Origin of the sequence: uncultured Fibrobacter sp., assembly GCF_946062555.1 — a bacterium.
Taxonomy (GTDB): domain Bacteria; phylum Fibrobacterota; class Fibrobacteria; order Fibrobacterales; family Fibrobacteraceae; genus Fibrobacter.
Genome location: NZ_CAMGVQ010000006.1, coordinates 1 through 55,474, shown reverse-complemented (window position 1 = coordinate 55,474; position 55,474 = coordinate 1). Strand labels below are relative to the sequence as shown.

The following is a 55,474-nucleotide window of genomic DNA, read 5'->3' as shown; positions in this document are numbered from 1 at the left end:
TCTGGCAGGAGGAATACTGCTGCAACCCGCAGGACGAATCCAAGGCCATGATCAGCTACGACCTGATTCACAGCTGCGAGCGCCTGGGAGTGCTCGGGCTCGAAAAGGCCAAAGGCCCGCTCTACCTGGGTTGCGACGTGGCCCGCCACCGTCACCTTTACGTCATCTACGTGTTCGAAGACATCGGCGACCGCCTGATTTGCCGTGCAGTAGAAGCCTATCAGAACAAGAAGTGGAGTTACCTTGAACAGAAACTCTACAAGTTCCTGAAACTACCGAACCTTGTCCGTGGCTGTATCGACCGCACGGGATGTGGCGACCAGTTCACCGAACGGGCCCAGGACAAGTTCGGCTCCGTCAAGGTCGAGGGCGTACTTTTCTCCAACACGGTAAAGGCCGACCTTGCCATCAACCTTTTGCAGGCGTTTGAAGACCAGAAGATTATCATCGAGAAATGCCCGAAGTTCCCGGGCATCGACACCAAAATCGAGGACGAACAGGCCGAAAGCATCCACGCCGTCCGAAAGATAGTCACCAGTGCGGGGAACGTGCGCTACGATGCCGCAAGCACCGAGCAGGGCCACGGCGACTTCTTCTGGGGAGCGGCCCTCGCATACCATGCGAAAAACGCAAGTGACGCGGGTCCGGTATTCATCCAGACCGCAAATCCGTTCAAAGGGGAAAGCATGAATTTTAACGGTTTCTGACAATCGCACAGAAAGGCCCTTTTTAGCCCGTTTTTGTTTTGGACTAGTAAACGGTCATCCGATTTTAGAAAATCAAAATTCAACGAATTTGAACGGCTATTCAACGAGATTAGAAATACACCGAGGACTGCATGAGCAAGAAAAGAAAAAAACAGACCGAAAACCCCCAGAACGGCGGTGAAAAACTCCGCTTGGCGACCGAAGTGGCCACCCGGGCTGCTGCAACTTTCATCACGGGCGAAGATTACCTGCCCAACCCCGACCCTATCCTCAAGGCGCAGGGTGGGAACATCAAGGTCTACCGAAACTTCGTGGACGGGCACCTCGATGCCGTCAAGAGCAAGCGTTTCGCATCCATCACCAGCCGCACCTGGACCATCGACGGTAGCAAGGGCGACCCCAAGAAAGCGAAGATGCTTGAAGAATACTTCTGGAACCTGGAACTGCGCAACACCATTTCGCAGATGCTCCAGGCCATCGGCTTCGGTTTCGCCGTCCACGAAGTCGTGTGGGATTCAGTACCCACGGCCTACGGAACGCTCATTCTGCCTGTCGCCATCAAGGACCGCCCGCAGGAATGGTTCCGCTTCGATGACGAAGGCAGGCTGCTATTCCAGAACAAGTTCAACGCGAAGGTTCCCGTACCCGACCGCAAGTTCATCGTGACCCGCAACCGCCCCACGGCCACCAATCCCTATGGCGAGCCAGTCTATGCCCGTTGCTTCTGGCCCATGGCCTTCAAGAAGGGCGGCCTCAAGTTCTGGATGATATTCGTCGAAAAATACGGCATGCCCAAGGCCGTCGGCAAGATTCCTCCGGGAGCGACCGACAAGGAACAGAGCACCTTCCTCAGGATGCTTTCGGGGCTTGTGCGCGATGCCGTGGCGGTCATCCCGCAGACGGGCTCCGTGGAGCTCCTGGAAACCAAGATGAGCGGCACCAACCCCCACAGCGAAATCGTTGCCTGGGCGGATTCCGAAATCAGCAAGGCGTGGCTTGGCGAAACCCTCACCACCGAACAGACAAATTCCGGCGGCACCCAGGCAATGGCCACCGTGCACAACGACGTGCGCCTGGACTTGGCCCTTGACGATGCCGCCATGATTGAATCCAGCTTCAATCAGCTTATCAGGTGGATTTACGAAATCAACTGGCCTGGCGAAAAGGTCATACCGTGGATGAACATCATTCTCCCGGAAGACATGCAGCAGGCGCGCCTCGAACGTGACGCAAAGCTCTCGCAGCTGGGAGTCAAGTTCAACGCCCAGTACATCAGCGACATCTACGGTATCGACGAGAAGTATTTCGAGATGCAGGAAGTACAACCGCAGGGTGGCATGTTCGCCGAAGGCCCCGAGAAGAAGGGCAAGGTCAGAAGGACCGCCCACGAACTCCGAAACCAGGTGAACGCATTCACCGAACACCTAGAAGACGAATGCGAAAAGGTCGATATCCTGGCACCCATCAGGGAACTGGTAGAAAACGCAAAGAGCCTCGAAGAAGTCCGCGACAAGCTGGGCGGTTGCTACGGCGAAATGCCCATGGACAAAATCGCCGACGAAATGGAACAGGCGTTCCTCGCCGCAGATCTTGCGGGCCGTTTCTCCATCCTGAAAAAGGCGGGAATCGTCAATGGCTAAGGAACTCGGATTCAAGCAGGGCGCTTACAAGGAAGCCGTCGATTACTTCAAGAAGAAAATCAACATTCCTACAAAACGCTGGAACAGCCTCAAGGGTGCAATGCACACCCGGGCGTTCACCGTTGCCGGCGCAATGCGTGCCGACATCCTGCTCGATTTCCGAAATGCGGTTGACAGGGCCATCGAAAAGGGTGACTCACTGCAAGACTTCCGCGACAACTTCTACAAGATTGCAAGCAAGTGGCGGGCGGCAGACCCCAGCTTCGACGCGAAGATGGAAAAGCCGAAATACGGTGCGTGGCGTTCCAAGGTCATTTACCAGACGAACATGCTCACCGCAGCGGCGGCAGCCCAGGAGCGACAGGCAAGGGCCATGCCCGACGTGTTCACCCACGCCAAGTACGTGTGCATGATGCTCCCCGGTAGCCGCGAGGAACACAAGGCCTGGAACGGCACCGTGCTCCCCGTAAACGACCCCTGGTGGGAAAAGCACAGCCCGCCAAACGGCTTCGGCTGTCTCTGCGAAAAGGAGTTCATCAGCAAGTACGAAATGGACCGTGGCGACGAGAAGGTGACCAGAGCGCCGACCGCCGCAAACGACACCAGGAACATCGGCGAGAACTGGGACTACAGCATAGGCGATGCTGATGCCGAAAACCAGCGGCTAAAGGAATACACGCAAGAGAAAGAAGAAAAGCTGTTCAGGAATTACCCGGAAGCGAGGAAGGCAGCAAGCGAAGCTGACGCCAAAACCGAAAAGCAGAATACGACTACAGAACCTGAATTAGACCTTAGCAAGATTAAGACGGTAAAGGCAAGACCACTGAGCAAAAAAGAACTTCAATTAGAACGAGATGAAAGAGAAAAAAACATCAATAATCTTATTCAAGAAGCTCGCAACAAGAAGATCCTGTATAACGAAGCCAAACCGCTAAAAAAGATTCTCTCTGAGACGCAAATTATTGAAAAAATAGGTGGCATAGACCCTACGAAAGAAGGGGCCTGCGCTTCTCAAGCACTTGCCTACATTGCCAACAAATTTGGCTTTGACGTTAAGGACTACAGAGGCGGCAAAAGCCGCAGTTTATTTGGTGATGGTTCAAGTATTGAACAACTCGCAAAATCTGGAGGCTTTAGGGTAACAGAAGCTAACGGCTTTAAAAGCGCTGAAAAGCTGTTACAACACGTTGAAAAGAGAAAGGAGTATTTCTTTACTAGCGGGAAACACGCAGCAATAGTTCGCCTAAAGAAAAATTCCCGTCAAGAGAAAAAAATATTCGAATTTCTTGAATTACAAGGATTAAAGAAAGAAAATGGTTTCCAAGAATTGACAGAATCTGTATTGAAAAGAAGGTTTTTCGCAAGAAAAGGAAATGTCGAGTATTTCGATTTCTTAATCGATATAGAAAAATTAAAAGACTCCCCGAAATTCAGGGAGTTGCTAGGATTCATGAACACTCAGGGGCTATAATGTTTCGCACTAACCACCAAGTAATTTTTTCCAATAAGGATTCTCCTTGTCGAACAAGGCTTTCTCCTCTTTGGTAAAATTTTTGGGATAATCTTCAAAAACAAAAAGAATTTTTTTCTTGTCAAAGGAAACTGCAGATATTCCAACCTGGCCAATATAATCAACCCACCAGATTTTATCATCATCATCTACCTTAAAAAACTTAATCTTTCTCGTTTCTTTGTCAACCGTGATCATGATTAACCTCGCTCCCTAATATACCATTTTACCCAAGGAAATGCAACCCCATGTCAAATTTTATCAACGCAGACGTGAAAATCGATAAATTCAACGAAATTATCGATATTGCGAAGCGGACGGCAAGCGACTTGAAGCCCGCCATGGCGGCTATCGGCAACCTTGTGGCAAAGAGTGTCAAGCAGAACTTTCGCGAAGGTGGCCGCCCCATCCGGTGGCCCAGCTCGAAAAAGCCCAAGGGAAAGACCCTGGTTGGCACCGGGGCGCTCATGAAGGGAATCCACTACGAGCTCGACAGCGACGGCAACGCCGTCACCGTAATGACCGGCCCCCAAAAATATGCCCACATCCACCAGTTCGGCGGTTCAATCCCAGCACACGACATCGTGGCCAAGAACCGCAGGGCGCTCCGTTTCACAGTGGGCGGCACGGTATTCTACCGCAAGAGCGCCCACCACCCGGGCGCAAACATCCCCGCCCGCCCCTACATGCTTCTCCAGGAAGAGGACGAAACCAAGATCAAGGATATCCTGGCAAACAGAATCGTCGATGAAATGAAAAAGAAAGGAGGTCTCAAATGACAAAACCCGCACCCAAAACAAACAAGCCCAAACGCGCCTACTACAACGAAATGCCCGTGGAAACAATCAAGATTATCCACGCCATCGTGAAGCGCGAAGAACTCCCGCGTGAAGCCGCCTACGACATCGGCAACGCCGTCAAGTATCAATGCCGCGCAGGACTCAAGCCCGACAACGACTGGAAAGACGACATCCGCAAGGCCGAAAACTATCTGCACCACGCAAGAACCGGCGAATGGATGAAGGAATAAAGTGTATGCTAGAACAGGCTCAGTTGCCCTTTGTTTTCAGGCTTCTTTTCAACCACGTTCATGTACCTGTAGATCGTGCGCTCGCTGACTCCGGTTTCAAACGCAAGCTGGTGAACTGGCTTGTCGAAGTTGTCGCGCATATAGCGGCGCACTGCTGTTGGGTTCATCCTGGCTGGGCAGGCTACATGGTTGCCCGCGAACTTCTTCCAGATACGTTTGGCAATGTCGAGCCCGAGGGTGTTTGCCACCCACTTCAGGTCGTCATTCGGAAGGTCGTCGATTGTCAGGGAATCCCAGAAGCTCATTCTGTATTGCAAATATAATCAAAAAACGCGAAAAAAACAACAACATAAAAAAGGGAAATGAAAAATGAAAACCCAAAGTAGAATTTTCAAGATGAAATCTTGGATAAAAGAATTGTTTGAAAATGAATTTTTCGTCGAAGACCTAATATGGTTTGTCGTGTTTGCAGGGGCTGCAATAGTGCTATTGGTCAAGGCTTTTTAGTTCTTGATCCAAAAGGAGTTTTACTGTAGTACACAGGTTAAGTGAGTCCTCGACATAGGCCTTTTCCTTGGACGCCATTTCTTCGTCTTCGCTGTAATTTGTTTTGAAAAGGCAATCCTTGAACTTTTCAATTCTTTCCAAAATCAACCTAAGAATTTTCACTTTATTCAGAGAACCATTTAATGCAGAAAAATTGTCTCTAATCTCTTCCAACGCGATTCTGCCATATTGAACAAAGGTCTTGTCATAATGATTTACAACGGAAGCCAAAGCATAGTCAAAACACATGAACGAATGAAATTTCTGTTTTTGCGTTTTGGCAAGTCTTGCCTGAGTCAACCAGTTCAAAATTTCTTGCTCGTGCAGCTCCTTCACAAGTGCCGACAGGCGCGTCATTTCTTGATTCTGTTTATCAATGTTGTTCTTGAACCTTCGTTCAGTTTCTTCGGCAGTCTTTTCCGCAGTCTTTTTGATAGTCCTTTTTATAAGCAGAATATCGTTGACAATTTTATAGCCGACAATAATTCCGACAACTGCAATAAATATCGTGAACACCATCAGCAAGTCACTGAACGAATTGGAGTAGAACTCTTGCGACTTATTCAAAAGATCTATGGTAAAGACCGAATCCAGCACAACCCTCACAGTATCGAAGGATATGCAGTGATTGACACCAAGAAAATCCACGAAGAGCGAATCGCACGGCATAAGCCTTACTTCTTCTTTTCGCTGTTCCCGAAATTCCTGAAGATGGTAACGATGATGAACCAGGCGACGACGGGAATACCCGAAACAGCTGCGGCGGTCATCTGCCCGTTAAGCACAAGCACGATGGTGAGTACGAACAATACTAGCGCAAGCACAAAGGTGAACACCTGCCCGAGAATCGTGGACAAGTTCGCCCCCTTGACAGCCATACGCTGTATTTCAACTTCCATGGTGCGCCGCTTGTCGCTGTTTTCCGCAAGTTTCATGATGCGGTCGGGCAAGTCAGGCGACACAGCCTTGAACGCTTCCATCATTTCTGGGGAAGGAACTGGCCCCTTGTATTGGGTGGCCGTGAGACCCAGCGCCGGAGAAACCGGCTGGCCCTTCTTTTCCATGGCGCGGCGTTGTTCCCTGTTAGCCATCGGCAAGGGCCTCGGACGCTTCCGTAATTTCGCACCAGGCATCGCCGAAGCAGTTGCCCACGTCCTCCCAGACGGACGGAGCCTTCGGAAGTTGCTGCACTTCCGGTACAGGAGCCGTCTTGGGAGTCAGGACGCCGATGGTGGCGGCACCCGAAAAGAAAGCGGATATGAAAGCGGTCTTGTTCATTTCAATAGTCCCTTACTCCTTAAATATAACAATTTATCACGGCGAGGGGTAGTCAATGTATATAAGATTCCCAGTTACCCGATAGCCTTGGCGGGTGGGTTCTCTGCTTCGGGCGTGGTGGCGGCGTGGCGGGAGCTCAGGGCGAGGGCGACGACCTGGTTGAAGAGGCGGGAGAGTTCCTCGACGGTGGGCGTGGCGGTGCCCTGCCGCCAGGAGTCGAGCGTGGCGGGGCTTACCCCCACGAGCTGGGCGAGGCGGCTTGCGGGCGTGTTCGACAGCTCAAGAGCGCCTGAAAGGTCAAGAATACCTTTATTTTCGGAATCCCCCTTGACAAAGTTAAAACTATTGTTTAATTCATCAATAGTTTTATCATTATCAAGAATCCACGATACGCTGCACCCCAAACCGGCTAATTTTTGCAGAATTTCAAACCCCGGCTTTCTTTTTTCAGCCGTGTATGCAGCCAATTGCTGTGGAGACATACCCAATGCAGCCGCCAAATGCTTGTCTGCACCATATTTTTTTTGCGCAAAAGCCTTGATTTTATCGCCGAACATAAGAAAAATTCACTTTTTGTTTAATTTCATCTTGACAAGGATAAAACTATTGTTTGGATTATGAATGTAGTAGTGATTAACCACCACTACAAAAAGTTAAAAAAGACAAGGAACTTTTCCAAATGGATAAAAATCTTACAGTGACGAAATTCTCGTGGCGCAAGGCCGCCGAAAGGGTCTCCGAAATCGCCGGAAAGCCCTACAGCGCCCAATACATAAGGGAAGTAGCCACTGGCTACCGTACCAACAACCAGCTTACCCCCATCCTCAAGGACCTGGGACTCACCACCAAAGGAGTAGCATAATGATCAAGAAAATTTTCGACGAAGAACCCGAAACCACCACCGAAGGGCCCACCGAAACGGTGTACCCTTTGGACGAAGCCGAAACCCCGACAAACGACCCTGACACCCAGTCCGGCGACATCGTTCCCGCCGAATACTCCGGCAGCTCCGCACACTGCATCGCCAGGGAAACCGGTGTCAAGGAAGACGACCTTGACCCGACCATGTCCGGGGCCCTACGACTCCGTTATCGCATCTTCAACGACACCGCAATCCGAATGGTTCTCGACGACCAGAAGAACGCATGGTTCGTGGCCGACGACATCTGCAAGATTCTCGGCTACGCTAAGGACACGGCGACGGTCATCAAGAAACACTGCAACAAGGTCTATGACAGCAAGGACCTTGACGGCACAAACGAGCTAGCCAAGAAGATTACGGTGGACACCAAGGGCGGCAAGCAGGCGATGATCGCCATCAACGAGCCCGACCTCTACCGCCTCATCATGCGCAGCCGCATGCCCGACGCGGTCAGGTTCGAGCGCTGGGTGGTGGAAGACGTGCTTCCGACCATCCGCAAGACGGGCAAGTACACCGTCAAACGCAAAATCGATTACGCGGCGGCCACCGACGCCACGACGGTCGCCCCTGCCGAAGAGTCCGTCCAATGCGAACTGTTCCCCAATATGATGCCCTCGATGACGTTCCCGAAACCCTTGACCGAAAAAATCAACGCCGCGAAGCTCAAGCTCTACAACGAGGGACACACGTTCCCCAACAACAAGGAGTTCGTGAAGTTCCTCATCACCCGCGCACTCGACCAGCTGGAATAGCCGACCGCGCACGCCCTTAAACTTCCACTCACAAGGAGATCTACAATGACTACCAGTATCCCTCTTCACACCATCGTTCCCGTCTCGCTCAAACGCAACTGCGACATCTGCGGCAAGGAAGCGCGCATCACCGTGAACCAGGACCATTTCTGTGGCGAATGCATGCGCACCAGGCGCGTCCGCGCTTTCTACATCGGAAGGGCTAGCCGCTAATGCAACCTATCTGGATTAGTTCAACGAAGGCAGCGGAGCTTCTCGGGATTTCCGACAGGCAGGTTCGCCGTAGCGTCTCCATGTGGAACTACCGCTGGAGCGAAAAGGACGGGCGCAAGGTTCTCGAAATCGATGTCCGCAGCCTTCCCGCCGAGGCCTCGAACCGCTATGTCCAGGAGACCCTGCCCGAAGCCCCCGAAGTCGCCACCCGCGCAGAGGACGTGGAGACGGTCATCAGGAGCTACGACCGCGCCACCGACCGCGCGAAGAAGAATTTCGACAAGTGGACGCTCATCCTGCTCAAGTGCGAAGGCATCACGGGCACCAAGGAACTTGGCCGTTTCGTGGACGAGTGGAACAAGGCCCACCCCGAAATGAAGACGAGCATCAAGAGCATCTACCGTCAGCGTTCGCAGGTCGGCGAGTGCGGGAAGATTGCGCTCATCAACCACCTCGAAGTGATGCACTCCACCGTGCGCGACGCCTGGTTCGAAGATTTCAAGAACGCCTACTTGACTGCGAACAAGATAAGCGTATTCTCCAGCTGGATGATTGCGCTCGGCAAGGCCATGGAACGCGGCGACGTGAAGGACCAGAGCGATTTCCCGAGCATGTCGGCTTTCAATCGCAGGCTCAAGAAAGAGTTCGCACCCGATGTCATCTACTTTGCCCGCGAAGGCAAGAAGAAGTTCTACGACAACAAGGGATTCCACCTGGACCGCGACTACTCCGACCTGAAGGCGGGGCAGGTGTGGGTGGGCGATACCCGCACGTGGGACGTGTTCGTCAAGGTGCAGGGGCAGGAAAAGCCCGCCACCTGCTACATCACGCTGTTCATGGACTTCAAGACCTACATGCCCATGGGCTGGTGCCTGCACCACGACGCCCCGGGTACCGAGAACACGCTCCGCGCCATGCGTCACGGCATCGAGCGCTACGGTCTTCCGGAAGAAATCTACGTGGACAACGGTCGCGAATACCGCAACCGCGACTTCTCCGGCCAAAGCCGTGGCCACCAGATCGTGGAAGACGAGCAGTATGCCGAATCCATGGCAAGCCGTCTCGGTATCAAGATGCACTTCGCCATCGTGCGTAACGCCCGCGCGAAGATCATTGAACGCAATTTCTTGATTATCAAAAACGGCTTTGACCGTATGTTCAACAGCTTCAAGGGCGGCACCGTGGTCGAAAAGCCGGAGCCCCTGAAGGGCGTGCTCAAGAGCGGGAACTTCCTTACCTGGGAAGAGTTCTACGGCCTTGCGCAGGAATACATGACGAATGTTTTCCCGGGGCTCCCTTGCCATGGAAAGCACCACAACGGCATGACCCGCCGCGAGCTCTGGAACGCAGAAATCGTCAAGCGAGAACCGATGCGCAGGGTGAGCCGCGAGACTCTCTCCATGCTGGTAAGCCGCACGGTGAAGGGCCGCATCATGCACATGGGTTTCCACCTGGCACAGCTCGATTCCTGGTACTGGGCCGAATGGATGCCCGTGTGGAAGGGCCGCGAGGTCACCTTCCGCTACGACCCCGACGACATGCGAACCGCCTGGTGCTACGACCAGAACAAGAAGCTCATCGGCGAATGCAACCTGCAGAGCGCCGTGGGTGCCATGGTCAAGGACGACGATGCCGTGGGCAAGCAGCTGATTGCCGAAGGGGTCGCCCGCAAGCGCCACGAGGAAAAGATGCTCAAGGAAATCTGCCCCGACATGTCGAAGGAACAGGCCGAAGAGTACATCAGCGCCATGCGCACCGCCGTGGGCCCGCAGGACATCTTCGTGCCACAAGGCCCCACGCACCTTACGCGCCACGACCGCGACTCCGAACAGCTCAGGGCAGAAAAGAAGGTGGGCAACGCCGACTTCTACAACATCGTTGACGGCGAAGTGGAAGAAAAGCCGAGCACCGACCTATGGGATGAACTCTTGACAGGCGAAGCGATTTAATGGACTCCGAACAGCTCTTGAAAATCTACCGTGCGGTCGCAGGCCCCGTTGCCGAAAACAACGTGGACAAGGCGCTGATGATCATCAGACGCGCCGGACGGTTCCCGGACGATGTGGACCGGCACGAGATACGCACCTGGTACCGCATCAAGGAACGCCTGGTAAAGGCGGGACTCCTCTAGAACTTAGCCGATGGGGGCAGGCACACTTTGCCGCAACACAACACAAGATCTCCCTGAAACCGCCCCCGGAGGCAACCCTTTTAACCCAGCAACCATAAAGGATAGAATATGGACGCAACAATCAAGCAACTCAAGGACTACATGTCCCGCACCGGGGCATCGCAGACCAAGGTGGCGAACGCCATGGGCATAAGCCCCGCCACGCTCAGCTACTTCATAAAGGGCACCTACACGGGCGACATCGACGCCATCTGCGAGAAGGTGAAGGACTTCCTCGAAGTAGAAGCCCAGCGCGAGACTATCAAGCAGAACGAAGGAATCGTGCAGACCAAATGCTTCAAGACCATCCACAAGTTCTGCTCGCTGGTGCTCAGCCACCAGATTTGCGGGATGCTCACGGGCGACGCCGGTTGCGGCAAGACCACCGCGCTGAAGGCCTTCGCGAAGGCCCACCCGAGCGTCATCCTTATCGAGGCGGACCACGGCTACACCGCCAAGGCTCTCTTCGACGAGCTCTGCGCAGAACTCGGTCTCGACGAACGCGGGAGCCTGCACGAAAAGCTCGTGCGCGTCGTGAACAAACTGAACGACTCGGGCCGTCTGGTCATCATCGACGAGGCCGAGCACCTGCCCTACCGTGCGCTCGAACTCATCCGCCGCGTCCACGACAAGGCGGGCGTGGGAATCGCCCTTTGCGGCATGCCCAGGCTCGAAAAGAACGTGCAGGGCGACAAGAACCACTACGCCCAGCTGAACAGCCGCATCAGCGCACCTTGCAGGGCGAAGCTCCTGGATAACGACGATGTAAAGGCGTTCATCGAGAGCCGCTTTGCCAAGTACGAAGGCAACTGCATCGAACGCGCCGCCCAGATTTGCCGCAGGAACTTCCGCCTGCTCTCGCATCTCGTGATGTGGAGCAAGGAACTCATGCGCAACAACGACCGCGAAACCCTCGACAACGAAATCCTTGAATCCGCATCCCAGATGCTCGTGGTGGCACGCTAATGACTACTCCAGCCGACAAGAGAGCCGAACAGTACAGGCAAATCCACGGCCTTGTGCGCCTGCTCGGGATGAACGACGAAGCCTACCGCGACATGCTGCGCGACCGCTACCAGGTCGAAAGCTCCAAGCAGCTCTCGACACAGCAGCGCAGCTCGCTCATCAAGAGCCTGCGCGAACAGGTCCACGGCAAGGCCCAGAAGTTCAACGAGCTCTCCGGCAGGGCCAAGCACAAGGCAAGCCCCGCACAGCTCCGGGCAATCGAGGCGATGTGGGCGCAGGTCAGCCGCGCGGAGACTTCCGAAGACCGCCGCAAGGCCCTGAACTCCTTCTGCAAGCGGCTCACCGGCGTGGAAGTGGTCACATGGATCTGCAAGGAAGACGCGAAGGTGCTCATCAAGGCGATACACGCCATGGGGGCGCAGAGCCCCGAAGAATTTAACCGAAACAAGAACACTAACCAGAGGTAACCCTATGGCAAAGAAAGACAAAGACGGGAACTGGCTCGACGACCGTGGCCGCCCCGTGCCCGAACAGTACATTCCCGCTATCGACAAGAAGCGCGACAAGCTGGTGGAAGCGACCTTCAAGAAGGTCGTGAAGCTCGCCGAAAAGATTGCGGAAACCAAGGTCGAAATCGTCGGTAGTATCGACAAGTATCTCGACGAAATCGCAAAGGAAAACCGTGTCCGCGAGAACTGGAAAGGCAATATCCTTCTGCAGAATTTCGACAAGTCGCTTGTCATCGAGCGCCGCATCGACGACCACATCGGCTTCGACGAAAAGCTCCAGATGGTGAAGACCATCGTTGACAAGTGGCTCAGCGACCGCCTCGACGGTATCGACGAGAACCTGGGAAAGGTCATCACGCAGGCGTTCAATGTCGATAAGCAGGGCCGCGTGAACACCGCCATGCTCATGAAACTTTTGCACCTCGAAATCGAGGATTCCGAATGGAAGAAGGCCATGCGCATGCTGAAAGAGTCGATCATCGTCAAGTCCTCCAAGCAGTCCATCAACTTCAAGCGCAAGGTGAAGAAGGACTCCGGCGAAGTGTGGGAAACCATCGTGCTCAACTTCAACGACATCGTAGCAACAGCCAAGAAGGAAAAGAAAGATGCCGAATAGCGAAACCTACAGGACACTCGACCTTTTCCGCGACCAGCTCGTTCTCGAAGCCGACTTCCAGTTCGGCTACGCGGTCACTCTCCGCCAGAACGGCGAGAAGGCGCTTATCAGCGGCGTAGGCTCCAGCCCGCAGAAGGCCATGGAAGACCTTGCCGCGAAGTGGGAGAAGGGTTAATGACGAAGGCTCAGATTTTCCCGTTCATCCTCATTCTCCTCGACCTTGCTGCGGCTGTTACCTACGGTGTCGTCGATGGAGATATCCGCAAGGTCATCTACTGGGTGTCCGCTGCGGTACTCTCGATTACCGTCACGTTTTAAGCCATTGTCGTGGCGGTAGTCCCCGGGCGGTTGCGGTTGGCCACGTCGGAGGAGTTGTGAAGCCTTCGGCGGCGGGGTTCGAGCCCCCGCACCGTCCCTAAACTCGGCAAAGCTGACCAATAAGCAGCAAACGACGCCTGCGGGTGCAACCGCGAAGCATCCGCAGGCAACCCTTTTACAACAGAGGCCAAATGAAAGACACCCGAATATACAACGAATACGTGACCTGCAGCTGGTGCGGTCACAAGAAATACTGCAAGCTCGAAGACCGCAAGTGGGTCTGCAAGGCCTGCGACACCACCCACCCCGCAGGAGTTGACCGTGAACCTCGCGTATAAGCCGGAAGTCCCCACCTGGAAAAAGAGCCTGAAGAACCAGGAACTCTACGAAATCGTGAACAAGCTGCGCATCGAAATCCAGTGCGACTGCATTCCGGGAACCCTGGTGTATGAAATCATGGCGGGCTACATGACCGACTTCCGCAGCGGTCCTTCCATCGTGAACCCGTTCATCCCGAAAATCGGCGACATCAAGCTCGCGCTCGCGTGGCTCATCCACGATGTCAACTACCACGGCTTCCTCTCGAAGAAACTTGCCGACCGGCTCCTGCTCGAAATGCTGGAACACGCAGGCATGGGCACCGTCAAGCGTAACGCCGTCTATTACGCGGTCAAGTTCTTTGCCGGTTCCCACTACAACACGCTCGACGAAGACCAGGGCGACATCTACAACCACAACAAGACCCTCGTGAAGATGCAGTGGCTCGACAGCAAGGGCTTCACGCTCAAACGCTTCAACGGCAGGGCTATCACCGCAAACGCATTCAGATGATTACCCGAAACGACATACTCAAGGTCATACAGACCACGGCAAAGGCGGCCTACTGCGTCGCCTTTGTCGCACTCGCAATAACCGTACTCTACATGTTAGCCTCATCACTATAGGAGTCAAAATGAACAGTCCGCTAGTATCCCACACCGAGATAAGCCCGAACAGGACTACGCCCCGGAACCACAAGATCGACACCATCACCATCCACTGCACCGCAGGCCACATCAACGTGCGGGCACTCGGCAAGCTGTTCGCAGCCAAGGCCCGCATGGCGTCTGCCAACTACGGCATCGATGACCAGGGCCACATCGCACTCTATGTCGATGAATCCGACCGCAGCTGGTGCAGCAGCAACGCCGTCAATGACCACCGTGCAGTCACCATCGAGGTATCAAGCGACGAAAAAGCACCTTACCGTGTAACCGACGCGGCATTTTCCAGCCTCATCTACCTGGTCGCCGACATCTGCAAACGTAACGGCATCCAGAAGCTCCGCTGGTTCCACGACAAGGCACTTGTCGGCAAGCTGGATGACAATGGCGAACCCGTCCAGAACATGACGCTCCACAAGTGGTTCAAGAACAAGGCCTGCCCCGGCCAGTACCTGGAAGAACGCATGTTCGAAATCGCCGCCAAGGTGAACGCCCTGCTGTAAAGGAGTAAAAGATGAAAGAAATCCTGATGAGCATCCACCACAAGTGGGCAGAACTGATCTACAGCGGCGAAAAGACGCTGGAACTCCGCAAGACCTCCCCGAAAGCATTGGACGGCGACGGTTTGAAGGTTTACCTCTACGACACCGACCTGAAAAGCATCACTGGCGTCATATACGTGAATTTTTGCCACGAAATCACCGGAATAACGCCCAAGATTGTCGAAAATTCGTGCGTTTCTCTCGATGAAATCGAGAAATACAAGGCAAAAGGCAGGGGTAAGCTCTACGGTTGGGAGATTTGCGGCGTCGATGAATACGGTCCCGATTGGCTCTATCCCGAAGATTTGCACATCAAGAGGGCCCCGCAAAGCTGGCAATTCGTGAGGTAAACGCTATGGAATACGTCTTGAAAATCAGAAAAAGGAACTTTGAATCGCTCATGAACGGCGACTTGACCTTCGTCATCCACAAGGTTGATAAGTTCTACTGCGTCGGCGACCGCCTGGTGCTCTTCGAGACCGAAGGCGGCAATGAAACAGGCCGCAGCCTTACCGTGCGTATCACCTTTATCATGCATGCAGAGGACGCCGTAGGCATCAAGGACGATTACTGCGTCGTTTCCGTCAAGCGCGCCGGGAAGAACACCCGCACAAACGTGGGCAACCGCCCCGCAAGCGAAGACGAAGCCGTCGAGTACGCCGCGAAGCTCGGCAAGTCCGCAGACTGTGCAAGGCGCTTCTACAACTACTATTCGATGACCGGCTGGAAGATGAAATCCGGGCTCCCGCTATCTGACTGGCATGCCGCACTCAGGAACTGGAAGGATTTCCAGGGCACGCAGAAGACCCCCGAACAGGCAGAAACAGATAGTCAGTTGGAGCTCTTGCTTCCCATGTTGCTCAAGAAAACGGCTGAACTCGCCAAGCAGAAAGAAAAGCTCGTCTTCCACGATCCGCACATCGGCACCGTGCTCCAGTTCTACGGTTTCGACCGCTTCGATTATAACTTCAACGTTTTCGAAGTCCACGAAATGGTCAAGAAATACGCCACCAGCAGGAAACTCGGCACGGGATGCCCGCAGATGCGCTCCCCGAACCCCTACGGCAAGGGAACGCTCCAGGTGCCAACCATCGAAGAATTCGCCGCCATATTCCAGAAGAAAAAAGGTGAAAATAATGTTCCGTCCGACCCAAAAGAATCTATATTAAATGTGTAACGCGGAGGTGAAGAATGGATTTTCTATTAGTTGGCGGTTTCGTCTGGTTCATATTTTACATTCCGTTCGTTGTAGTATGTTCCATTATTGCCATTCTTTGGTATTTTGTAATCAAACCGATGCTAAATAAACCTTCGGAAAACTAACCAAGATTACGGCTCTTTAACGGCAGGATTCAAAGTCCTGCCTCTTTTTTTTGTCTCACGAAAAGTGAAAAACTCAAAAACATGTCCGCACCACAATTTTCAAGAAAAATTCAAAACGCCATTAACGGCCTAAAAACGCCAATTCACAAAAAAAATGTCTCACGAAAAGTGAAACATCTTTTTCCGCAAAATGAAGAAACCGCGAAAATAGCGAAAAAACGGCAAAATCAAAAAACACACATTTTTCGGGTTAAATGAGACAAGAAAACCCAATAAAATCAAGGGCTCCAGCCACATTCACAGATTTATTTCTTTTCTCATTACTTCCGCTTTGGCATAGTCAAATTTTATGAAAAATCCAGAAATCTTTTCTGTTTTGCAGAACAATTTGTTTGTAATTCGCTAAATTGTACCTATAAAACACTTCTTTTTACTCGGTTTATAGGTACACCCCTATAATTATAGGTGCTTTTTATCGTTTTTGCACGAGTTTATCGCTGACCAGCTTCAATATCCAAGCGACAAGCACGATGATAACGAGCGTGCAGGCGAATAAAGCCAAGACATTCCATTGCGTAAAGCTCCAATGCATCTTGGCGAAAATCTTGATGAAGGCCGCCTGCGCCCAAACAATTCCCACATGCTGCACCAGGAAAACGCAATACGAAAGTGCCGCAAGTTTCTGAATGGGGAGTTTCACTGCTTTATGGCGGAGCAGGCGTGGCGCGATATAGAATACAACGGCGAATAACGCGAACGCCGCAATCATGCCCGCGTAATCCATGTGGCGGCTCCCGGGAATGGTGACGATGGTAATCGCGAGAAATATGGCACCCGCTGCAATGGCTACGCGGCGGTTCCGCAGACGGTCTAGATTTTCGATCAGGGCAAATCCCATGCAAAACTTGAAAATGAGCGTTATCGGAAGAGCACTGAACAGCTCGTCGTATTTAATGGGAAATAGGAATTGAGAAACGTAAAGGATCGCGAGAGTTACGAGTGTGACGATGGGTGCTTTCCGGTAACATTTGGCGAGTAACGGGTAAAGCAGGTAAAGCATCACGATGGCGCCGACAAACCAGTCCCCGCAAAAGGCGTAAGTGTCGACTCCGAACAGCTTCACATAACCGTCAAATCCGATGACGGTTAGCGACAGCTTGAAGGGACTGCCCATGAAAAACGGGTTGCCGTCCGCAAGTAGGTGCCGAATCATCGAAAGGGGAATGTAAAGACTGAGAATCCAAAACGGCGGGTAGATTGCCTTCGCCCGTTTTACATAAAACGTTTTAATTTGCTCGAATTTGTTCGTGTTTTTTGGTACGTCAATTGTTATGCTCGGTTGAGTCGGGTATCCCTCTTCACAGCCGATAACGCCGTATCTTTTATAGAGCAGCCCTCCCGAAAGGGCAATGAAAATCGTAACGGCGATATTGCCGAAATCGTAATTCGACGTGGTGCAGAATAAATTAATGAACGGGAGCCCGGCTGCCGCGTATTCGCATCCGAAATGGTACGTGATGACAAAGAACATCGCAAGTACGCGCAAGACATCGAGTTCCTGAATTCGATTAGACATAATAATAAAATAGAAAACTTGCTTGAGTAGGAATGGTGATTCCCGAACAAGTCGGGAATGACAATGCAAAACAAGAAACCCCGCGGTTGCCCGCGGGGTTCCCTTAAGCTTTTGAATAAGCTAATTAAGCTTCAGCTTCGTCAGCCTTCTTCTTGGAAGCCTTCTTCTTCGGGGCGGCGGCTTCACCGATGGTGGTGCCAGATTCGCCCGGCTTGTGAGAGTCCATCCAAGCCTTGAGCTCGGCGGATTCACGGTTCTTGAAGTAGTCAACCACAGAGAGGAAGATCTTACGGTTGTTCTGGTCGATTTCGGTCACGACAGCCGGAACTTCGTCGCCAACCTTGAATGCATCGGCCGGAACCTTGATGTATTCAGCGGTGAGCTTGGAAACCGGGATGAAGCCTTCGATACCGTCAGCGAGTTCAACCACGACGCCGCGGTCGAGCATGCGAACGATCTTGCCCTTCACTTCGCTGTTCACCGGGTAGGTGGAATCGATGGTATCCCACGGGTCTTCGGTGAGGTGCTTCATGGAGAGGGAAATACGACGCTTTTCCTTATCGACGGCGAGCACGACGCATTCGACCTTGTCACCCTTCTTGACCATTTCGTTCGGATGGGTGATCTTCTTGGTCCAGGACATGTCGGAAACATGGATGAGGCCATCAACACCTTCCTTGATTTCGACGAATGCGCCGAAGGAAGCGATGTTGCGGATTTCACCAACCACGCGGGCACCCGGCGGAAGTTCGGTTTCGATAGAATCCCACGGATCGGATTCGAGCTGCTTCATGCCGAGAGAGATGCGTTCTGCATCTTCTTCAACCTTGAGCACGACTGCTTCGACTTCCTGACCGACGGTGAGGATCTTGGATGGGTGCTTGACATGCTGAGTCCAGGACATTTCGGAAACGTGGATGAGGCCTTCGACGCCGCTATCCAGTTCAACGAATGCACCGTAATCGGTAATGGAAACAACCTTACCCTTAACGATGGCGCCTTCCGGATAACGTTCGGCGATGTCCTTCCACGGATGCGGCTTAAGCTGCTTCATGCCGAGAGAGATGCGTTCCTTCTTGTCGTTGAAGTCGAGAACCATGACTTCGACTTCCTGGCCGAGCTGGAGCATTTCGGTCGGGTGGTTGATGCGCTTGTAGCTCATGTCGGTGATGTGGAGGAGGCCGTCTACGCCGCCGAGGTCAATGAATGCACCGAAGTCGGTGATGTTCTTGACGATACCCTTGCGGACCTGACCCTTTTCGAGGGTTTCGAGCACGTCGCCACGCTGCTTGTTGCGTTCTTCTTCGAGAACGACGCGGCGAGACACGACGATGTTCCTGCGAGCCTTGTTGACCTTGATAACCTTGAGGTCGTATTCCTGACCGATGAGGGCGTTGATGTCCGGGATCTGACGGAGGTCGATCTGGGAACCCGGGAGGAAAGCGTCGATGCCGAACAGGTCGACAACCACACCGCCCTTGATACGCTTCGTGAGCGTACCACGCACGACTTCGTTGTTTTCGAAAGCAGCGTGGATGCGATCCCACACGCGCACGAAGTCGGCCTTCTGCTTGGAGAGGATGAGACGTCCGTCTTCATCTTCAAGCTTTTCGACAAACACTTCGATTTCGGAACCGATTTCGAGGGAGTCCGTGTCCTTGAATTCACCACGGTCGATGACACCTTCGGACTTGTAGTTCACGTCGATCAGGACTTCCTGGTCGTTCACCTGGCTGATCTTACCGGTGACGAGCTTGCCCTGTTCGAGGCAGTCCATGCCGGCGTAAACGTCAGCGTTCTGCTTACGGAAGTCGGGGCTGCATTCGCTCTGAGCGGCGAGGATTTCTGCGAGATCTTCTGCGGTACCGAATTTGAGATTTTGAGACATATTGTTTAATTGGGTTGTGGAACAAAGGATTCAGGCTACGCCACTACACCTACGTAGTCGAGAATCTTTTGCACCTGTTGTTGGATTGAGATGTGTGTAGTGTCAATTTCAATAGCGTCGTCCGCTTTCTTGAGGGGGGCGTTTGCGCGGGAAGAATCCAGGCGGTCGCGTTCGACCAGGTTTTCGAGGACTTCTTCGAGCGTCACCTTCTCGCCTTTTTCAAGGAGTTCCTTGTAGCGGCGTTCGGCGCGGACCTTCACGTCCGTGACCATGAAAAACTTGTACTTGGCGTCGGGGAAAACGACGGTTCCGATGTCGCGGCCATCCAGGATGCAGCTCTGCTTCTTGCCGATTTCGCGCTGCTTTTCGGTCATTGCGGCACGGACAGAGGGGAGGGCGCAGTAGATGCTCACGTTGCTCGACACCTTCATGCCGCGGATTTCGCTTTCGCGGCTCACACCGTTAATGAGAATGTGGTTTTCGGAGTCGAACCCGAGGTCAAGGTTCTTGAGCAGTTCGTCCATGGCGGGGCCTTCTTCGGCCGCAAGTCCCTTGTCGAGGGCGGCAAGCGTCACGGCGCGGTACATGGCGCCAGTATCCAGATAGGTAATGCCGAGGGCCTTTGCCACGAGCTTGGCGGTGGTACTCTTGCCGGTACCCGAACCGCCATCCAGGGCGATAACAAAATTCTTAGAATTGCTCATGAGTGGGTGCAAATATAGCTTAAGGTGAGAGTCGCGTCAATCGTGCTTGCACGAATTGACATGACCGAACCGAGCTATATGCGCCCTGAAAGGGCGCCAATATAGAAAAACGGAGCTCCGTTTCAAGAGTCCCCGTTTGCACCACTAAAGCTCTTTGAGGGCTTTTTCGGGAATCCAGAACCAGTCGGGGCGGAATTCCAGCTCGTAGCACGCCTCGTAGACGGCCTTGCTTAGAATGTAGGGCCTGGATTCCTCTTCCAGCTGCTTGATCGGAATTCCCGATTCCTGGCTATAGCCGATCAAAAAACTCAGCCCGTAGCTGCAGGGCTCGGCGGAACGTTTTTCCTCGGGGATGCTTGCCTGTCGGACCGCTTCGGCATAGGCGAAACTGCGTAGCATACCCGCGATGTCGGCGGCGGGGGATCGTAGCCTTCGCCTGAAATCGAGCGTGCGCGCCGGTTCCCCTTCAAAGTCGAGAACCGTGAATTTTTTTCCGTCGATAAGGAGCTGTCCCAGGTGATAGTCTCCGTGAATGCGTTGCGGAACGAAACTCCCCTGCGTCGTTTTGGTCAACACAGATTCTTGCGAACAACTTAATTTGTTGACAATCGGCACCAGGTCTTTTTTTCCGTTCGCCTTTAACAGCTTTACTAACTTCTCAAAGGGCGGCTTTTCGGGCTGCGAGCCCGTTCCCTTCAGTCCCTTTAAGGCCAGATGCATCTTCGCCGTGGTCTGTCCAAGTAACCAGGCGGCGTGTTCGAGAAAAGGAGTCGGCTCTCCCGTGAAAAGGTCCCAGGCGTTTTTGGCGCCGTCAATGTGGTTTTCCAGAATGCCAATGGCGTAGGAATTTCCGTTCGTCTGGTACTCCGCGTATCCAAGAAGTTGCGGAACTCCTTCGAATCCCTTCTTGTTCAGTTGCAGGAGGATTTCCTGCTCGGGGTGAAGCCCTGCGTGCAAGCGGCGGAATAGCTTGAAGAAGTATTTGCCCTTTACGAAAAACGCTGAATTGCTCTGCTCGGCACCAAGGGCGATTGCCTGGCCCAGGGCATCCTTGTCAATCTTGCTGGTCCGTGTGAAAACGAATTGTCCTTTATCTGTCTTGAAAATCTGGACGGACGGAGCTCCGCCGAAACATTCGGCAAGGATGGCTCCGGTCTTGGATTCGTCTTCGATTGTTGCATATAGGTCGCGAGAATGGTTCTCGAATTCGATCTGTAAAATTTGGAGTGTACAGCCTGCAATTTCGATGCGGTCCATTTCGTTGATTTGACGGACAGGTTGCCCCTTTCCCATGAACCATCGCTTGCTTGTAATATCGTAGGTCATTTTGTTTTCAGTGCTGAAAAATACCCCTGCTTTCGGAGGGTGGCCAAAACTTTCAGCTGGTTTTCGAGAGGCTCGTTCAGGATTCCTTCGAGTACGAATTCGGGAATCCTTTTTTGGGGGATGAATTCCTTGGGAACATCCTTGAAGTCGGAAAGTTGCCAGTTCGCAAGAAGCTTGGGCAGAAACTGGTTCCACGGAAAAACATCGCCGACTTTCAGAAAAAATCGTGCGGGCTTTTTGCCGTCCTTGGCGTCAAGTAAAAGTGAACCGTCCCTGTAGCAATTCAAAAGCACTGCCTGTCGTTCTTCGTTCAAAGTCGCAGGCTGTGCCGGAATGACAAGCACCATCCGCAAGGCACGCTCTCCTTAAGCGGCTAGTTCCCGCTGGATTTGCGCATATTGGTAGGTCGAGATAGACGTGATCTTGAGAACAAGTTCACGCGTGATGCCTGCCTTGATTAACGCTTTTGCGTACTGGAGTCTGCTTGTGTTCGACATCGTTTACCTCTTGCTTAGATGTTGTCGATCCATCCTAGAGGGAAAAGATATATTATAATTTTGACAGTGGAAAGACATAAAAAAATTTTTTTTATGGACCACTTTTTGACGAAATGACGCTAACCTGTTGATAGCTAGTGAATTAGGAAAAAAAATCCGTTTTGGGGGAATAATGTGACCTAGATCATTCCATTTTGGAATACTAGACATTAAAAGTATTCTTCCGGTACAATTCCCTTTAGCACGGGGAACTGTTTGCGGTATTCTTCCTGTGATTTTGAATCGATGCGTGCGTGTACGATTCCTTCGAAGGAGGCTTCCGTCGAAGCGATGATTTCCCCTTTCGGATTGATAATCATCGAGTTGCCTCCGTAAGAGGGGCCCCCGATTCCGTTCACGGCAGCGATGTACACCTGGTTCTCGATAGCTCGCGCCTGCAACAAGGTTTTCCAGTGGGCGATTCTTGCGGCGGGCCAGGCTGCTTGCACCGTGATGAGCCTAGCTCCTGCCTTGACTGCATCGCGGTAGAGTTCCGGAAATCGAAGGTCGAAACAGATGGTTGCCGCGATGTTCCAATCCTTGATTTCGAATAAACTAACTTTATCGCCTGCGCTGAATTTTTTCTGTTCCATAAAGAACGGATGCCGCTTGTCGTAGCGGGCGTATTCTTGGGTGTTTCTTGGTATATAGACGCTGCTATGGTTCAGGAGTTTCTGACTTTCATTGATGTCGCGAGCCGCATCGCTTTCGGAGCTCTTTTCTATGCCTGCCCCCATGATGGCACAACCCGTTTCATTTGCGAGTTTGTACAAAAAATCGGCCGTTTCGCCGGCATTGTTTTTGAAAAAGTCTTCCGCGGCGCTTTCCGGGTGTAGCGGCAGGTATCCCGTGGCGAACATTTCGGGGAGAATGATTAGACCTGGAACGGAATCGTCCGCACTTTTGCGAATTTTTGAGGCGAGTTCGCGGACTTTGGCAAAGTTTTTGGCCTTGTCGTTTGGGGCCATTTCCATTTGAACTAGGTAAATATCAAGCATACGGTAAATATAGAACAATTCAATTTGCTATTTTAGGAATCATGAGATTACGCTCCCTGCTCGTTTCAGTCCTGCTTTTGGCGACGTTCCTGTTTGCTGCGACCCCGACCTTGATTGTGGGTGTCGTTCTGGAATCCGAAACCGATTTGCCGGTTAAGGATGCGACCATCACTTATGTCTCCGGGAAAAAATTGGGTGAGACGGATTCCGACGGTCGCTTCGAACTGACGGTGGATTCCAAGAATGCAATCCTCATTTTTAAGAAGGACGGCTTCGACAGCGTGCAGGTGGAACTGCAAGATTTTGCAGACCTCTTTGACATGGTGGTCACGATGCAGACGACCACCGATGTCCGCAACCTGGGGACGAGTACCGTGATTGGCGGTGGTGGCGACAAAGTGCAGTGGAACTTTGAACGCAAGGTGAACCTGGATAAGCTGGAAGATGCTGCCGGTATGCGCTTCGACGTGACGGAACACTTGAGCCAGATGCCGGGTATCTCTGGTCAGAAGGATTTCAGCAGCGCCCTTTATTATGACGGTTCCCGTGCGGGCGACGTGGCGTACCATTTGGGTAGGCTCCGCATTCCGAACATGCGTCACCTGGATGTCGGTTTCCCGGGCAACCTGTCGGTGGTGAATCCGCATATCCTGAGCGCCATCGAAATCCATGACAATTACGGCGAAGGCCCCATCGGCCAGGGGCTCGCGACTTCGGTACAGTATATTCCTGAACAGACCAAGGGCGATTGGGGACTCCGCGGCACGGCGGGCATTACGCTTCAAGAAGTGGTGGTTGATGCGCCGTGGCTTTTCTGGGATAGCTTCCGTTTCTCTTTCCGCAGGCTTGACGAGGAAATGCTCAAGAACTTGGGCGAAAAGTTCTTTACCGAGTTCCGCAAGCGTGATGGAGATTGCGTCGAAAACTGCAATGTGAAATCTTCGGATCCATTTGATCTCACGGCATACGACATCTATGCGCAGTTTAACGGCTCCGACAGCAGCGGAAATACCTGGGCGCTTCGTACCTTGTACAGCTCCGATAAATACAGCATCCATCAGGACACTTCTACTGCCTACGACCAGGTGAACTCAATCGACATTATCGAGGGAAAGCAGCAGTACCTGGTCATGGGCGCCGAATATAATTCTCGCTTTGGAACGTCTGCTCATGCCGGCTTCGTGCGTGAAGTTCTGGGCGATACGCTCCGCGATACGACGGGTTTCCGCAAAACGGCGAATACGAAGGAATCGGCGACATTTATCGACGCTTACGAGCTGACTCATACGACTTTGAGTGGTGGACTCGACCGGAATTTCAAGGGGTCGATCCTGGGCTCCAAATTGAGTGGTGCCTTGCTTTACGAGCACCATATAGTCGAACGCGAATATCCTGATTTTGGTGATACGCAGTCCGATGACTTCCAGACGGGAGTGCTTTCGGGGGCTGCCCGCATGAACTGGCGGAGTGACTTCTCGCAGGAAATCCTTTCTGTCGGTGCCATTGCCGATGCCGGCGAACACGAGGCGGCGCCGACGGCTTCGTTGGACTTTGAACAGAATCTCTCGAAGATTGATACCGCCTACTGGAGGCTCTTTGCGAATGCGGCCTACCGTAGCGACTGGAAACCTTATTACGAAGATGGCGACCTTACGGGGCGCTTGGAATCGGGTGTGTCCGGTAAGCTGGGCCTGGGTTACAATTCTAAGTACCTAGTGGCTCAGGGCTCGGGCTTTGGCCGCTACTACCCTGATCCGCTCCTGCCGATGCCCAAGGCGTATGCGCAGTATGAAGATGTGACTCCGATTGATTTTGCCTGGGTGGCGGGCGCTTCGGGTACGCTTGAATTCAAGACTTCGCACCATTTCTCGATGGCGACGAACGTGAGCACGGTTTACGGTGAATACGAATTAGATGGTGGCAAGTCCCTCCCGTGGGAAGCGAATTCCCGCCTGGACATTCTTTCGCATTTCCGTTACTATCCGCGCAAGGACTCGATTGTGTCGGTCATCATTACGCACCATGCGGCACTGCACCGTCCGTTGTATTACTATGAAATTACTCCGTCCGATGTCAAGAGCCACACCAATGGTACGCGACGCCTCAAGGATTACAACGAATTTACGGATATGTTCCGTACCGATGCTCGTGTGAACCTGGACTTGACGAGCAGCAAGTATTTCTTCAGGAGTGCCCGATTCTATGTCGAAGTGGACAATATTTTCGCGAACCTCGATGTGTCGGCACTTAAGTTTTTGGGGAGTGAAAACGCTCGCGAACGCTCCTGGGTGACCCGAGATAACAACGATGAATCTACCGATGGCTATGACCTGGTGCCGTTCATGGCGAAGGGAATGGGCCTCTATGTGCAATTCGGCGTCGAAGTGCAACTCGGGATTTAATAGGTCGCTTCGCTTTGAGGTGAGAGTTCGGTCGCGTTGCTCCCTTTGGGCTTTGAGTAAAATGCGAAGAGTGTCATCCTGAGCGGAGCCGAAGGATCTAGAAAGAATTAAGGATGAAAAAATTTCTAGTAACTTTATTGTTCTTTTGGGGTTCGTTTTGCTTTGCTCATGAGACGGATTCCCTGTTTGTTCCGCCGAAGCCCGATAAGCCCTTGCGTTATTGCAGTTCTGCCAAAAAGTGGATTGAATTGGCGACGGCAGATCCCAACATGGTCGAAATTACGCGCCTGAAGGGCGTGCGTATGGACTTGCGATACGCCACCTTCGATAACGTGACGGGGCATGACTTGTACTGTGGCGTGCAGCGCGCCTTTGTGCATAAGGATGCTGCTGCAAAACTCCGCAAGGCGATCAAAATTATGCAGCGAGAAATGCCTGGTTCCGAGTTTGTGATTTTCGATGCGTCACGCCCGCTGTATGCGCAGGAGGCTTTGCGAAGGACCGTGCGTGGAACCCCTTATTCGGCCTATGTTTCTTCGCCGGGTAAAGGAGGCATGCATAACTTTGGCTTGGCGCTGGACTTGGGCATTACCGATGCCGATGGCAACTTGCTTGACATGGGCACGGACTTTGATTCTTTTGAACGCTGTGCGGGCGAAGTCGGCGAAGCGAATGCTTTAAAGAGCGGACGGCTTACGCAGGAACAAGTGGATAACCGCAACAAGCTCCGCAAGATTATGCGCGGGGCGGGCTGGGTCCCGCTCGGCAGCGAATGGTGGCATTTTAACGCATTCCCCAGCAAGTATGTGCGCGAAAATTATCCGAAGTTCCCGCTGTAACGCGGTGGCGAGTCGCCTTATCTATTCGATTTCCACTTTGATTTCGACATTCTGCACCCAGGGCTTGGTGCCGTTGATAATGGGATGCAGAATCTTGCGGACAGGGGCGAGGTCTTGTGTCTTGATGTAGAGTTTTGCCCAGTGGACATTTTGGATGACGGGCACGAAGGCGTCCACAGGGCCGAGCACCATAAGCTTCTTGTCGGCGCGTAAGAGGGATTCCAGGCGCTCGACGGTGTGCCGCAGTAGATCTTCGTCGCGGCTTCCGCAGCTGATTTCCACGAGTTTGCAGAAGGGCGGGTAGAAGGCGGCGCGCCGGTCTTCCATTTCCTTGTTCGCAAATCCGTTGAAGTCATGGTTCACGGCGAACTGCATCACCGGTTCAGAAGGTTTTAGCGTCTGAATCAGCACTTGGCCTTCGCCGCCGGCACGACCCGCGCGCCCTGCGGTCTGGCTTAAGAGCTGGAAAAGTCTTTCCGTAGAACGGAAATCGGGAATGCCGAGTCCGCTATCGGCGCCAACGACCCCGACTAATTGCACGCCAGGAAAATCGTGGCCCTTGGCGACCATCTGCGTTCCAAGCAGAATGTTGTATTCGCGATTGCGGAACGCGTCAAGAATCTTTTCACTGGCGCCAATGTTCTGCGTGGTGTCGCGGTCCATGCGAATCACTTTCGCGTTCGGAATCCATTCGGCGATTTCTTCTTCTAGCATCTCGATGGCGCCGCCCACGAACTCGTAAGTTTCGGCGCCGCAGGCGCTACACGGTGTGTTCACCGGGTAAAGGGCGGCGCAGTAGTGGCACATGAGCGAGCGGTATTGCTTATGGTATACCAGCGGAATGTGGCAATGCTTGCAGTAAAGCGTCTCTCCGCATTCAGTGCACACGCGCATCTTCGAAAAACCGCGGCGGTTCATGAGGATAATCGCCTGGTCCCCGCGCTCGATGCAATCGGTCAATGCTTCGCGGAGCGCGGGCGACAATAGAAGGCCCTTCTGCTGGCGCATCTTGCCCATGTCGACAATTTGCACCTTCGGGAGCGGCGCCTGCGTGGCGCGATCCTTGAGTGTAACCGTCTTTAAGTTATTCGCCTTTGCATTATAGAATGTCTCGAGGCAAGGCGTGGCGCTGCCGAGCACCACAAGGGCGCCGTACTTGTACGCCAAATGGAATGCCATTTCGCGGGTGTGGTAACGCGGCGCTGGATCCTGTTGCTTAAAAGAGGAATCGTGTTCTTCGTCAAGAATCACGAGGTCGAAATCGAACGGGGCAAGAATCGCGCTGCGGGTGCCGAGAACCACCTGCGTGTCGCCCTTCAAAATTGAGACGTAGCCTTCGCGTTTCTTGGGTGCAGAAAGAGCCGAGTGCAATACCACAATCGGGACTTGCAGAAAATCTTCGAAGCGCTTGAGCGTTTGCGGTGTGAGTCCGATTTCGGGCACGAGGATCAAGACTTTCTTGTGTCGCTTCAACGCTTCGCGGGCAAGTTCCTGGTAGACGCGGGTCTTGCCCGAGCCGGTGACGCCGTGCAACAATACGCCCCGGAATCCGTCTTTATCCAGTTCTTCGCAAAGCGTATTGAATGCGTTAGTTTGTTCTAACGTTAGTGCTGGGATGTTTGCTGCGGTCATCCTCGACTGAGTGAAACGAGGGAGGGGATCCAGGACTGCTTTTGTGGATCCCGTCGCGTTGCTCCAGGATGACGTGCTTTGGGAATTCGGGGTCGTTGTAGGGGTGTCCCCTGCAGAGGGGGTAGCGGGAGACCCTTGGGGCTCACGCGAGGGGGAGGCTTCCCCCTTTTCTCTATAATCAAGGATTGCTTCGCCTTTGGCACGCAAAGACGTGTATGCTGCGAGGTACTTCTCGAAGTCGCTGGGCCAGAAGACGAACAGAGCCTTCATGGGGGTGCTTATATAATAGCGGGCGGTCCATTCGAGCGTTTCCATGTAGCGTTCGCTAAAGCGGTAGCCGGACTGGTGCGGGTATGCGGGGCGCACATCAAACTTGGGGCGTTCCTGGTGGACGCGTGCGACCACGGCGAGGGCCGGCTTTTTACGGGTGGCAAACTGAACCCAAACGACATCTCCGCGCACAAGGTTGACCCCTGCGGGAACTCCGTAGGTATAGACATCGGGGGCCATGGGAATGTATACCTCGCAGAAATCCGTCAAAGTTGCGGATTTGAGCTTCTGGTGCACTTCCTCGGGGGCGCTGAGTTTGGGAATTCGCTTTGTCACGGGCTAAAAGATAGTTAATACCGCAAAATGCGCATAAATTCCAATTTTTTTTGTTTGAAAAAACTTTTTTTGTTAGATTATAGTATGCAAACCTTAAGCAGGCTTGCCATACTATTGGAGATCTCTATGAGCTTATTTGACGCCTTTAAACCGAAGTGGCAGAATTCCAACCCCGCCAAGCGCCTTGAAGCAGTCGCTGAATTGGGCTTGGACAACCAGGATATCCTGGACCGTATTGCCAGTTCCGATTCCGATGCTTCTGTCAGGACCGCGGCCGTAAAAAAGTTGAATATCATTTCTTCGCTGTTGAAAATTTCGAAGGAAGATTCCGACGAAGACGTGAAGCGCACCGCAAAAACCCGTTATCAGGAAGAGGTTGTCAAGAAGTTGAAGTCCGGTGCCGAACCGAGCGCCGAAGACCTTTCTTATTTGAAGGACCTCAAGGATACTCATTACGCCGAAGAATTGCTGAAGGGTGTGAACACCTCTGAAACTGTCCGTAGCGAGCTGGTGAAGCTTTGCGAAAAGCAGTCTATCCTTGCTAATGTCGCCAATCGCGATGCCAGCGCCCGTATCGCTCTCGCTGCGGCGGCCAAGGTGGAATCCGAATCGCTTTTGCAGGACATTGCGAAGAATTCAAGGCAGTCCGAAGTTCGTAAGACCATTTCTGAAAAGCTCCGTGCAAAGCGCGATGCCGAAGATAACGGCAAGAAGGCTGCTGAACTTCTGGCGAGCAAGCGTGAAGCCCTGGTAAAGCAGGCTCATTATCTCGCTGCCCAGAAGTCCCCCCTCGCCGTGAAGGCTCAGTTCGAAGATCTGATGGGAGAAGCCCGCAACCTCGGTATGGGGGATCAGCAGGCAACAATTGATGAAGTGTATGAAAGCTTCAAGAAATTCTGCGACGAAGCTGATGCTGCCCGCATCGCCGCCGAAAAGGCCGAAGCCGAAAAGCAGGCGAAGATTGCAGCCCTCACGGCAAGCCTCGAAGAACTTGAAGGCTTGGTTGCTGGAGGCAAGGCATCCGAAAACGCGGAACGTATCGAGGCTATCCTTGCCGATTGGGCCGAAGGCAAGGCCCTGATGGATGCTGCCTTGGTCAAGCGTTATAACAACGCTTTCTTCAAGGTCCAGGAAATCAACAAGGCGAAAGAAATTGTCGAAGAAGTCCCTGAAGGGACCGACGAATCGGTTCGACCGGAACTGCTGGAACGCCTTAAGGCTCTTGCCGATACAGATGTCAACGACATGACCCACAAGCATTTGCACGCCATTGTCCGCGAATGGGAAAAGCTTCCGCTGCTGGAAGGCGAAGACCCGGTGTTGCAGGAATACAATGCGCTGCGCAGCAAGCTCTCGATCAAGATTTCCGCCTATAACGACGATGCACAGAAACGTTTTGAAGAAAACTCCGAAAAGCTGAAGGCGATTATCGAAAAGGTCAAGTCCTTTGACGAAAACGAAGACTTCCGCGAACTGAACAAGAAGGTTCGTGAATGCTTCTTGCAGTGGAAGGAAATCGTCGGCGAAAACAAGTTCAAGTACCACGACCTGTGGCAGGAATACAAGGCCGCGACGGCCCGTTTCCAGGAAATGCAGCAGTGGGAAAATTGGCACAATGAAAAGGACCGTGACGACCTGCTCCTCGAAATGGATGCCCTGACCAAGGAAGCCGGTAGCCAGGCTGTTCTCCAGAAACTGAAGGAAATTACGAACCGCTGGAAGGAAATTGGACCCATTTCTGCTGCCAAGCTGCAGGAATATCGCGATCACTTCCAGAGCAACTACGAAAAGATCAAGGAAAACTGCGCCGCCTTTATCGAAGAAATGAATGCGGAACGCGTGAAGAACTTGGCCGACAAGGAAACCCTGTGCGCAAAGATTGAAGAACTTGTTCAAAATGCAGAAATGTTCTGGAAGGACAAGTACAAGGCGATGCAGGAAATCCAGGAAAACTGGAAGAATATCGGCATGGTGCCTAAGGAAAATGTGGCTGCGCTTACCGAACGCTTCAAGGCCGCGACGGCTGCGTTCTACGCCCAGCATAAGGAAAACCTGAAGCAGGAAGACGAATCCCGCGAAGCCAACTACGAGAAGAAGGTAGCTCTTTGCATGGAAGCCGAAGCGCTCAAGGAATCGAGCGACTGGAATGCGACTTCGAACAAGTTAAAGCAGTTGCAGGATTCCTGGAAGTCTGTCGGTCCTGTGCCCAAGAGCAAGTCCGATGAAATCTGGACCCGTTTCCGTACCGCATGCGACAGCTTCTTTGAAAAGAAGCGTGCCCATTTCGAAGAAATGGATGCTGCAAAGTCGAAGAATCTTGAAGCGAAGAAAGCCCTGTGCGAAAAGCTCGAGGCGATGGAAGCCGCTGCCCAGGGAACGCTTGACGAACTCAAGGCCGTGGAAGAAGAATGGAAGGCTGTCGGCATGGTTCCGAAGGATGCCATCGAAGAAATCAGCAACCGTTACAACTCCGTCTACAATAAGATTCTCGACCGTCTCGCCCATGTGGATTCTACCTTGGCGCAAGGACTCGATGTCATCAAGGAAAAGAAGACCGCGATGATCGACAAGGTGCGTCAGTTTGCCGAAAGCGCTGGCAGCAACCAGTTGGCCGATGCCGTCCGCGAACTCCAGAAGGAATGGCGCGAACTTGGATTCTGCGGCCTCGAGGATATGGATCTCTACAAGCAGTTCCGCGAAGCTTGCGACGACTTCTTTACCCGTCGCCGTGACCAGCTCGACATTCAGGAGCAGGCTCGCCAGAACAACTTGCAGAAAAAGCTGTTGCTCTGTGAACAGGCCGAAGACCTGCTGACCGATCTGAACGAACAGACGGTGGCCGCCTCGATGAACAAGGTGAAGCATCTGCGCCGCCTGTGGAAGGATGTGGGTGCCGTGCCTCGTGAACATTCCGAGAAGACCTGGAAACGCTTCAATATGGCCTGCGACAAGGTGTTTGCCTTCGGTCGCAAGGATCAGCCTGAAGGTGCCGCCCAGGAAGGTGCTGCTCCGGAAGCTCCGGCAGAAGCGTAATAGTTCTGAATCCGGATTTCTGAATTCGGAATTATTATTGAGTGTGAAATCATAATTGAAAAGAGGATAGCGATGTGCTGTTCTCTTTTTTTATGCGAACAACAAAATTTTCTATTTTTAACTCTGAAATCCGAATTCTGAATTGAAAATGCAATTTCCTCCTTGGACAAGTATTGATGATGCCGCGCGCCTGCTCCACGACGGAGAGGTGGTCGCGATTCCGACCGAGACCGTTTACGGACTTGCGGGAAACGCGTATTTGCCATCTGCGCTAGCTCAGATTTTTGCGATTAAGGAACGCCCGACATTCGACCCGCTGATTGTTCACATCTGCGAAATTTCGCAGTTAGCTGACATCGCCGAAAACATTCCCGATGCGGCGTATGCATTGGCGAAGGCCTATTGGCCAGGCCCGATGACAATGATTCTTCCCAAGAAGGAATGCATACCGGATTTGTGTACGAGCGGACTCCCGTCTGTCGCGGTGAGGTTCCCGAGCCACCCGGTGGCGCAAGAGATTATCTGGAAGGCGGGCGTGCCGCTTGCAGCCCCGAGTGCGAACCTGTTCAAGCATGTGAGCCCGACAACTGCCGAACATGTGGCGGCGCAGTTGGCCGACCGAGGCCTTGCTGGCATTGTAGATGGTGGCCCCTGCAACGTGGGTGTAGAAAGTACGATTGTCTCTTTAGTGGGCGAGCCGACGGTGCTCCGTCCGGGAGCTGTAACGCCCGAAATGATTGCGAAAGTCATCGGCGACGTGAAGGTGAAAGAATCTACTTCGAAGCCGGGGCAAGCGATGGCCGCACCGGGGCAGTGCGACACGCATTACCGCCCGCAGGTTCCACTTTTCTACGGAGCGCTTCCCGAAGGTTGTCGGTTGCCGGAACGTACCGTGCGTATCGCCTTTGGCGACTGCGAAGGCCCTATTCCTGCAACGTTGAATTTGTCCGAAAACGGCAATATGCTCGAAGCGACGGCAAAGCTGTACGCCTATATGCACGATCTGGACGACCCCAAGTATGACTTGATTCTTGTGGACCCGATTCCGAATGTGGGCGTGGGTATGGCCTTGAATGACCGCCTGAAACGCGCGAGCATCAAGCATCTCGGATAATATCCGAGGCGTTACTTCATCTTGACTTTCATCTCGAAGACTTGGCGTCCCGAATCGTCTTCGATTTTCATATAGGTCGCACCCATCTTGTCGGCGCGGAAAATCTTGACTTCTTGGCCTTCGCGGGTTTCTCCCATAAAGTGCAATTCCAACATCGAAGGAATGCATAGTGCCAGGTCGGCGGCGCTGAACACATTCAGACCAAGTTTTACGTATTCGATGTTGTTCATGTGGTGCGACATGTCGATATGCTGCGGTAGCACCTTCTGGCGGTACACTTCCTGATATTCCTCGGGCTCTACGGGGAACTTCGAAAACTTGTTGTCCATAAAGGGTTCAGGGGAACCTTCTGCAGGAAAGTCCACCGCAGAAAGCTTCATGGGGCGATGTGTTTCCAAGTTGAGGCAGCAGGCTTCTTGTACGGCGAGAATGATGGGTTCCCCTTCGACTGTCGTGACGGCAGTATTTTCGTAAGTGCGGATTGGAGCGTTGTCGGCGGGGAAAGAGGTGGTCACCACCTTGTCGCGCCAATAGGGGCGTTGGAAAAATTTGAACTTCGCTTTGGTGATGGCCCAATAGCCGCCTTTTTCGTTGACGCAGAAGTTGTCCATCTTGAGCGTGCCGAAATTCTCGGTGAAGTTGTCCTGCACCATGAGTACCGTCTGCGCTAGGCCCATTTTCCCTGAAACATCGATGTAGGCCGAGGTGATGGTGCGCTGTTTCTGGAAAACCAGCGGATTTTTAGCAAGCGAATAAATGTCGATCATACTTTCAATATAAATAAAAAGACTGCCGTGAAAACAGTCTTTTGTACAAATGTGTCTATGGATTCCGTCGCTTTGCTCCAGAATGACATTCTCCTAAACAGTCATCCTGGAGGCCGTCAGACTTACGGGACTCCTGTGCTGGTATTGCAGAAACCGGTCATCCTGGAGGTCGACAGACCGACGGCGGACAGCACTTGGTTACTTGTAACCTTAGTGCGCGTGGTTCCCGAATGGGGAGGATCCAGTGTCGCCTAGATTTTTTTGAGCACGAGCAGGTGGCCGGGAGCCTTGGCAGGATCGAGGCGCACAAAGTTCTTGTTGCCGCGCCACACGAAGGATTCGTCGGTAATCAGGTCCTTCAAGAAGAAGAAGGAATCGTCATTCAGGCCGAGCTTCCTCATGTCGAGTTCCACCATGCCTTCCTGCACGTTGTCCATATCCATGTTGCACACGCAGAGGATTACGTCTTCGCCGGACTTCTTGGAGTAAACCATCAGTTGGTCGTTGGCGCAATAGTGGAAGTCGAGGTTGTCGTATTCCTGCAGGGCGACGTGTTCTTGACGGGCGGTGTTCACGCGGCGAACGAAGTCCTGGATGCCCGGACCATACCAGTTGTGCACCTTGTACTGGTACTTTTCGCTGTCCTGTAGTTCTTCCTTGATGGGGCTCGGGATGTTTTCGCAGAGCTCGTAGCCGTTGTACATACCGGTAAGGCTAGAAAGCGTACCGGCGAGGAAGTAACGTTGCTTGAAGGCGTTCGGGCCCTTGTAGGCGAGGTACTTCGGGAAAATGTCCGGAGTCGTCGGGAAGAAGATGCCGCGCATGTATTCCTTGGCATCGCTCTGGGTAAGTTCCTTGAGGTACTGCTCGAATTCCCACTTGGCAGATCGCCAGGCGAAATACGTATAGCTCATGTCGAAACCGGATTTTGCGAGGCGATGCATCATCTTCGGACGAGTGAACGCTTCGGCGAGGAACACGAGTTCCGGACGCTTTTCCTTCACATCAGCAATCAGCCATTCCCAGAATGGGAAAGGCTTGGTGTGCGGGTTGTCGATACGGAAAATTTCGACGCCCTTGTCGGCCCAGAACAAGATAATGTGCTCGATTTCCTGCCACAGGGCCTTGTAGTTCTTGTTGTAGTAGTCGAAGGGGTAAATGTCTTCGTACTTCTTGGGCGGGTTTTCGGCGAACTTGATGCTGCCATCCGGTTCGTGATAGAACCATTCCGGGTGAGATTTTACGTACGGGTGGTCGGGGCTGCAGTTGAGCGCGATGTCGAGCGCCAAGCGAAGGCCCTTCTTGCGGGCGGTCTTGGCGAAGTGTTCGAAATCCTTCATGCTTCCAAGTTCGGGGTCCACGTCGTAGTGGCCGCCGTTCTTGTTACCTACGGCGTACGGGCAACCAGGTTCAAGCGGTTTGCCCTTCTTGTCCACCTTGGCGTGCAAGGCGTTGTTCGCGCCCTTGCGGTTCGTGACACCGATCGGGTGAATGGGCACCAGGTAAACGGTATCGAAGCCGAGGCCGGCAATGTAGTCGAGCTGCTTTTCGCAATCCTTCCAGGTGGCGCTCTTGGTGGGGTCAGTGCCCTGGCTCTTCGGCCACATTTCGTACCATGTACCGATGCGGGCGTAAGAGGGGTCCACGCGGAGTTTCATCACGGGGCTTTCGGTCGGTTCGTCCTTGGGTTCCACGGTCCAGGCGCAAATCTTGTATTCGTAGTAGCCGATGTTGTTGACCGTGAAGGAACCTTCCCACTGGTCGTTATCCACGAAGTGCATGGGAGCCTTTTCCCATTTTTTCTTGGAATCGTGGCGGTAGAAAATCGCCGCGTCATATTTTTCGTGGCTGTGGCGGAAAATGTCCGCGGTAAGCGTGACGGTGTCGCCCGGTTCGCGCTTGAGCATAAAACGCCCACCTTCGATCTGGGGGCGAATGTTTTCGATGACGAGATTGTCTTTGCGGGTAGGAATAGTTGCCATAATGGCCCAAATGTAGAATTTAATGTGCGAGATGCAAATTTGAACTTAGAAGTTAGAGCTTAGAACTTAGACTAAAATCGACCAACTAAGTTCTGGAATTTATTTCGAAAGCCTTATGACCTGCACGTCCTTGATCCAGAATGTACGTGCGGAGCCGCCGAGGTTGAGCTCGAAACGGGCGAAGGGATCGCTGACTTCCGGAGTGAAGGTGATGCCAACCGACTGTCCCGTGGTATGCACATCGACGTGCTCCTGGAAACCGACGGTTTCATAAGTGGCATAAGAACCGATGCGTGCCGTAATCTGTCCTTCGATATTGGACCAGATGGTGAATACGCACTGGTACTGAACACCCTTTATGAGGGCGACGTTTTCTTGAATCAACTGCACGCTGTAAGAGTGGTTGCCGCCTTCGTTGACTTGCACCTTCATGATGCGGTCCTTGGAACCGTTTTCGATAATGATGCTCGTGTCGGCACTTCCGCCAAACTGGTTCATCAAGATCCAGTCCGTGGTGAAGGGCGATTTGAAGTTTCCGTTAATGATCGTGTTTTCACCCTGCTTGGCGGCGATACCGTTCCAGATGTCGACGACGTACTCGGAGAGCGAATCACCGGTAGCGGATGTGTAGTCGTAACGCAATGGCTGGAAACTGGTGACGAATCTCTCGTTAAGTTTCTGCCACAGTTCGGGATTGAAATTGGAGTTGATGTAGAGTACCCCGTCGCGTCCCAGTTCGGCGCCAGAGAAGTCAACGTCCTTTATGAACTGCTTGACCCTGAATATGACGGACAGGTTCGCCTTCCCGTCGTTGATCTCGATTTGGGAGTAGTGGTAGCGGAGCAGCAGTGTCTGGAAGTTGGACAGGCTGTATTCGAACGGAACATAGGAACTGTCGATCAGGATTTTACCGCAAATGGAAGTCATGTCGTTAAGACGGAATCCGACGCCCATTTCCTTGAGGTATCCTTCTTCTTGCAGGTCGATGTCCTTGAACGGATCTTCTACGGAAGAACCTTCGGTGAACGAAATTTCTAGTTCGTCATCAGGAGTGTCTTCGTACGGCCAAAGCTGGAGCCCGAGCACCGGGTCGACGGAAACACTAATGTAGTAGCTCGAGAAGGAGCGCACCTGGGTCAGTACCAGGGAGAAACTGTCAAGCAGGATCGGTTCATCCATGGAGACCGTCTTGGTGAGCAGTTTTGGATCAATGTCGGAATAGTCTACGGAGAAGTTTGCCGTTAGGGGAAGCGCGGGCAGTTTCTTGATGACGGTATCTTTCGGAGTCGTGTCCTTTGGCGTCGTGTCCTTCGGAGTGGTATCCTTGACGACTGTATCCCTTGCGGTTGTGTCAAGGTCGGCAATCGACGGATTTCCGATTTCGATTCCTGCCACGGTCTTGTCGTTGGAACATGCGACAAATGATACTGTCAAGGAAACGACCGTAATGGCGTAGGCGGCAATCGTGGCTATGGGCAAAAAGAATTTCATCACACTCCTCGGGTCAAAGGGAAGAGCTGGATGTTGATTTGAACAACATCTTCTGCTTCTCCTGCTTTTGCAGAGAAATCTAGTAGTTCTTTTCGCATTAGTTGTAGGTGTTTTTTCAAATTGGGAAAATCTGAGCGCTTAATTCCGAAGGTGAGCGCCGAAATGTCCCTTTCTTGGCCCGGAAGCTCCGTCAGCATATTGGCCGAGAGCTTGAGCATCTGTAAATGGTACATCTTGACCATCAGGTCTTGCACTTCGTCATCGGTCGTAATCAGCGGGTCGCGCTGACGGTATCCGTTGGCGGTCTTGACCAACAGTCCCAGTTCCAGCAAAAGGTTTAGGGATTCGGTGACCTGGGCGGGTGTGACTAGCCCACGGAGCTTTTTGGAAATCTGGTCAGGAATAGGCCTGAAGTCCTTGAGCCCTACCATTTCGAGAATGGCGGAATGGTGCCATTCCTGGAATATGCGGAACTGAGCCTTGTCCATCTTGTGGAGCTTGGAGCGGGGGCTAGCCTTGATGAGCTGTGCGTAATAAATTTGCTTGTCGGCGTCGGTTTGCGCCTGGTTGAAGAATACGAGGCTTTCGAAATAGGCGGCACGCTGGTTTTCAAGTCCCAGGCCGTGAATCAGTTTGGTGACAGTGTTCTTGGTAATGTTGCGCTTGCCGTCGATGGCAAGCTTCAGGTGTGCGTGGCTCGAAAGCCCTGCCTTCTCGGCAAAGAACCGCAGGCTGAAAGCGGTCGAAGTCTTCTTCTTGTATTCGTAGTAATCGCGCAGGAATACCCTGTAGTTGGTATACTGCAGAATATCCGGTTCTACGAGCTTTTTATTTTCTCCATTATCCATGCTTTAAAAAATAGAAGAGTTCTTGGCTGAAAATAAAAATTTTTTTGACTTTCTCGTTTACCTTGGTAACCATCAGTAAACATCGCGGGCGAGAAGAGAATACCGCCGGTGATCCACGAATTTGCCGTTTATAAGCTCAAAATCGCGGTTTACGCCTTCTTCAGTGAACCCGCAACGGGTGGCCACGGCGGCACTCTTGGTGTTGTGTACCGAAACGAGAAGTTCCAGCCGGTTGAGCTTGAGATGCTCGAAGGAAAACCGGATGATCAGCTTGACGGATTCGGTCATAAGTCCTTGCCCCGTAAAGGGTTTGGCGAGCCAGTAACTCAATGTGGCGGAATGGTTCCGTAGGTTGATTTCCATCATGATGGCGCCCGCGAATTCCCCTTCGAGGCAGTTCGGCGTGTTCTTGAAAATCAGCCAGCAACCGCCCTGGCCGAATCGTTCGTTCAGGACCCACGAACGGATGCGTTTCTTGAGGTCGAAAATGTCGGTCTCGGGAATCCAGGGGAGGTGTTCCGCTAAAAAGTCGCGGGATTTTTCGATGGTCGCGAAGATGTTTTCCGCCGCAGCCGGGCCGCTGCCGTTTTCGCGTATGCCCTTGAGGGTGACACGCTCTCCCTTGAGTGTCGTCGTCTCGAATGCCTTGGTGAAAAAGTCTTCGAAGTTTTCCATAAATGCGAATGTAGTAAATAGTAGGAAGTAGGCAGTAGGCAGTGGGCGGTGGACTGTGGGAGAAAATAAAAAACCGCCGAATCGCTTCGACGGTTTTTCAGTGCGGATGAAAGGACTTGAACCTTCATGCCCTTGCAGGCACTAGAACCTGAATCTAGCGTGTCTACCAGTTCCACCACATCCGCGTGGGTAAGCCAAATTTTGAAAAATTTCCCGATTTTGTCAAGGGTTAATTAGAAAAAAACTCTAAAATCCATTCTTTGTGCTTCTTTTGCCAGTAGCTCCAGTCGTGCTCACCTTGCGGATCGAACTTGAGGTCGCAGGCGGTTCCTACGTTCTGGCAGAATTCCTGTATCCAGGGGAGAGTCTTTTCGGAGGGGTACAGGCGGTCGGAACCGCCTTGGATAAATCTCCAGCGTCCGTTTTTGAGGGGCGCTTGCGCGGCGACTTGGGTTGCCGGTCCGAGAGCCTCGCCGTAAGAACTCATCAGAATGCGGTTCCTGATTTTTCGCTTGCCCCACATGGAATAGGCGATTACGCCAAGTGAACCGTCTGAAATACCGATGAGCGAGATTTCGGAAATGTCTTTCTTGTGGCGTTTGGAGAGACTATCAAGAGCGTCGTCAACACGTTGAATGGTGGTGGGCTCAACCCAGTGGTTTTGCTTGCAGGCCGAGGCGCTGACAACGATGTAGGTCGGGAGCATCTTGGCGATGTCGCCACCTGCCACGAGTCCTTTCCGACAGTTGTTGCTGGTCATGCCTCCGTGAAACCAAACGACCGTTCCGTCAGTTGTCTTGTTGCCTGCAATCCGCCACACTCCGACAGGCATGTCGGGTGATTTGTTCCCGGCCGAAAACATGAATGAGGCGTTTTTGAGAGGGTTTCTTTGATTGACGAACAAGGTGTCGGTCGGCGCTTGCGCAATGGCCAATGCTGCGAGAAAAAGAATAACTAGAAGACATTTCATTTCATTAATTTTAAAATCCGATTTCTAAAATCCGAAATCCGAATTCTGAATTCCGAATTATCGTCTCTTTTTCACGATCCACAGGATAAACAGGAGGAGCGCCACCAAAGTCATCGCCAGTATGATGGAGCATCCGATAAAGGCGTAGTATACCTGGTAGTCTATTACGAGTGTGTCGAAGTCCAGTTCGCCGTCTGTCGAAGCGATGCTGTGTACGACGAATGTGTGCTCATCGATACGCGAAGCGGAAATTTCGAGAGGAACATCCCCAGCGTTGTAGGCAGCAAAGCTGTACCAGTCTGCCATGTCGTCGAGCATTTCCCTGGAGGCGTACAGGATAAAGTTGGCTTGTTCGTCTCCGTTAATCTGGAAAATGGTCTTGTCGAAAAAGGGAACGTTGCTTCCGCCGAAGACGCTCGGGATGGCTGCGTGCGAGACCGTCCCGTAAAAAAGGTCGTCTTCCTGGAGGAGGCCCTTTAGTGCTGGCCACATGTAGGAGGAGAGCCATGCCGCAAGAAAAATCAGCAGCAGGGAAAAATTCAGAAGGGCCGGTTTTCTAGAAGTAAAGAATCGCATGGGGCTTTTATTGTTTTGATCTAAAAATGAAGAAGAATGTAGAAAGCATCAGCACTAGGGTCAAAAAGTAGAATGCCATCGGAATCTTGGACTTGAGCGCCATTTCGTCTATATTCTGTTGCTGGAAAAATTGGATGAGGTCTTCGCTGTACATGACTGCCATCTCGTTGTTGAAACGACTCCAGGCGAGAGTCAGTTCCTCGTTTTCCTGAAGGAGCTCGGCAACGGCGTTCCTGGTGGAATCGGGGAGTGCGCCGTAGAGGCTGTCCCCGTGACCGGCGATGCCGACCATATAACCCGCACGGGCGGAATCCAATATATCGCGGAGCGGAATTTGGATGCTTGCTGGAAGTTGCGAGGCTTGGTTGTCGATCTGTTGCAGGTCCTCTAGCCAGAGGGCCCGGCTTGCGGCGTAACGGCGCATGCTCGAAACCTTGGCGAGGACTTCCCGCTCGAAGCACTCAACAGTGGAATGCGGTGGTGCCTTGATCCCGATTCCGCGGATTTCGTCCATTTCACGGGAGAAAGCGACTGCAATCTCGCGAAGATTCATCGTTTGGGCCAGAACAAAGACGGTGTCGATTCCGAATCCGATGCGCACGCGTTCCATGCCGCGCATGGCGTACGATTCCTGCAACTGGTAGTCCGACAGCGTCTTGATGTAGCGGGAATACATAATAATCTGCGGCTTTTGCGAAAAATAGAACAGGATGGTGAGTCCTACAGCAACCGCCAAAACCACCCACGCCCAGGGGGAGCGGATTCTTGCGTTAAAGGTATCGGCAATCGATTTATTCTTTAACTCCAGCACAATTAGAAATTACCTTTTTTCTACTTTACTTGGTATGCGTACAATTCGTTTTTTGCCATTTTTAGGCCTAATTGCCCCCTTTTTGCAACTTGTTTTGGGGTGCACCATCGAACGGGCCGAGGAAAAGGTGCTTGCTGAGCACGCGAACGGGGCTAAAAAGACCTCGATTTGGGTATACCCCGATGGAGAAATCCTAAAAAGAAACGAATGGTATACCGACGGCATCAAGGAACTGGAAATCCCCTATAAGGACGGTGTGCCGCATGGAGACTTTAAGCGTTGGACTGGTTTTGGCGACGTGGCCCTGCTTGGACACTATAAGAAAGGTCTCAAGGACGGCAAGTGGACGGCGCTCTTTAGCGACAAGAAGGTTGAGGCGTATCTTTATTACGAAAACGACCATCCGGTGGGTGACTGGGAAGGTTGGCATTTTAACCGGGAGCGTTCTTTCGAAGAGCATTACAACGATGACGGCCTGGCGGTAGGAATCTGGAAAAAGTGGTACGGCAACGGAGCCCTGCAACAAGAAGGAAATTGCCACGCCAAGTGGGATCCCAAGCGTGAAATTGTTTCTGCTCCGGCGGGGCGTGCTAAAGTAAAAGGGAAAAATGCCGAGGATCCTGATTCAAGCTACTTGAGGCGTTATACGAAAGATTGTCATTTGCTTGAAGAATTTACTTGCAAAAATGGACGGCTGGACGGTCCATTCTCGTTGTATTATGAGAGTTATGGCGAAACGATTGATTCGGCGAATTGCGGTACCGGGCGCATCCGTGTACAGGGCGTGCTGGGCAAGGGTGCGACCGGCAAGGACAGTGCGCTTATCGGAACGGTGACGTACTTTAGGGCCGATGGCACTCCCATGAAACAGGAGCATTGGAATAAGGACGGCAAACGAGATTCTGTGTGGCGTTGGTTCGATGAACGAGGCAACCTGGTTCGTGAGTGCGACTTGCGTGTGTCGGGAGTGGTCTATGGTGCCTGTGAAGGCGACATGTCCAAGTTCTGCGCCGAGACATCGTATGTGGGCGAAATCGGTAGTGTGCTTGACAGCAGTAATCTTGCACAGAGTGTGAATTTTGAACAAAGTATTGGAAAGTACCCGGCGACTATACGCTACATAAAACCGGGACGTTTGCTGCTCTACGAGGAATATTGGAAAAACGGACAAATCGCAGAAAGCCGCAGCTTTTTCCCGGACAGTATGGGCGGCAAACTGGCGAGCGAATGTTTCTGGAATGTGGACCCGAAAGACGGCTTGTCAAAACGTAATGGAATCATGCGTAACTGGTACAAGAGCGGTGTGCTCCGCGACAGCCTCACTTTCGTAAATGGCGAACGCGTGGGTGAACAGTTCAGTTACGACAGCACTGGTAAGCTCACGATTCATAAGACAGAGGCCGGCAAGAACCGGCCCGTGATTATGCATTTGCTGGGAGAGCAAGCTCCCTAAATATGTAGGGTCCCTGAGCTCGGTTGGTGAGCCTGCCGAACCATGCCGAAGGGCTATCGGTACATGTAACTTGCGCCCTTGATGTTCAAGTCGTCTTTTGCGTAAATTGCGGCCTTGGCCGTATCCTGCTTGCCGTTGACCGTAGTGAACAAATGATTCCCGTTGCCATCTTCCACCACGTTCGTGGTGCTCTTGACCAAGTGAATCACCGTCTTGTCAGCGTTCTTCACGAGGATAGGGAAATTGGAACTTTTCAGGGTGGCGTTGTAGAGGTAAATGCCGGTGTTGCCTTCGTTGTCGGTCCCCGGAGTGTTCACGACCACCTGGAAGTCGGTGGATTCACCGGTTACATAGTAGGCGCCTGGGCAGGTAATCGTTGCACTCTTGTCTGCAACTTCGACACAGCCGTTATAGTTTTCGACCATGGACGATGTGCCGGAAAGGTTCAAGAGAATTCGCGTGCCGTTCAAGGTGCGTCATCATTGTCGTTGTCGTCGTCGCCGGATTCGTTGCCTGGATTTGGGTTGGGAGGGTTGCCTAGGATAGCGCTGCTGGAACTGAAAATGTCGTTGCCGCCTAGCTCATCGCCGAAAAATTCGTTGCCCGTGGGGCTTTCGGCAGAGATTGGTGCTTCTCCGTTGGGAACAGCATTTGTAGTATTGTCTTCGAAACAGGTCGTTAAGCTCAATGTTACGGATGCCGCAATTACAGGCGACTTCAGCATTTTCATATAGTGCTCCCTTTTTCTTGTAATATAGCCCCTATCCCTGAAACGGGCAATGTTTTAATAATAGATTCCGTTGCAGTCAAAAACAACGTTGGAAAAAAACTTTTTGTGTAAGAGGTGTGTAAGGTAAATTCTGGCGAAATAACTACATTATTAGGGCTAAAATTTAGATTCTGGAGAAAATAATGCGTCGAAAAGACCGTGAAGTTTTAGGCGACGAAAACATCGCGAAGATTATCGAACAGTGTACAACCTGCCATGTCGCGATGATAGACGATGCAAATGTGGGTATGCCCTACGTGATTCCGATGTCGTTCGGGTATAGTTTGATGGATGGTGTCCTGGAATTGTATTTCCACTGTGCGCATGTCGGCAAGAAGCTCGACTGCATCCTCAAGAATCCGAACGTGGCGTTCAGCATGTGCGTCGAGAACCGCATCGAAATTCACGAAGATGATTATTGCAGGAGCGGACGCTTCTATGCAAGCGTCGTCGGGCAGGGCAAGGCGGAAATCGTCGAAGATAACGCCGAGAAATGCCGCGGGCTCTCGCTCCTGATGGAACGGCAAGCCGCCGGCGCTGCGCTATCTGCTCATGCTCGGCAACCTTCAGGTTCCGAGCATTCCTCACAATCCGCGTCGTCTGTGCACGCTACAGGTGCGGCGCCGCAAATGCACGCAACCCCGCACAAGTTTGAATTCACGCCCGCACAGGCCGCCGCCGTGACCGTGTTCAAGATAACGAGCACGAACTTTACCGGAAAAGCGAAACCGGAATAGCCGTTCCGCTAAATTCTCGCGTTTTGCGTAGTGCCTTTTGCAAAAAAAAAGACGTAAATTGCCGATTGTACCTATAAATTGCTTCAATAATTGTTTTTTATAGGTCTCTTTACAAGATGTTTCAGAATCTTGACCTATAAACGGCCCCCAAAATAAGCTTTTATAGGTACATTTTTAGTTTGTATGAATTAAAAATGGCTTTTGAATGTTTTTTTTGTACCTATAAATAACTTTGTATTGTCTGCTTTATAGGTACTGGACTATAGAGTGTTTTAATTCTTTTGCGTTTTTGTACCTATAAATTCTCTTTTAAATGTCTTTTTATAGGTGCGTATCCCCTAAAACGGGTGTTTTTTTTCAAAAAAACTTCGCGCATTTAAATTTTTTTCTTTTCGTGTACCGAAAAGCGAAAAAATGTTTAGTTTTGCAAATAGACGGAGAAATTGAACCAACCAGAATGGCGGTTTGGGTTGGTGTGCAAGTGCAGGAGGGTATCCCTATATGGCAAGCTACACGGCTTCTGGCGCGTGTACCTCAATATGAAATGGAGCGAAATCAACGGATTTATAACTATGGACGAAAACGCCTGCAAGCCCTGCCACGATTTTCAGAAATCAGGGTCGGACATCTGGTATCTCAGCATGCTCGAAGTCGACCCGTCTGCACAGGGGCAGGGAGTCGGCTCACAATTTTTAACTTATATGGAAGAGTACGTGCGGGAGCGTGGCGGCAAGCAGTTGGCCCTGTTTACTAATTCTCAGGAAAATCTCGCTTTTTACAGCAAGCGCGGTTACGAGGTCTTTCACGAATGCGAAATTGAGCACGACGGCAAAAAAATCGGCAGCTGGAGCATGAAAAAAATCTGTAATGTAAGTGCTCGTGCTGTCTAACCTTGCTTGTCATTCTGGGCTTGACCTGGCGGACTGCGCTTAGAGCAGTGCTCTTTAGTGCGCGTAACCACCAAGGTGGTGGTGATGGAGTATCTGCTTTATACGCAAATTTTGCGTAATTTTGCCTTGGTACGGTTTTTAGGGCAAAAAGAGACTTCAAAAACGAAAAAAATCAGCGAAATTTCAAAAAACACTTGACATTGTTTTTTTTTATTTACATTTGAGACGAGAAAAATAAATGGAGCAGAAATGGCGGATAAAACCTTTCGTGTAATCACTAAAGAAGAATATAGGCAATTTTTTTGTCATATTCGTAGAACATCCCAAAATTGCACAGAAAAAAAAGGGTGTTATTTGTCGTTATGGAATCACATAACTCAAGAAAAAAACTCTGCAGATTGTGACTTGTCCCCATTGAAGGTTGCTCTGGATATTCGCAAATTCGAAATAGAATTATACTGGAAACGAACCACTTTCTTTTGGGCTTTTTTGGTAGCAATTTATACTGCTTACTTTTACATTTGCAAAAATTGCGGGGATAACTCAGCCTATCTAATTTTATTATCGTTTTTAGCATCATGTTTTTCCTTTTTGTGGTACCTTTCCAATAGAGGTTCTAAGTTTTGGCAAGAAAACTGGGAAGCACATGTTTCCGCTTTAGAGGATAATGAAATCGGCCCCCTATTCAAGACTATCAAGAAAAACAAGAAAAAATTTTGGAATCTTTTCAGTGCCTACGACTTTTCGGTTTCCAAGGCAAACATCATCGCAAGCATTTTAATTTGTTTAGTCTCCATTGGACTGTTTTTCAAAAACGTGATATTTATTTGTACCAAATTAACATATCAAGATTTACCAAACATATTACAAAACAACTTTGGAGTAATACTTATAATTAGCATTATAATAGCATTTTTCATAATCTTAATCGCCATTGGATTATTCGCAAAAGGTTTTGCAAGCAAAGTTGAACTAGAGAATCCAGACGATTCGGAATTTATTATGGGTTCCGATTCCTACAAGAATTTAAAGGAGAGTAAATAATGAAGCATGTGATTCTTTCCACGCTCAGTCTTTTATTCCTTGCAACGAATCTTTTCGCAGCAGCTTGGACAGGAGCAACATCCGAACCGGAGAACATGAAAAAGATAGACGGGAAACCGTTCTACGTCATTACTAATGCCGATGAACTAGCATGGTTTGCTGCGAAGGTGAATGCTGGAGAGACAACTATTAACGCCGTGTTGGCGAATGATATTGTATTTGGTGCGGATACAAGTTCGTCATCGAATACAATATGGACGACGATAAATTCTTTTGATGGAATTATCGATGGAAATGATTTCACTATTTACGGCGTTTATTTAAAGGCTAATTACTTTATAAAGAAGTTGACGACTGATGGTGTTTTGAAAAAAATTAAGTTGAAAAATTTTAAAACATCTTATACAACTAAAGTGGATGCAAGCAATCAGTTTGTGTCTGTCGTGACTAAAACAGGAACTGGCTTTGTTTTTGAAAATTATGGTTTGATTTCTTATGTTGCAAATTATAACAACTTTAATGCTCAAGATTGCGGTGGGATATCGACAAAAAATTATGGTACAATTTCTCATTCATCAAATTATGGAAATATTCCAAGAGTGTATAGTTATCGTAGGGGGCAAACTATTAATAATATTATTATTAATGACCTTTATAGAGGTTATGGTGGTGGAATTGCTGGTATAAATTTTGGTGAAATTATTTTTTGTAAGAATTTCGGAAAGGTGCGTGTAGATGGAGAAGATGATGTGAACTCTGGGGGAATTGTTGGAAAGAATGAAAAGGGAGGAATTGTCTCAAAAAGTTCTAATTATTCAGAAAATGTGTTAATACAGTCAAACGAAGGACAACTTTTATATTGTATTCAAAATACAAACTTTGATATTGTAGCGAGTAACTCTGGAAGTATAAAAACATATCATCCGATTAAACACTACTATTATGTGAATAATGTAAAAATGGAATCAACCGCTGAAAAAATGCAAACCGATCAATTTGCATGGGTTTTGAATACCGAAAATGGCACTAAAGAAAATAGCGGTGTATGGACTCGTGGAACGGATTGCTATCCGACATGGGCGAATGAAGATTCTTTAGGTATTCATAAGATTGCTTTTGATGATGACGGAATAATTTCTAATCGATACACGAATTACAAGGGACTCGTTATATTCCCAGAAAATCCAGATGCTCCCGATGGTTTCATTTTCAGTGGTTGGTATAACGGCGATGGAATTAAGGTCAAGCCGACCACTGTGTTTACTGCTGACCAAACTGTAAAGGCTATTTACACTGATGCAAGCGATATCTTCTGGACCATTACTTTTTATAACGCTGTTCCTGCCGATACTGTGTTGGAATCCAAGTCCTATCAGCATGGTAGCATTGTGAATTATGGTGGTGTCGCTCCGACACTTGCTCCCACAGCAAAATACACCTATACTTTCAAGGGTTGGGATGTAGAACCCACAAATGCTGTGGAAGATTTTGATTATCATGCTGTTTATGATTCGACTGTGCGTTCGTATGCCATTACTTTCAATAATTACGATGATTCTAAAATCGAAAGCGCAATATTTGAATATGGCAAGATGGCAAGTTGCAGCAAGGTCCCGACTCGTGCAGCGACTGCTGAATGGAAGTATTCGCACAAGGGTTGGAGACCGGCACTTGATTATGTTACCGAGGCTGCAACCTATACCGCCATTTACGACTCCAGCAAGGTTGAATACAAGGTAACATTCATGAACGGAACCTCTGTTATCGACACGCAGTCTGTTGCGTATGGCGAAGCCGCCGTTGCTCCGACGAATGTGACTCGCGAAGGTTACAAGTTTGTGGGCTGGAATACTTCTTTTGCAAAGGTGACGGAAGCCTTGACTGTCAAGGCATTGTTCGAAGAATTGATTATCCGTACGGTCAATGTTGTTGATGTTGATGGCGATAAGATTGTGAACACTACTGTTGAAGATGGCGAAAAGTACACCTTGCCTGAAGCTCCGAAAAAAGAGGGCTATACCTTTGATGCTTATTATGAAGGCAGTAAAAAAATTGGAGTTGCTGGCGATGAAATTTCTGTGACCGCTAACATCACGATTATTGCGAAGTACATTGAGAATCCCAAGAGCAGTTCCAGTCAGCAAGAGATTACTTCGTCGTCTTCGACTCCTCGCAATGACAAATCGAGTTCTTCTAGCTTCGCAAAGAGTTCGTCGAGTTCAAAGGTGAATTCGTCTTCTAGCGAAAAAATCGAGGCTATTATCGCAACTGCGATTCCGCAGTTCTCAGTGCTGGTGAACGATCGTAGCTTGCAGATTTCGGCTGCTCGCATCGGAGCGACATACGCCCTGTTCGATATGCAGGGAAAGGTTCTGTTGCAGGGGCGTGTGCAGTCTGCAAATTTTGAAATCCCTGTTGCTCGCTCGGGCAATTACCTAATTCGCGTTGGAAATAATGTCCAGCGAATAGCAGTCAAGTAGAAATCAATAAAATTTCAAGAAATGAAGCCGGGCGTTACGGGTGTGGCGTCTGAACACCCGTAGAGGGGGTAGCGGCAGACACGGCGGAGCCGTGGCTAAAGCGAGGGGGAGGCTTCCCCTTTTTTTAGACGAAAGAACGGACCTTCGGTCCTACAGACGAAAGGTAAAAGAGAAAAATGGCGCTACGCGCAAAAACCATAAAAATTTCTCTCGTCTCTCGTCTCTCGTCTCTCGTCTATTTTCTATCTTTACCCGCACTATGAGTGAAGCTATTAACAATGTGAAGCAGGCGTTTGACGCAGAACTTGCGCAAACCGACCTTACAAACCAAGAAGCCGTCAACAACCTCCGCGTGAAGTACCTGGGCAAGAAGGGGGCCGTCACCGACCTCATGAAGCAGATGGGGAGCTTGAGCGCCGAGGAACGTCCGGCTTACGGCAAGCTCGTGAACGAACTTAAGGTCGCCGTCTCCGAGGCAATCGACAAGGCTATCGAGACCGCGAACCAGGCTGCCCTCCAGAAGAAGTTGGAAAGCGGCTTTGTAGATACCACGCTCCCGGGTGCAGGCATTCCGGCGGGCAGCACACATCCGCTTTACGACGTGCGCGAAGAGATTATCGACTTCTTCAGCCAGATGGGTTTCGAGGTGGACTTCGGTCGCGACATCGAGACGGACTGGTACAACTTCGAGGCTTTGAATACGCCGCCCGATCACCCGAGCCGCGACATGCAGGACACGTTCTACGTGGACGACAAGGTGATGTTGCGTACGCATACCTCCGGTACGCAGATCCACTACATGGAAACGCACAAGCCGCCGTTCCGCATGATTGCTCCGGGCCACGTGTTCCGTGTGGATAACGATGCGACCCACGCTCCGATGTTCCAGCAGTGCGAAGGCCTCGTGGTGGACGAAAACATCAGCTTTGCAGACCTCAAGGGTGTGCTCCAGGTGTTCATGAACAAACTTTTCGGCGAAGGCGTCAAGACGCGTTTTCGCCCGAGCTTCTTCCCGTTCACGGAGCCCAGCGCCGAAATGGACGTGAGCTGCGTGTTCTGTGGCGGCAAGGGCTGCCGTCGCTGCAAGGGAACCGGCTGGATGGAAATCGGCGGTTGCGGTTCTGTGGACCCGAACGTGTTCAAGAACTGCGGCATCGATTCCGAGAAGTACACGGGCTTTGCTTTCGGCTTCGGTCTCGACCGTATCGCGATGCTCCGCCACGCCATTCCGGAAATCGGCCTCCTGACCAGCAACGATCAGAGATTCCTGAGCCAGTTCTAAGGGAAAATGACATTAGGGAGGGCAAAGCCCTCCCTTGTTTTATTTATGCAAAAGAAAAAGCGGACCTTGCGGCCCGCTTTCCTGTTGTAATGTTATCGGCGAATAACCTCGAAAATTACTTGATGCGAAGTCTTGCGTATTCGTACAGGCCGAGCGAAAGGGCCACCGAGGCGTTGTAGGAATGCGCTTCGGGCATCATCGGGATGCGGAGCACGGCGTCGCACTGCTTGCGAATGAAGGGCGGAAGGCCTACGTCTTCGCCACCGACGGCAATGACCGCCTGGTCGCTGAATTCAAAGCCGGCGAGGTTCGTCTCGGTGTCGGCATCGAGGCCAAGAATCTGGTAGCCTGCGAGCTTGAGTTCGCCGACGGCGGCTTCCAGGTTGTTCGGGCGACAAATCTTCATCTTGTCGAGCGCGCCTGCGGCAGAGCGGGCGACAGCCGGCGTAATGCCGCACATGCCCTTGGCCGGGAGCATCAAAAGGTCTACACCCAAGGCGAGCGCACTACGGATGCAGGCGCCCAGGTTACGCGGGTCTTCGATGTTGGTGCCCACGGCAATCAGCTTGCGTTCGCCTTTTTGCTTGGCGGCAAAGTATTCTTCGCGGATGTCCTCCCAAACCAGGAGTTCCTTTTCGTTCAACAGGGCGACCACGCCGTGGTGCTGCGTCGTATAAGTATTCAGGACCTTGGAATCCACCTGCTGCACGTGCACATGGGCGCGCTTCGCGAGCTTCTGCAGTTCGTAGAGCTTGGGGTTGCCCGACTGGTGCATAAAGAGCACGCGGTGGACTTGCATGGGGCTGCGTTCCAGAAGGTCGGTCACTTCGCGGATGCCGCCGATAGCGGTTTGCGGAGCGCCATCGGGGTCTCCGAAACTCACGCGGCGGTCGCCATCGGTCTTGCGGCGGGTAAAGCCTTCGCGGTCCTTGTTGAATCGCGGACGTTCGCTGTTAAAATCTTCGCGCGGCTTGTTGAAATCGCGGCGGCGGAAATCCTCGAATCCTTCGCGGTGTTCGCGGAAACCGTCACGAGATTCGCGGTCCTTGAAGTTGTTGCGGATAATGCCGAACTCAGTTTCTTTGTTCTTGTCGAAAGCCATGTTTCTTCCTTTTAAAAATTTTCCTTGGATTGCTTCGCACGGTGTGCTCGCAATGACATTCTGTCTTAGGGCTTTTCCCTACAGATAATAATTTGATCCATCTTGATGTCGGTCAGCTTTTGCGCGAGCGGTTCCACGCTAATCTGCTTGGGAGTCGCGATGCCTGCCTTGTGGGCGTTCGGGTGCTTTGCCAGGAACCGGTCGTAGTAACCCTTGCCGTGTCCGTGGCGTTCGCCGGTCAGGTTGAACTTGGTGCCGGGAACCAGGAACACGGTGAAGTCGCCTTCGTAGGCCGGAATGTCGCCGCGGGGTTCCATAATGCCGAACTTGCCCTTGACCAGGTCCTTTTTCAGGCTTTGCACGTGGCAGAATTCCATGGTCGTGGGACCCGTGCAGCGGGGGAGCAGCAGACGGTCTTCGTCGGCGAGTTGCTCGATAATCGGCATGATATTCGGTTCGCCCGTGAGCGGGTAGAACGCCGCTACCTTGCGCGATTCCCTGTAACCCTTGATGGCGTGGATTTCTTCCCACGGGTTTCCGATGAGTTCTTCGCCGTCGCGTTTTTTGCGCAACATCTCGAAAAGCGGCCTGGAGCCGAAAATCAAAAGGAGTAAGGCTGAAACGAGAAGTACAGATTCCATAATGATGCCTGCGGGGGATTTGTCCAGTAGCGGGCGGTTAAGGTGAGTTGAAAAAAATTAGTCGGGGTCGCCTACGCGCTTTGCGTTGGGCAAGTTCTGTTGCAAAATTTCGGTCCACAGGACGCGCTGCCAGTTCATGAGGTGCGCCTCTTCGTAGCGGGCCTCCCAGGGCATGTCACCTGGAGCGGCTAGCCAAATGAGCTGCGCCTTGTTAGCCAAGAGCGACGGGTCAAGCTCCAGTTCTTCGGCTTTAAGGTCGCGCCAGGTCTTGAGCACCGAAAGCAGGTCGGAGTTCGGCACCACCGGCGGGGGCGGGGCCTTGGGGAGTCTTTCGGGCCAGTCCGATTGCGGCACGGCCACGGCCGTCTGCAGCATGTTCACGAATGAATCCAGACGCTCGTCGCGGAAATTGCGGGGGAGCTTCGGCAACTTTTCCAGGTCCACGGTCGGGAAATTCGCCTCGCTGCGGCGTGCGATGGCAAGCATCAGTTCCACCGGCATCACCTTGTAGGGCGGGCGGTCCAGTTCCTGGGCCTGGTTTTCGCGCCATTCCCAGAGGAACTTGAGCACGTTCAGGGCGCACGGCGAAAGCGGAGCGGAGCCCGTGACGCGCCAGGGGTCCTTTCTCGGCGGAGCGGGGTGCTTGGCGTGTTCGATCAGGGCATCGCACTGTTCGGTAAGCCAGCTCATGCGGCCAGCTTCCTGCAACTTTTCTACGAGAATCGCGCAAAGTTCGTGCAGGTAGAACGTGTCGTGGATGGCGTATTCGCACATTTCGAGCGGCAGCGGTCGCGTGGTCCAATCGGCGCGCTGGTTTTCTTTCTTGAGTTCGTCACCGAAGTATTCGCGGACCAAGTCCGCAAGGCCCAGGTGATCTTCGCCCAGGATCTTTGCCGCGAGCATGGTGTCGAAAATCTGCTTGGGCGAGAATCCGTAAGTCTGCCACAGCAGTCGCAAGTCGTAGTCGGCGCCGTGGAAAATGAGCGTCTGCATGGCGCGGGACTTGAACAAAGGGGCAAGGTCAAGCCCACACAGCGGGTCCACAATGTAGTGGTGTTCGCCGATGGTAATCTGGATCAGGCAAAGACGGGTGGTATAATGGTACATGGAATCCGCCTCGGTATCGACGGCGGCCATTTCGTACAGCTCCAAATCCGCGAGCAAATTCGCCAGCGATTCTTCGCTATCTACCAGGATGTATTTTTCGTCTTGCAACATTTGGGGTGAAATGTAATAAAATTTTTAAAGACAATCCGGATGACTTATAAAAAGGGGGAAGAATCCCCCTAACTCTAGCCACGGTTAAGGTTCCTGAGCCTGCCGATATACGAAACTTGGGCTTAGCCCATTAGTTGAGTTAGGTTCGTAGGAGCAGGGCCGTGTCTGCCGTTACCCCCACTGCGGGCGCTCGCCGCCCCGCAACGCCCCGGCAATTATCGAAAAAATTTTAGTTTATTGTTAGATTTTGACAGTTGTTTGAATATTTTTCAAACCATGTTTGATGCTTGTTTTGAATGCTCCTATGGCTATTGTATGGATTTTGTATTCTAATGTGGCGGATAGGTTTAGGTATGCGCGACCATCTTCGTATTTTATTGCTTAAGAAACCGCCTCTTCCGAAAGTTTTTATTTCAAAAATCCGTATTTATAGACACTCTGTTCAATTTTTTGAGCGAGAGCCTTTTGACGGGTGCGCAGAACCGAGATTAAATCCGTGTAGGTGGAGTCTTCTGAACTACTGTTCATGTGCCCTTTGGCATTGACACCCTGGAAATGTTTGCGGATATCATAGAAACTCGCGTTAGGTTTTGCACCAGTTTGCGTGTGGTAATATTTCCAGAGTTCTAGCCCAGCATCATAAACAGCTTGTGCTTCATTAGAAAAATTCAATGAATGCGACGCTATGAATTCTTTCAGGAACTTATTCATGAAATTACTTTTGAAGGTGCTCTTACAGCCAACTTGTTCACGGGTAAAAGGAATCCAGTGATTCATAGCAATTGATTTGTCTAGACTTTCTGACGAAATGCTATTTTGTCCATGGAAAAGTGTAAAAATCAAGCAGTCTGATTGAAATTCAAAATCATTTTGCCATCCTTCGTTTGGGAAAAGGAACTGGTCTCGGTCATTAAGCCATGTGGCTTCGATACTTTGACGAACCGCAAAATAACATGATATATTAACAAAATTATTTCTTGTAACTTCGCAAATTTTCTTTTGCTCAAAATCCGCTTTTGAAGGGCTAAGCGTGAGGAATACGCCTCCATTATTTTGAAAGTCAGAACCAAGAGTTCTCAAATACGCAATGGGCTCATTTTCTTTGTCATGGAGTGTTTTTAACCAATCCATCAATAATTTTTTTTCAGGCGGAACATAAAATGATTTATTTCCAATCAGATCATTATTTCTGTCGTAAACATCTGCAACTGCGGAAATTAAAGAAAAGCCTGACGGTGCGGTATTCCATATAAAGAAACCTATTGGGAATTTTCCCTTCACATTGTCAAATGTATCTGCTGGTACTACAAATAAAGAATTTAATTTTGCTTGAAAAATGTTTCTAAACTTGAGGAAATTTGGAGCTTGAATTGTTTTAAGCGTTGAAAACTGTCCTATTATGCAATCGGGAATCTCTTTGAAACATCTCATTAAAAATAATGCGAATAGTTCGTTTCCCGCACCACCCATAGATTTTCCATATCTATCAAAGACCTTGTTGTTGCGAGCAACAGATTCCTTATTTGTACCAGTTTTTGTTTTCGTTCTTGTTGTAGCAGCTTCTGCATATGGTGGATTAATATAAATAACTAGCTTCTTCCGTTTTTCGGGATCATTGATGATTTGTCGTAATTCTTCGGGACACTTGTCAAATTCATCATTCAAAAAATCAAACTGAAAGATATGGTTTTCAGGCATAGACCAGCCGTTGTTCACGCGGTCTGTCATCACATCTATATCCTGCTTGTCCAATGTAGATGCCCACACATTGTCGTAGTTCGTGAGCCCGTTCAGCAGGTTGCCTGTTCCTGCGCAACAATCCCATATATAGTAATCATCTTGCCAGGTTTCTCCAAGAACATCTGCTAAATACTGTTGCGATTTTTCCACCCATATCTGCGGAGTGAAGAAACTGCCCTTGCGTTCGCGAATGTCTTGAGGCACCAATAAATCACGTCTTTCAATGATGTAATCCCAATATTCCTCTTGTGGCGGTCTTTTATAGATGCTCCAAAATTCTTTATACGCCTTTTGTTCGTCTTTGAATTCGACAGAAGAATAGGAAAGGAAACCGTTTTCGTCCAATTTTTTGGCAAGCTCGTACTTTTTTCTTTTCAAGACAACAAAAAGATTGTCCTTGATGGAGCGATTGTCTCTAGAAAGTAAATCCGCCAGGAAAAAATCAGCCGAAATGATTCCCGCCTTGTTGACCTTGGCCCAATCTACATTAATAGAGGGCTTAACCGCAGCTTCCCATTTCTGGAACACGAAGGTAAAATTGTTCTTGGTAACTGAAATTTTTTCGGAGATGTCCTTCGTAATTTTGAAATTGGTACGAATGAATTTTTTTAGCTCTGCAGAGTCGCTCTTGAAACGGAAAAGAATCGATCTCTCTTCAAGCAACTTTTGGCAAAGGTCGTGAAGCTGCTTAAATTCCTTTGTGTCGTGATTGCTTGGGGTTACGTTCCAATTGAAATCATTTTGGTAAAAAATTTCCTGAATATCGTGATACTCGATAAAAGCAAATTTTTCGGCATCAAAGGCTCCGATGTACTTGGGCGGCAGATTGTGCTCAAAGGAACGTTCCTTACCGATGGTAAGCAGCAGTTGCACAAAAGATTCGTAAATGTCGTGGGTGTTGCCCTGTTTTGCCTCTGCCCATAAGATACTCTTAAGGTCCCCGATATCATCTTCAAAAAGATCGGTGCGCACGCCTTGAGTATTATGTTTCGCCACCACGAAGTCTATGTTTCCGAGTTGCGTGTATTTGTAATCGGCAAAATAATCCTCTCGTATGGCGGATTTCAACTGCTCTTCGCGGAGTTTTAAATAATTCATGCCCTGAATATAAGAATTTTATCAAATAGATGGTGGAAAAAATTTTCCCCTTTGCTTTGTAAAAAGAAATAAATTTTTCGAAAAAATGTCGGTGAGCGTTCAAAAAAATGCGTGTATAGTATAGACAGAGGCATTTCTCTCTGCCGCTTTGCGGAATTTCCTGCGAAGAAACTATAAAAGGCTATAATGACTAGAGAAGAATTTGCAGTTTTTCAGCATAA

The 55,474-nt window shown here is 51.1% G+C and carries 59 protein-coding genes and 1 tRNA gene (1 of these 60 cut by a window edge); 31 read left to right on the top strand and 29 right to left on the bottom strand.

Annotated elements, in window-relative coordinates; translation table 11 throughout:
* From Q0P86_RS02870 to Q0P86_RS02860, 3 genes are all read left to right on the top strand, one after another.
* A protein-coding gene (locus Q0P86_RS02870) for a terminase family protein (RefSeq protein WP_295037307.1) crosses the window boundary here: on the top strand, positions 1–707 show its 3' portion. The gene continues 700 nt to the left of window position 1, outside the view; the window shows 707 of its 1,407 coding nt (coding positions 701–1,407); its start codon lies beyond the left edge, outside the window; the stop codon is at positions 705–707.
* 131 nt (positions 708–838) lie between these two features.
* Positions 839–2,347, top strand: coding sequence for a DUF935 family protein (locus tag Q0P86_RS02865; RefSeq protein WP_295037305.1), 1,509 nt, complete (start codon positions 839–841; stop codon positions 2,345–2,347).
* The gene (locus Q0P86_RS02860) at positions 2,340–3,818 is read left to right on the top strand and encodes a phage minor head protein (protein ID WP_295037303.1); all 1,479 of its coding nucleotides are present in this window, start codon (positions 2,340–2,342) and stop codon (positions 3,816–3,818) included. Before Q0P86_RS02865 ends, Q0P86_RS02860 begins: the two co-directional genes overlap by 8 nt.
* A 9-nt stretch (positions 3,819–3,827) precedes the next feature.
* On the opposite strand, the gene Q0P86_RS02855 is transcribed toward Q0P86_RS02860, so the two are convergent.
* Positions 3,828–4,055 carry a hypothetical protein gene (locus Q0P86_RS02855; RefSeq protein WP_295037302.1) on the bottom strand — a complete coding sequence of 76 codons (228 nt, stop codon included), beginning with the start codon at positions 4,053–4,055 and terminating at the stop codon, positions 3,828–3,830.
* A 50-nt stretch (positions 4,056–4,105) separates the two neighbouring features.
* Between Q0P86_RS02855 and Q0P86_RS02850 the strand changes: the two genes are divergently transcribed.
* Positions 4,106–4,636 (top strand): phage virion morphogenesis protein, encoded by a 531-nt coding sequence (locus Q0P86_RS02850; RefSeq protein WP_295037301.1) that lies wholly within the window; start codon positions 4,106–4,108, stop codon positions 4,634–4,636.
* Complete coding sequence (locus Q0P86_RS02845) at positions 4,633–4,887, top strand: DUF3310 domain-containing protein (RefSeq protein ID WP_295037299.1); 255 nt, start codon at positions 4,633–4,635, stop codon at positions 4,885–4,887. Before Q0P86_RS02850 ends, Q0P86_RS02845 begins: the two co-directional genes overlap by 4 nt.
* Before the next feature lie 8 nt (positions 4,888–4,895).
* Here Q0P86_RS02845 and Q0P86_RS02840 read toward each other — a convergent pair whose 3' ends face one another.
* From Q0P86_RS02840 to Q0P86_RS02820, 5 genes are all read right to left on the bottom strand, one after another.
* Complete coding sequence (locus tag Q0P86_RS02840; RefSeq protein WP_290992898.1) at positions 4,896–5,204, bottom strand: Mor transcription activator family protein; 309 nt, start codon at positions 5,202–5,204, stop codon at positions 4,896–4,898.
* A gap of 169 nt (positions 5,205–5,373) precedes the next feature.
* Positions 5,374–6,030 carry a hypothetical protein gene (locus tag Q0P86_RS02835; protein WP_295037296.1) on the bottom strand — a complete coding sequence of 219 codons (657 nt, stop codon included), beginning with the start codon at positions 6,028–6,030 and terminating at the stop codon, positions 5,374–5,376.
* Positions 6,031–6,107: 77 nt separating this feature from the next.
* Positions 6,108–6,524, bottom strand: a complete 417-nt coding sequence (locus Q0P86_RS02830) for a hypothetical protein (protein ID WP_290992894.1) — start codon at positions 6,522–6,524, stop codon at positions 6,108–6,110.
* Positions 6,517–6,711, bottom strand: a complete 195-nt coding sequence (locus Q0P86_RS02825) for a hypothetical protein (protein ID WP_290992892.1) — start codon at positions 6,709–6,711, stop codon at positions 6,517–6,519. Before Q0P86_RS02825 ends, Q0P86_RS02830 begins: the two co-directional genes overlap by 8 nt.
* Before the next feature lie 74 nt (positions 6,712–6,785).
* On the bottom strand, positions 6,786–7,268 hold the full coding sequence (locus tag Q0P86_RS02820; protein ID WP_294111883.1) for a helix-turn-helix transcriptional regulator: 483 nt from the start codon (positions 7,266–7,268) through the stop codon (positions 6,786–6,788).
* 122 nt (positions 7,269–7,390) lie between these two features.
* Here Q0P86_RS02820 and Q0P86_RS02815 point away from each other — a divergent pair, with 122 nt between their 5' ends.
* From Q0P86_RS02815 to Q0P86_RS02745, 15 genes are all read left to right on the top strand, one after another.
* Positions 7,391–7,573 (top strand): hypothetical protein, encoded by a 183-nt coding sequence (locus Q0P86_RS02815; protein WP_073323795.1) that lies wholly within the window; start codon positions 7,391–7,393, stop codon positions 7,571–7,573.
* Positions 7,573–8,385: a BRO family protein gene (locus Q0P86_RS02810; RefSeq protein ID WP_294111879.1), complete on the top strand. Its 813-nt coding sequence runs from the start codon at positions 7,573–7,575 to the stop codon at positions 8,383–8,385. Before Q0P86_RS02815 ends, Q0P86_RS02810 begins: the two co-directional genes overlap by 1 nt.
* Positions 8,386–8,430: 45 nt before the next feature.
* A complete protein-coding gene (locus Q0P86_RS02805; RefSeq protein ID WP_294111877.1) occupies positions 8,431–8,598 on the top strand; it encodes a hypothetical protein in 168 nt (55 codons plus the stop codon).
* On the top strand, positions 8,598–10,547 hold the full coding sequence (locus Q0P86_RS02800) for a transposase family protein (protein WP_294111875.1): 1,950 nt from the start codon (positions 8,598–8,600) through the stop codon (positions 10,545–10,547). Before Q0P86_RS02805 ends, Q0P86_RS02800 begins: the two co-directional genes overlap by 1 nt.
* Entirely contained in the window at positions 10,547–10,729 is a 183-nt protein-coding gene (locus Q0P86_RS02795) for a hypothetical protein (protein WP_072807688.1), read from the top strand. Before Q0P86_RS02800 ends, Q0P86_RS02795 begins: the two co-directional genes overlap by 1 nt.
* Positions 10,730–10,837: 108 nt before the next feature.
* Positions 10,838–11,734 carry an AAA family ATPase gene (locus Q0P86_RS02790; protein WP_294111867.1) on the top strand — a complete coding sequence of 299 codons (897 nt, stop codon included), beginning with the start codon at positions 10,838–10,840 and terminating at the stop codon, positions 11,732–11,734.
* A complete protein-coding gene (locus Q0P86_RS02785; RefSeq protein WP_294111865.1) occupies positions 11,734–12,201 on the top strand; it encodes a regulatory protein GemA in 468 nt (155 codons plus the stop codon). The genes Q0P86_RS02790 and Q0P86_RS02785 overlap by 1 nt, the downstream gene beginning before the upstream one ends.
* A 4-nt stretch (positions 12,202–12,205) precedes the next feature.
* Positions 12,206–12,859, top strand: coding sequence for a DUF3164 family protein (locus tag Q0P86_RS02780; protein ID WP_294111863.1), 654 nt, complete (start codon positions 12,206–12,208; stop codon positions 12,857–12,859).
* Complete coding sequence (locus Q0P86_RS02775) at positions 12,849–13,034, top strand: hypothetical protein (protein ID WP_294111861.1); 186 nt, start codon at positions 12,849–12,851, stop codon at positions 13,032–13,034. Before Q0P86_RS02780 ends, Q0P86_RS02775 begins: the two co-directional genes overlap by 11 nt.
* On the top strand, positions 13,034–13,177 hold the full coding sequence (locus Q0P86_RS02770; RefSeq protein ID WP_290992869.1) for a hypothetical protein: 144 nt from the start codon (positions 13,034–13,036) through the stop codon (positions 13,175–13,177). Before Q0P86_RS02775 ends, Q0P86_RS02770 begins: the two co-directional genes overlap by 1 nt.
* A 191-nt stretch (positions 13,178–13,368) precedes the next feature.
* Positions 13,369–13,515: a hypothetical protein gene (locus tag Q0P86_RS02765; RefSeq protein WP_290992866.1), complete on the top strand. Its 147-nt coding sequence runs from the start codon at positions 13,369–13,371 to the stop codon at positions 13,513–13,515.
* On the top strand, positions 13,499–14,008 hold the full coding sequence (locus tag Q0P86_RS02760) for a DUF1353 domain-containing protein (protein ID WP_294111858.1): 510 nt from the start codon (positions 13,499–13,501) through the stop codon (positions 14,006–14,008). The genes Q0P86_RS02765 and Q0P86_RS02760 overlap by 17 nt, the downstream gene beginning before the upstream one ends.
* Positions 14,009–14,129: 121 nt before the next feature.
* The gene (locus Q0P86_RS02755) at positions 14,130–14,663 is read left to right on the top strand and encodes a peptidoglycan recognition family protein (protein ID WP_294111856.1); all 534 of its coding nucleotides are present in this window, start codon (positions 14,130–14,132) and stop codon (positions 14,661–14,663) included.
* A gap of 11 nt (positions 14,664–14,674) precedes the next feature.
* Positions 14,675–15,052, top strand: a complete 378-nt coding sequence (locus tag Q0P86_RS02750) for an ASCH domain-containing protein (RefSeq protein WP_294111854.1) — start codon at positions 14,675–14,677, stop codon at positions 15,050–15,052.
* 5 nt (positions 15,053–15,057) lie between these two features.
* Complete coding sequence (locus Q0P86_RS02745) at positions 15,058–15,879, top strand: DUF3850 domain-containing protein (RefSeq protein WP_295037288.1); 822 nt, start codon at positions 15,058–15,060, stop codon at positions 15,877–15,879.
* 618 nt (positions 15,880–16,497) lie between these two features.
* Here the strand turns inward: Q0P86_RS02745 and Q0P86_RS02740 are convergent.
* From Q0P86_RS02740 to Q0P86_RS02710, 7 genes are all read right to left on the bottom strand, one after another.
* Entirely contained in the window at positions 16,498–17,601 is a 1,104-nt protein-coding gene (locus tag Q0P86_RS02740) for an acyltransferase family protein (protein ID WP_295037286.1), read from the bottom strand.
* Between the two features lie 124 nt (positions 17,602–17,725).
* Positions 17,726–19,489: a 30S ribosomal protein S1 gene (gene rpsA / locus Q0P86_RS02735; protein ID WP_290992011.1), complete on the bottom strand. Its 1,764-nt coding sequence runs from the start codon at positions 19,487–19,489 to the stop codon at positions 17,726–17,728.
* A 35-nt stretch (positions 19,490–19,524) separates the two neighbouring features.
* Positions 19,525–20,193, bottom strand: a complete 669-nt coding sequence (gene cmk / locus Q0P86_RS02730) for a (d)CMP kinase (RefSeq protein WP_290992009.1) — start codon at positions 20,191–20,193, stop codon at positions 19,525–19,527.
* Between the two features lie 144 nt (positions 20,194–20,337).
* Positions 20,338–21,519 (bottom strand): phosphotransferase, encoded by a 1,182-nt coding sequence (locus tag Q0P86_RS02725; protein ID WP_291025360.1) that lies wholly within the window; start codon positions 21,517–21,519, stop codon positions 20,338–20,340.
* Positions 21,516–21,866: a hypothetical protein gene (locus tag Q0P86_RS02720; protein WP_294111845.1), complete on the bottom strand. Its 351-nt coding sequence runs from the start codon at positions 21,864–21,866 to the stop codon at positions 21,516–21,518. Before Q0P86_RS02720 ends, Q0P86_RS02725 begins: the two co-directional genes overlap by 4 nt.
* Before the next feature lie 18 nt (positions 21,867–21,884).
* Entirely contained in the window at positions 21,885–22,016 is a 132-nt protein-coding gene (locus tag Q0P86_RS02715; RefSeq protein ID WP_256374669.1) for a hypothetical protein, read from the bottom strand.
* Between the two features lie 209 nt (positions 22,017–22,225).
* Complete coding sequence (locus tag Q0P86_RS02710; RefSeq protein ID WP_295037283.1) at positions 22,226–23,053, bottom strand: nitrilase-related carbon-nitrogen hydrolase; 828 nt, start codon at positions 23,051–23,053, stop codon at positions 22,226–22,228.
* 41 nt (positions 23,054–23,094) lie between these two features.
* Between Q0P86_RS02710 and Q0P86_RS02705 the strand changes: the two genes are divergently transcribed.
* A complete protein-coding gene (locus Q0P86_RS02705) occupies positions 23,095–25,455 on the top strand; it encodes a hypothetical protein (RefSeq protein WP_295037281.1) in 2,361 nt (786 codons plus the stop codon).
* Between the two features lie 113 nt (positions 25,456–25,568).
* Complete coding sequence (locus tag Q0P86_RS02700; protein WP_295037279.1) at positions 25,569–26,294, top strand: M15 family metallopeptidase; 726 nt, start codon at positions 25,569–25,571, stop codon at positions 26,292–26,294.
* A gap of 21 nt (positions 26,295–26,315) precedes the next feature.
* On the opposite strand, the gene priA is transcribed toward Q0P86_RS02700, so the two are convergent.
* Complete coding sequence (priA, locus tag Q0P86_RS02695) at positions 26,316–28,532, bottom strand: primosomal protein N' (RefSeq protein ID WP_295037276.1); 2,217 nt, start codon at positions 28,530–28,532, stop codon at positions 26,316–26,318.
* 126 nt (positions 28,533–28,658) lie between these two features.
* Between priA and Q0P86_RS02690 the strand changes: the two genes are divergently transcribed.
* Positions 28,659–31,565 (top strand): DUF349 domain-containing protein, encoded by a 2,907-nt coding sequence (locus Q0P86_RS02690; protein ID WP_291025355.1) that lies wholly within the window; start codon positions 28,659–28,661, stop codon positions 31,563–31,565.
* A gap of 148 nt (positions 31,566–31,713) precedes the next feature.
* Positions 31,714–32,679 (top strand): L-threonylcarbamoyladenylate synthase, encoded by a 966-nt coding sequence (locus Q0P86_RS02685; RefSeq protein WP_290991991.1) that lies wholly within the window; start codon positions 31,714–31,716, stop codon positions 32,677–32,679.
* Positions 32,680–32,690: 11 nt separating this feature from the next.
* Here Q0P86_RS02685 and Q0P86_RS02680 read toward each other — a convergent pair whose 3' ends face one another.
* A complete protein-coding gene (locus Q0P86_RS02680) occupies positions 32,691–33,446 on the bottom strand; it encodes an acyl-[acyl-carrier-protein] thioesterase (RefSeq protein ID WP_295037273.1) in 756 nt (251 codons plus the stop codon).
* Between the two features lie 57 nt (positions 33,447–33,503).
* Between Q0P86_RS02680 and Q0P86_RS02675 the strand changes: the two genes are divergently transcribed.
* Complete coding sequence (locus Q0P86_RS02675) at positions 33,504–33,701, top strand: hypothetical protein (RefSeq protein WP_295037271.1); 198 nt, start codon at positions 33,504–33,506, stop codon at positions 33,699–33,701.
* Here the strand turns inward: Q0P86_RS02675 and Q0P86_RS02670 are convergent.
* The 8 genes from Q0P86_RS02670 to Q0P86_RS02635 form a co-directional block, all read right to left on the bottom strand.
* Positions 33,698–35,428, bottom strand: a complete 1,731-nt coding sequence (locus tag Q0P86_RS02670) for an alpha-1,4-glucan--maltose-1-phosphate maltosyltransferase (RefSeq protein ID WP_295037269.1) — start codon at positions 35,426–35,428, stop codon at positions 33,698–33,700. The two genes, Q0P86_RS02675 and Q0P86_RS02670, sit on opposite strands and share 4 nt — an antisense overlap.
* Before the next feature lie 99 nt (positions 35,429–35,527).
* On the bottom strand, positions 35,528–36,919 hold the full coding sequence (locus tag Q0P86_RS02665) for a carbohydrate binding domain-containing protein (protein ID WP_290992051.1): 1,392 nt from the start codon (positions 36,917–36,919) through the stop codon (positions 35,528–35,530).
* The gene (locus tag Q0P86_RS02660; protein ID WP_072977870.1) at positions 36,919–37,767 is read right to left on the bottom strand and encodes a TIGR02147 family protein; all 849 of its coding nucleotides are present in this window, start codon (positions 37,765–37,767) and stop codon (positions 36,919–36,921) included. Before Q0P86_RS02660 ends, Q0P86_RS02665 begins: the two co-directional genes overlap by 1 nt.
* Before the next feature lie 72 nt (positions 37,768–37,839).
* Positions 37,840–38,442: a GNAT family protein gene (locus tag Q0P86_RS02655; protein ID WP_290991980.1), complete on the bottom strand. Its 603-nt coding sequence runs from the start codon at positions 38,440–38,442 to the stop codon at positions 37,840–37,842.
* A gap of 101 nt (positions 38,443–38,543) precedes the next feature.
* Positions 38,544–38,627, bottom strand: a tRNA-Leu gene (locus tag Q0P86_RS02650).
* A 44-nt stretch (positions 38,628–38,671) separates the two neighbouring features.
* Positions 38,672–39,274 carry a hypothetical protein gene (locus Q0P86_RS02645; RefSeq protein ID WP_290991978.1) on the bottom strand — a complete coding sequence of 201 codons (603 nt, stop codon included), beginning with the start codon at positions 39,272–39,274 and terminating at the stop codon, positions 38,672–38,674.
* 195 nt (positions 39,275–39,469) lie between these two features.
* Complete coding sequence (locus Q0P86_RS02640) at positions 39,470–39,988, bottom strand: hypothetical protein (RefSeq protein WP_290991976.1); 519 nt, start codon at positions 39,986–39,988, stop codon at positions 39,470–39,472.
* A 7-nt stretch (positions 39,989–39,995) separates the two neighbouring features.
* Positions 39,996–40,799, bottom strand: coding sequence for a hypothetical protein (locus Q0P86_RS02635; RefSeq protein WP_295037265.1), 804 nt, complete (start codon positions 40,797–40,799; stop codon positions 39,996–39,998).
* Between the two features lie 82 nt (positions 40,800–40,881).
* Between Q0P86_RS02635 and Q0P86_RS02630 the strand changes: the two genes are divergently transcribed.
* Positions 40,882–42,252, top strand: a complete 1,371-nt coding sequence (locus tag Q0P86_RS02630) for a hypothetical protein (RefSeq protein ID WP_294984303.1) — start codon at positions 40,882–40,884, stop codon at positions 42,250–42,252.
* A gap of 53 nt (positions 42,253–42,305) precedes the next feature.
* Here Q0P86_RS02630 and Q0P86_RS02625 read toward each other — a convergent pair whose 3' ends face one another.
* Positions 42,306–42,722 (bottom strand): carbohydrate-binding domain-containing protein, encoded by a 417-nt coding sequence (locus Q0P86_RS02625; protein WP_290991970.1) that lies wholly within the window; start codon positions 42,720–42,722, stop codon positions 42,306–42,308.
* Entirely contained in the window at positions 42,719–42,982 is a 264-nt protein-coding gene (locus Q0P86_RS02620) for a hypothetical protein (protein ID WP_295037261.1), read from the bottom strand. Before Q0P86_RS02620 ends, Q0P86_RS02625 begins: the two co-directional genes overlap by 4 nt.
* 182 nt (positions 42,983–43,164) lie before the next feature.
* Here Q0P86_RS02620 and Q0P86_RS02615 point away from each other — a divergent pair, with 182 nt between their 5' ends.
* The 5 genes from Q0P86_RS02615 (at position 43,165) to pheS (ending at position 49,454) form a co-directional block, all read left to right on the top strand.
* Entirely contained in the window at positions 43,165–43,758 is a 594-nt protein-coding gene (locus tag Q0P86_RS02615) for a pyridoxamine 5'-phosphate oxidase family protein (RefSeq protein WP_295037259.1), read from the top strand.
* Positions 43,759–44,297: 539 nt separating this feature from the next.
* The gene (locus tag Q0P86_RS02610; protein ID WP_295037256.1) at positions 44,298–44,648 is read left to right on the top strand and encodes an N-acetyltransferase; all 351 of its coding nucleotides are present in this window, start codon (positions 44,298–44,300) and stop codon (positions 44,646–44,648) included.
* A 249-nt stretch (positions 44,649–44,897) separates the two neighbouring features.
* Complete coding sequence (locus tag Q0P86_RS02605; RefSeq protein WP_295037254.1) at positions 44,898–45,692, top strand: hypothetical protein; 795 nt, start codon at positions 44,898–44,900, stop codon at positions 45,690–45,692.
* Positions 45,692–48,172 (top strand): InlB B-repeat-containing protein, encoded by a 2,481-nt coding sequence (locus tag Q0P86_RS02600; RefSeq protein ID WP_295037251.1) that lies wholly within the window; start codon positions 45,692–45,694, stop codon positions 48,170–48,172. Before Q0P86_RS02605 ends, Q0P86_RS02600 begins: the two co-directional genes overlap by 1 nt.
* Positions 48,173–48,431: 259 nt before the next feature.
* Positions 48,432–49,454, top strand: coding sequence for a phenylalanine--tRNA ligase subunit alpha (gene pheS / locus Q0P86_RS02595; protein WP_072801315.1), 1,023 nt, complete (start codon positions 48,432–48,434; stop codon positions 49,452–49,454).
* Between the two features lie 115 nt (positions 49,455–49,569).
* Here pheS and Q0P86_RS02590 read toward each other — a convergent pair whose 3' ends face one another.
* The 4 genes from Q0P86_RS02590 to Q0P86_RS02575 all read right to left on the bottom strand — a co-directional run bounded on the left by Q0P86_RS02590 (position 49,570) and on the right by Q0P86_RS02575 (position 55,253).
* A complete protein-coding gene (locus tag Q0P86_RS02590) occupies positions 49,570–50,556 on the bottom strand; it encodes an RNA methyltransferase (RefSeq protein ID WP_291024086.1) in 987 nt (328 codons plus the stop codon).
* Between the two features lie 65 nt (positions 50,557–50,621).
* Positions 50,622–51,197 (bottom strand): 5-formyltetrahydrofolate cyclo-ligase, encoded by a 576-nt coding sequence (locus Q0P86_RS02585; protein WP_290992833.1) that lies wholly within the window; start codon positions 51,195–51,197, stop codon positions 50,622–50,624.
* 57 nt (positions 51,198–51,254) lie between these two features.
* On the bottom strand, positions 51,255–52,415 hold the full coding sequence (locus Q0P86_RS02580; RefSeq protein WP_295037248.1) for an HRDC domain-containing protein: 1,161 nt from the start codon (positions 52,413–52,415) through the stop codon (positions 51,255–51,257).
* A gap of 408 nt (positions 52,416–52,823) precedes the next feature.
* Positions 52,824–55,253: a hypothetical protein gene (locus Q0P86_RS02575; RefSeq protein ID WP_294115711.1), complete on the bottom strand. Its 2,430-nt coding sequence runs from the start codon at positions 55,251–55,253 to the stop codon at positions 52,824–52,826.
* Positions 55,254–55,474: the final 221 nt, after the last annotated feature.

What these genes read in the sequence shown, in the direction of transcription:
- Q0P86_RS02865 (WP_295037305.1), top strand. Translation starts at nt 839, where the DNA reads ATGAGCAAGAAAAGAAAAAAACAGACCGAAAACCCCCAGAACGGCGGT.
- Q0P86_RS02860 (WP_295037303.1), top strand. Translation starts at nt 2,340, where the DNA reads ATGGCTAAGGAACTCGGATTCAAGCAGGGCGCTTACAAGGAAGCCGTC.
- Q0P86_RS02855 (WP_295037302.1), bottom strand. Translation starts at nt 4,055, where the DNA reads ATGATCACGGTTGACAAAGAAACGAGAAAGATTAAGTTTTTTAAGGTA.
- Q0P86_RS02850 (WP_295037301.1), top strand. Translation starts at nt 4,106, where the DNA reads ATGTCAAATTTTATCAACGCAGACGTGAAAATCGATAAATTCAACGAA.
- Q0P86_RS02845 (WP_295037299.1), top strand. Translation starts at nt 4,633, where the DNA reads ATGACAAAACCCGCACCCAAAACAAACAAGCCCAAACGCGCCTACTAC.
- Q0P86_RS02830 (WP_290992894.1), bottom strand. Translation starts at nt 6,524, where the DNA reads ATGGCTAACAGGGAACAACGCCGCGCCATGGAAAAGAAGGGCCAGCCG.
- Q0P86_RS02825 (WP_290992892.1), bottom strand. Translation starts at nt 6,711, where the DNA reads ATGAACAAGACCGCTTTCATATCCGCTTTCTTTTCGGGTGCCGCCACC.
- Q0P86_RS02820 (WP_294111883.1), bottom strand. Translation starts at nt 7,268, where the DNA reads ATGTTCGGCGATAAAATCAAGGCTTTTGCGCAAAAAAAATATGGTGCA.
- Q0P86_RS02815 (WP_073323795.1), top strand. Translation starts at nt 7,391, where the DNA reads ATGGATAAAAATCTTACAGTGACGAAATTCTCGTGGCGCAAGGCCGCC.
- Q0P86_RS02810 (WP_294111879.1), top strand. Translation starts at nt 7,573, where the DNA reads ATGATCAAGAAAATTTTCGACGAAGAACCCGAAACCACCACCGAAGGG.
- Q0P86_RS02805 (WP_294111877.1), top strand. Translation starts at nt 8,431, where the DNA reads ATGACTACCAGTATCCCTCTTCACACCATCGTTCCCGTCTCGCTCAAA.
- Q0P86_RS02800 (WP_294111875.1), top strand. Translation starts at nt 8,598, where the DNA reads ATGCAACCTATCTGGATTAGTTCAACGAAGGCAGCGGAGCTTCTCGGG.
- Q0P86_RS02795 (WP_072807688.1), top strand. Translation starts at nt 10,547, where the DNA reads ATGGACTCCGAACAGCTCTTGAAAATCTACCGTGCGGTCGCAGGCCCC.
- Q0P86_RS02790 (WP_294111867.1), top strand. Translation starts at nt 10,838, where the DNA reads ATGGACGCAACAATCAAGCAACTCAAGGACTACATGTCCCGCACCGGG.
- Q0P86_RS02785 (WP_294111865.1), top strand. Translation starts at nt 11,734, where the DNA reads ATGACTACTCCAGCCGACAAGAGAGCCGAACAGTACAGGCAAATCCAC.
- Q0P86_RS02780 (WP_294111863.1), top strand. Translation starts at nt 12,206, where the DNA reads ATGGCAAAGAAAGACAAAGACGGGAACTGGCTCGACGACCGTGGCCGC.
- Q0P86_RS02775 (WP_294111861.1), top strand. Translation starts at nt 12,849, where the DNA reads ATGCCGAATAGCGAAACCTACAGGACACTCGACCTTTTCCGCGACCAG.
- Q0P86_RS02770 (WP_290992869.1), top strand. Translation starts at nt 13,034, where the DNA reads ATGACGAAGGCTCAGATTTTCCCGTTCATCCTCATTCTCCTCGACCTT.
- Q0P86_RS02765 (WP_290992866.1), top strand. Translation starts at nt 13,369, where the DNA reads ATGAAAGACACCCGAATATACAACGAATACGTGACCTGCAGCTGGTGC.
- Q0P86_RS02755 (WP_294111856.1), top strand. Translation starts at nt 14,130, where the DNA reads ATGAACAGTCCGCTAGTATCCCACACCGAGATAAGCCCGAACAGGACT.
- Q0P86_RS02750 (WP_294111854.1), top strand. Translation starts at nt 14,675, where the DNA reads ATGAAAGAAATCCTGATGAGCATCCACCACAAGTGGGCAGAACTGATC.
- Q0P86_RS02745 (WP_295037288.1), top strand. Translation starts at nt 15,058, where the DNA reads ATGGAATACGTCTTGAAAATCAGAAAAAGGAACTTTGAATCGCTCATG.
- Q0P86_RS02740 (WP_295037286.1), bottom strand. Translation starts at nt 17,601, where the DNA reads ATGTCTAATCGAATTCAGGAACTCGATGTCTTGCGCGTACTTGCGATG.
- rpsA (WP_290992011.1), bottom strand. Translation starts at nt 19,489, where the DNA reads ATGTCTCAAAATCTCAAATTCGGTACCGCAGAAGATCTCGCAGAAATC.
- cmk (WP_290992009.1), bottom strand. Translation starts at nt 20,193, where the DNA reads ATGAGCAATTCTAAGAATTTTGTTATCGCCCTGGATGGCGGTTCGGGT.
- Q0P86_RS02725 (WP_291025360.1), bottom strand. Translation starts at nt 21,519, where the DNA reads ATGACCTACGATATTACAAGCAAGCGATGGTTCATGGGAAAGGGGCAA.
- Q0P86_RS02720 (WP_294111845.1), bottom strand. Translation starts at nt 21,866, where the DNA reads ATGGTGCTTGTCATTCCGGCACAGCCTGCGACTTTGAACGAAGAACGA.
- Q0P86_RS02715 (WP_256374669.1), bottom strand. Translation starts at nt 22,016, where the DNA reads ATGTCGAACACAAGCAGACTCCAGTACGCAAAAGCGTTAATCAAGGCA.
- Q0P86_RS02710 (WP_295037283.1), bottom strand. Translation starts at nt 23,053, where the DNA reads ATGCTTGATATTTACCTAGTTCAAATGGAAATGGCCCCAAACGACAAG.
- Q0P86_RS02705 (WP_295037281.1), top strand. Translation starts at nt 23,095, where the DNA reads ATGAGATTACGCTCCCTGCTCGTTTCAGTCCTGCTTTTGGCGACGTTC.
- Q0P86_RS02700 (WP_295037279.1), top strand. Translation starts at nt 25,569, where the DNA reads ATGAAAAAATTTCTAGTAACTTTATTGTTCTTTTGGGGTTCGTTTTGC.
- Q0P86_RS02690 (WP_291025355.1), top strand. Translation starts at nt 28,659, where the DNA reads ATGAGCTTATTTGACGCCTTTAAACCGAAGTGGCAGAATTCCAACCCC.
- Q0P86_RS02685 (WP_290991991.1), top strand. Translation starts at nt 31,714, where the DNA reads ATGCAATTTCCTCCTTGGACAAGTATTGATGATGCCGCGCGCCTGCTC.
- Q0P86_RS02680 (WP_295037273.1), bottom strand. Translation starts at nt 33,446, where the DNA reads ATGATCGACATTTATTCGCTTGCTAAAAATCCGCTGGTTTTCCAGAAA.
- Q0P86_RS02675 (WP_295037271.1), top strand. Translation starts at nt 33,504, where the DNA reads ATGGATTCCGTCGCTTTGCTCCAGAATGACATTCTCCTAAACAGTCAT.
- Q0P86_RS02670 (WP_295037269.1), bottom strand. Translation starts at nt 35,428, where the DNA reads ATGGCAACTATTCCTACCCGCAAAGACAATCTCGTCATCGAAAACATT.
- Q0P86_RS02665 (WP_290992051.1), bottom strand. Translation starts at nt 36,919, where the DNA reads ATGAAATTCTTTTTGCCCATAGCCACGATTGCCGCCTACGCCATTACG.
- Q0P86_RS02660 (WP_072977870.1), bottom strand. Translation starts at nt 37,767, where the DNA reads ATGGATAATGGAGAAAATAAAAAGCTCGTAGAACCGGATATTCTGCAG.
- Q0P86_RS02655 (WP_290991980.1), bottom strand. Translation starts at nt 38,442, where the DNA reads ATGGAAAACTTCGAAGACTTTTTCACCAAGGCATTCGAGACGACGACA.
- Q0P86_RS02645 (WP_290991978.1), bottom strand. Translation starts at nt 39,274, where the DNA reads ATGCCTGTCGGAGTGTGGCGGATTGCAGGCAACAAGACAACTGACGGA.
- Q0P86_RS02640 (WP_290991976.1), bottom strand. Translation starts at nt 39,988, where the DNA reads ATGCGATTCTTTACTTCTAGAAAACCGGCCCTTCTGAATTTTTCCCTG.
- Q0P86_RS02620 (WP_295037261.1), bottom strand. Translation starts at nt 42,982, where the DNA reads ATGAAAATGCTGAAGTCGCCTGTAATTGCGGCATCCGTAACATTGAGC.
- Q0P86_RS02615 (WP_295037259.1), top strand. Translation starts at nt 43,165, where the DNA reads ATGCGTCGAAAAGACCGTGAAGTTTTAGGCGACGAAAACATCGCGAAG.
- Q0P86_RS02610 (WP_295037256.1), top strand. Translation starts at nt 44,298, where the DNA reads ATGAAATGGAGCGAAATCAACGGATTTATAACTATGGACGAAAACGCC.
- Q0P86_RS02605 (WP_295037254.1), top strand. Translation starts at nt 44,898, where the DNA reads ATGGCGGATAAAACCTTTCGTGTAATCACTAAAGAAGAATATAGGCAA.
- Q0P86_RS02600 (WP_295037251.1), top strand. Translation starts at nt 45,692, where the DNA reads ATGAAGCATGTGATTCTTTCCACGCTCAGTCTTTTATTCCTTGCAACG.
- pheS (WP_072801315.1), top strand. Translation starts at nt 48,432, where the DNA reads ATGAGTGAAGCTATTAACAATGTGAAGCAGGCGTTTGACGCAGAACTT.
- Q0P86_RS02590 (WP_291024086.1), bottom strand. Translation starts at nt 50,556, where the DNA reads ATGGCTTTCGACAAGAACAAAGAAACTGAGTTCGGCATTATCCGCAAC.
- Q0P86_RS02585 (WP_290992833.1), bottom strand. Translation starts at nt 51,197, where the DNA reads ATGGAATCTGTACTTCTCGTTTCAGCCTTACTCCTTTTGATTTTCGGC.
- Q0P86_RS02580 (WP_295037248.1), bottom strand. Translation starts at nt 52,415, where the DNA reads ATGTTGCAAGACGAAAAATACATCCTGGTAGATAGCGAAGAATCGCTG.
- Q0P86_RS02575 (WP_294115711.1), bottom strand. Translation starts at nt 55,253, where the DNA reads ATGAATTATTTAAAACTCCGCGAAGAGCAGTTGAAATCCGCCATACGA.